The organism is Bradyrhizobium sp. 134, from assembly GCF_023074155.1.
Classification (GTDB): Bacteria; Pseudomonadota; Alphaproteobacteria; order Rhizobiales; family Xanthobacteraceae; genus Bradyrhizobium.
Genome location: NZ_JADPKX010000046.1, coordinates 113,066 through 168,339, shown reverse-complemented (window position 1 = coordinate 168,339; position 55,274 = coordinate 113,066). Strand labels below are relative to the sequence as shown.

The 55,274-nt window shown below is 64.5% G+C and carries 57 protein-coding genes and 1 tRNA gene (2 of these 58 running past the window's edge); 31 read left to right on the top strand and 27 right to left on the bottom strand.

Annotated features, from left to right (window positions below; all coding sequences use genetic code 11):
* From IVA75_RS18220 to IVA75_RS18205, 4 genes are all read left to right on the top strand, one after another.
* Positions 1-887, top strand: the 3' portion of a protein-coding gene (locus IVA75_RS18220; protein ID WP_247284082.1) for an FAD-binding dehydrogenase. Its footprint begins 772 nt before the window's first position; only the last 887 of its 1,659 coding nucleotides appear in the window; its start codon lies beyond the left edge, outside the window; its stop codon occupies positions 885-887.
* Complete coding sequence (locus IVA75_RS18215; RefSeq protein ID WP_247283113.1) at positions 888-1,808, top strand: PHB depolymerase family esterase; 921 nt, start codon at positions 888-890, stop codon at positions 1,806-1,808.
* A 115-nt stretch (positions 1,809-1,923) separates the two neighbouring features.
* Entirely contained in the window at positions 1,924-2,274 is a 351-nt protein-coding gene (locus IVA75_RS18210) for a RidA family protein (RefSeq protein WP_007599359.1), read from the top strand.
* Positions 2,275-2,432: 158 nt separating this feature from the next.
* Entirely contained in the window at positions 2,433-2,798 is a 366-nt protein-coding gene (locus IVA75_RS18205) for a nuclear transport factor 2 family protein (RefSeq protein ID WP_027569996.1), read from the top strand.
* Positions 2,799-2,870: 72 nt separating this feature from the next.
* On the opposite strand, the gene IVA75_RS18200 is transcribed toward IVA75_RS18205, so the two are convergent.
* Positions 2,871-3,791, bottom strand: a complete 921-nt coding sequence (locus IVA75_RS18200; protein WP_247283111.1) for an amino acid ABC transporter substrate-binding protein — start codon at positions 3,789-3,791, stop codon at positions 2,871-2,873.
* 12 nt (positions 3,792-3,803) lie between these two features.
* Positions 3,804-5,099, bottom strand: coding sequence for a dicarboxylate/amino acid:cation symporter (locus IVA75_RS18195; protein ID WP_027569994.1), 1,296 nt, complete (start codon positions 5,097-5,099; stop codon positions 3,804-3,806).
* A gap of 208 nt (positions 5,100-5,307) precedes the next feature.
* On the opposite strand from IVA75_RS18195, the gene IVA75_RS18190 reads away from it, so the two are divergent.
* The 4 genes from IVA75_RS18190 (at position 5,308) to IVA75_RS18175 (ending at position 10,335) form a co-directional block, all read left to right on the top strand.
* Positions 5,308-6,309, top strand: a complete 1,002-nt coding sequence (locus IVA75_RS18190; protein ID WP_247283109.1) for an NADP-dependent oxidoreductase — start codon at positions 5,308-5,310, stop codon at positions 6,307-6,309.
* A 152-nt stretch (positions 6,310-6,461) separates the two neighbouring features.
* On the top strand, positions 6,462-7,319 hold the full coding sequence (locus IVA75_RS18185; RefSeq protein ID WP_247283107.1) for a cysteine rich repeat-containing protein: 858 nt from the start codon (positions 6,462-6,464) through the stop codon (positions 7,317-7,319).
* Between the two features lie 266 nt (positions 7,320-7,585).
* Positions 7,586-8,725 carry an FAD-dependent monooxygenase gene (locus IVA75_RS18180; protein ID WP_027515222.1) on the top strand — a complete coding sequence of 380 codons (1,140 nt, stop codon included), beginning with the start codon at positions 7,586-7,588 and terminating at the stop codon, positions 8,723-8,725.
* On the top strand, positions 8,722-10,335 hold the full coding sequence (locus tag IVA75_RS18175) for a benzoate-CoA ligase family protein (RefSeq protein WP_247283105.1): 1,614 nt from the start codon (positions 8,722-8,724) through the stop codon (positions 10,333-10,335). The genes IVA75_RS18180 and IVA75_RS18175 overlap by 4 nt, the downstream gene beginning before the upstream one ends.
* A 168-nt stretch (positions 10,336-10,503) precedes the next feature.
* Here the strand turns inward: IVA75_RS18175 and IVA75_RS18170 are convergent, their stop codons facing one another.
* Both IVA75_RS18170 and maiA read right to left on the bottom strand, forming a co-directional pair.
* Positions 10,504-11,016 (bottom strand): MarR family transcriptional regulator, encoded by a 513-nt coding sequence (locus tag IVA75_RS18170; protein ID WP_247283103.1) that lies wholly within the window; start codon positions 11,014-11,016, stop codon positions 10,504-10,506.
* Positions 11,006-11,638 (bottom strand): maleylacetoacetate isomerase, encoded by a 633-nt coding sequence (gene maiA / locus IVA75_RS18165; RefSeq protein ID WP_247283101.1) that lies wholly within the window; start codon positions 11,636-11,638, stop codon positions 11,006-11,008. Before maiA ends, IVA75_RS18170 begins: the two co-directional genes overlap by 11 nt.
* Before the next feature lie 89 nt (positions 11,639-11,727).
* Between maiA and gtdA the strand changes: the two genes are divergently transcribed.
* Positions 11,728-12,768 (top strand): gentisate 1,2-dioxygenase, encoded by a 1,041-nt coding sequence (gene gtdA / locus IVA75_RS18160; protein ID WP_247283099.1) that lies wholly within the window; start codon positions 11,728-11,730, stop codon positions 12,766-12,768.
* A gap of 108 nt (positions 12,769-12,876) precedes the next feature.
* On the opposite strand, the gene IVA75_RS18155 is transcribed toward gtdA, so the two are convergent.
* From IVA75_RS18155 to IVA75_RS18140, 4 genes are read right to left on the bottom strand one after another with little or no spacing between them, the layout of a single operon-like run.
* A complete protein-coding gene (locus IVA75_RS18155) occupies positions 12,877-13,701 on the bottom strand; it encodes an ABC transporter permease (protein WP_247283097.1) in 825 nt (274 codons plus the stop codon).
* On the bottom strand, positions 13,694-14,467 hold the full coding sequence (locus tag IVA75_RS18150) for an ABC transporter ATP-binding protein (protein WP_247283095.1): 774 nt from the start codon (positions 14,465-14,467) through the stop codon (positions 13,694-13,696). Before IVA75_RS18150 ends, IVA75_RS18155 begins: the two co-directional genes overlap by 8 nt.
* 16 nt (positions 14,468-14,483) lie before the next feature.
* Complete coding sequence (locus tag IVA75_RS18145) at positions 14,484-15,488, bottom strand: ABC transporter substrate-binding protein (protein ID WP_247283094.1); 1,005 nt, start codon at positions 15,486-15,488, stop codon at positions 14,484-14,486.
* A 33-nt stretch (positions 15,489-15,521) separates the two neighbouring features.
* Positions 15,522-16,886 carry an FAD-dependent oxidoreductase gene (locus IVA75_RS18140; RefSeq protein ID WP_247283092.1) on the bottom strand — a complete coding sequence of 455 codons (1,365 nt, stop codon included), beginning with the start codon at positions 16,884-16,886 and terminating at the stop codon, positions 15,522-15,524.
* Between the two features lie 112 nt (positions 16,887-16,998).
* On the opposite strand from IVA75_RS18140, the gene IVA75_RS18135 reads away from it, so the two are divergent.
* Positions 16,999-17,883, top strand: coding sequence for a LysR family transcriptional regulator (locus IVA75_RS18135; protein WP_247283090.1), 885 nt, complete (start codon positions 16,999-17,001; stop codon positions 17,881-17,883).
* Positions 17,884-17,929: 46 nt separating this feature from the next.
* Here IVA75_RS18135 and IVA75_RS18130 read toward each other — a convergent pair whose 3' ends face one another.
* The 3 genes from IVA75_RS18130 to IVA75_RS18120 all read right to left on the bottom strand — a co-directional run bounded on the left by IVA75_RS18130 (position 17,930) and on the right by IVA75_RS18120 (position 21,933).
* Positions 17,930-19,966 carry a HAMP domain-containing methyl-accepting chemotaxis protein gene (locus IVA75_RS18130; RefSeq protein ID WP_247283088.1) on the bottom strand — a complete coding sequence of 679 codons (2,037 nt, stop codon included), beginning with the start codon at positions 19,964-19,966 and terminating at the stop codon, positions 17,930-17,932.
* A 15-nt stretch (positions 19,967-19,981) separates the two neighbouring features.
* Positions 19,982-20,968 (bottom strand): TRAP transporter substrate-binding protein, encoded by a 987-nt coding sequence (locus tag IVA75_RS18125; RefSeq protein ID WP_247283086.1) that lies wholly within the window; start codon positions 20,966-20,968, stop codon positions 19,982-19,984.
* Positions 20,969-21,129: 161 nt separating this feature from the next.
* Positions 21,130-21,933 carry an enoyl-CoA hydratase-related protein gene (locus tag IVA75_RS18120; protein WP_247283084.1) on the bottom strand — a complete coding sequence of 268 codons (804 nt, stop codon included), beginning with the start codon at positions 21,931-21,933 and terminating at the stop codon, positions 21,130-21,132.
* A gap of 154 nt (positions 21,934-22,087) precedes the next feature.
* Here IVA75_RS18120 and IVA75_RS18115 point away from each other — a divergent pair, with 154 nt between their 5' ends.
* Positions 22,088-23,062, top strand: coding sequence for a ketopantoate reductase family protein (locus tag IVA75_RS18115; RefSeq protein WP_027569978.1), 975 nt, complete (start codon positions 22,088-22,090; stop codon positions 23,060-23,062).
* A 4-nt stretch (positions 23,063-23,066) separates the two neighbouring features.
* On the opposite strand, the gene IVA75_RS18110 is transcribed toward IVA75_RS18115, so the two are convergent.
* Complete coding sequence (locus tag IVA75_RS18110; RefSeq protein ID WP_247283082.1) at positions 23,067-23,744, bottom strand: alpha/beta family hydrolase; 678 nt, start codon at positions 23,742-23,744, stop codon at positions 23,067-23,069.
* A 126-nt stretch (positions 23,745-23,870) separates the two neighbouring features.
* Here IVA75_RS18110 and IVA75_RS18105 point away from each other — a divergent pair, with 126 nt between their 5' ends.
* Positions 23,871-25,016: an acyl-CoA dehydrogenase family protein gene (locus tag IVA75_RS18105; RefSeq protein WP_018452979.1), complete on the top strand. Its 1,146-nt coding sequence runs from the start codon at positions 23,871-23,873 to the stop codon at positions 25,014-25,016.
* Between the two features lie 17 nt (positions 25,017-25,033).
* Here the strand turns inward: IVA75_RS18105 and IVA75_RS18100 are convergent, their stop codons facing one another.
* Positions 25,034-25,918 (bottom strand): LysR family transcriptional regulator, encoded by an 885-nt coding sequence (locus tag IVA75_RS18100; RefSeq protein ID WP_247283080.1) that lies wholly within the window; start codon positions 25,916-25,918, stop codon positions 25,034-25,036.
* A gap of 102 nt (positions 25,919-26,020) precedes the next feature.
* Here IVA75_RS18100 and IVA75_RS18095 point away from each other — a divergent pair, with 102 nt between their 5' ends.
* Genes IVA75_RS18095 through IVA75_RS18085 form a run of 3 tightly spaced genes read left to right on the top strand, consistent with a single transcriptional unit; the run spans position 26,021 to position 27,528 of the window.
* Positions 26,021-26,449: a DoxX family protein gene (locus IVA75_RS18095; RefSeq protein ID WP_247283078.1), complete on the top strand. Its 429-nt coding sequence runs from the start codon at positions 26,021-26,023 to the stop codon at positions 26,447-26,449.
* A 19-nt stretch (positions 26,450-26,468) separates the two neighbouring features.
* Complete coding sequence (locus IVA75_RS18090; RefSeq protein ID WP_247283076.1) at positions 26,469-26,930, top strand: hypothetical protein; 462 nt, start codon at positions 26,469-26,471, stop codon at positions 26,928-26,930.
* Complete coding sequence (locus IVA75_RS18085) at positions 26,923-27,528, top strand: TlpA disulfide reductase family protein (protein WP_247283074.1); 606 nt, start codon at positions 26,923-26,925, stop codon at positions 27,526-27,528. The genes IVA75_RS18090 and IVA75_RS18085 overlap by 8 nt, the downstream gene beginning before the upstream one ends.
* Before the next feature lie 6 nt (positions 27,529-27,534).
* Here the strand turns inward: IVA75_RS18085 and IVA75_RS18080 are convergent, their stop codons facing one another.
* The 6 genes from IVA75_RS18080 to IVA75_RS18055 form a co-directional block, all read right to left on the bottom strand.
* Positions 27,535-28,674, bottom strand: a complete 1,140-nt coding sequence (locus IVA75_RS18080; RefSeq protein ID WP_247283072.1) for an amidohydrolase/deacetylase family metallohydrolase — start codon at positions 28,672-28,674, stop codon at positions 27,535-27,537.
* A gap of 125 nt (positions 28,675-28,799) precedes the next feature.
* Positions 28,800-28,876, bottom strand: a tRNA-Arg gene (locus tag IVA75_RS18075).
* A 97-nt stretch (positions 28,877-28,973) separates the two neighbouring features.
* Entirely contained in the window at positions 28,974-29,930 is a 957-nt protein-coding gene (locus tag IVA75_RS18070; RefSeq protein ID WP_247283070.1) for a tripartite tricarboxylate transporter substrate-binding protein, read from the bottom strand.
* Positions 29,931-29,977: 47 nt separating this feature from the next.
* A complete protein-coding gene (locus IVA75_RS18065; RefSeq protein ID WP_247283068.1) occupies positions 29,978-30,349 on the bottom strand; it encodes a cupin domain-containing protein in 372 nt (123 codons plus the stop codon).
* Between the two features lie 26 nt (positions 30,350-30,375).
* Complete coding sequence (locus IVA75_RS18060; protein WP_247283065.1) at positions 30,376-31,014, bottom strand: RraA family protein; 639 nt, start codon at positions 31,012-31,014, stop codon at positions 30,376-30,378.
* Between the two features lie 26 nt (positions 31,015-31,040).
* Positions 31,041-32,558: an AMP-binding protein gene (locus tag IVA75_RS18055; RefSeq protein ID WP_247283064.1), complete on the bottom strand. Its 1,518-nt coding sequence runs from the start codon at positions 32,556-32,558 to the stop codon at positions 31,041-31,043.
* A 208-nt stretch (positions 32,559-32,766) separates the two neighbouring features.
* Between IVA75_RS18055 and IVA75_RS18050 the strand changes: the two genes are divergently transcribed.
* A complete protein-coding gene (locus IVA75_RS18050; protein WP_007599309.1) occupies positions 32,767-33,399 on the top strand; it encodes a hypothetical protein in 633 nt (210 codons plus the stop codon).
* Positions 33,400-33,637: 238 nt separating this feature from the next.
* Here the strand turns inward: IVA75_RS18050 and IVA75_RS18045 are convergent, their stop codons facing one another.
* Positions 33,638-33,853, bottom strand: a complete 216-nt coding sequence (locus IVA75_RS18045; RefSeq protein WP_247283062.1) for a hypothetical protein — start codon at positions 33,851-33,853, stop codon at positions 33,638-33,640.
* 19 nt (positions 33,854-33,872) lie between these two features.
* Positions 33,873-34,874, bottom strand: a complete 1,002-nt coding sequence (locus IVA75_RS18040; RefSeq protein WP_247283060.1) for a 2-dehydropantoate 2-reductase — start codon at positions 34,872-34,874, stop codon at positions 33,873-33,875.
* Between the two features lie 159 nt (positions 34,875-35,033).
* Between IVA75_RS18040 and IVA75_RS18035 the strand changes: the two genes are divergently transcribed.
* Both IVA75_RS18035 and IVA75_RS18030 read left to right on the top strand, forming a co-directional pair.
* Positions 35,034-35,615 (top strand): YidB family protein, encoded by a 582-nt coding sequence (locus IVA75_RS18035; RefSeq protein WP_247283058.1) that lies wholly within the window; start codon positions 35,034-35,036, stop codon positions 35,613-35,615.
* A gap of 31 nt (positions 35,616-35,646) precedes the next feature.
* On the top strand, positions 35,647-35,919 hold the full coding sequence (locus IVA75_RS18030) for a GlsB/YeaQ/YmgE family stress response membrane protein (RefSeq protein WP_196236584.1): 273 nt from the start codon (positions 35,647-35,649) through the stop codon (positions 35,917-35,919).
* Between the two features lie 131 nt (positions 35,920-36,050).
* Here IVA75_RS18030 and IVA75_RS18025 read toward each other — a convergent pair whose 3' ends face one another.
* On the bottom strand, positions 36,051-36,836 hold the full coding sequence (locus IVA75_RS18025) for an SDR family oxidoreductase (RefSeq protein WP_247283056.1): 786 nt from the start codon (positions 36,834-36,836) through the stop codon (positions 36,051-36,053).
* 235 nt (positions 36,837-37,071) lie between these two features.
* On the opposite strand from IVA75_RS18025, the gene IVA75_RS18020 reads away from it, so the two are divergent.
* The 3 genes from IVA75_RS18020 to IVA75_RS18010 are packed head-to-tail and all read left to right on the top strand — an operon-like array spanning position 37,072 to position 40,148.
* Positions 37,072-38,136 (top strand): acyl-CoA dehydrogenase family protein, encoded by a 1,065-nt coding sequence (locus IVA75_RS18020; RefSeq protein ID WP_247283054.1) that lies wholly within the window; start codon positions 37,072-37,074, stop codon positions 38,134-38,136.
* A gap of 17 nt (positions 38,137-38,153) precedes the next feature.
* On the top strand, positions 38,154-39,314 hold the full coding sequence (locus IVA75_RS18015; protein WP_027567948.1) for an acyl-CoA dehydrogenase family protein: 1,161 nt from the start codon (positions 38,154-38,156) through the stop codon (positions 39,312-39,314).
* 15 nt (positions 39,315-39,329) lie between these two features.
* Positions 39,330-40,148 (top strand): enoyl-CoA hydratase/isomerase family protein, encoded by an 819-nt coding sequence (locus tag IVA75_RS18010; RefSeq protein WP_247283052.1) that lies wholly within the window; start codon positions 39,330-39,332, stop codon positions 40,146-40,148.
* 176 nt (positions 40,149-40,324) lie between these two features.
* Here the strand turns inward: IVA75_RS18010 and IVA75_RS18005 are convergent, their stop codons facing one another.
* From IVA75_RS18005 to IVA75_RS17995, 3 genes are all read right to left on the bottom strand, one after another.
* On the bottom strand, positions 40,325-41,074 hold the full coding sequence (locus tag IVA75_RS18005; protein ID WP_247283050.1) for a hypothetical protein: 750 nt from the start codon (positions 41,072-41,074) through the stop codon (positions 40,325-40,327).
* Positions 41,075-41,076: 2 nt separating this feature from the next.
* Positions 41,077-41,868, bottom strand: a complete 792-nt coding sequence (locus tag IVA75_RS18000) for an enoyl-CoA hydratase (RefSeq protein WP_247283048.1) — start codon at positions 41,866-41,868, stop codon at positions 41,077-41,079.
* Positions 41,869-42,002: 134 nt separating this feature from the next.
* Positions 42,003-43,208 carry an ABC transporter substrate-binding protein gene (locus IVA75_RS17995; RefSeq protein WP_247283046.1) on the bottom strand — a complete coding sequence of 402 codons (1,206 nt, stop codon included), beginning with the start codon at positions 43,206-43,208 and terminating at the stop codon, positions 42,003-42,005.
* A 254-nt stretch (positions 43,209-43,462) separates the two neighbouring features.
* Between IVA75_RS17995 and IVA75_RS17990 the strand changes: the two genes are divergently transcribed.
* Complete coding sequence (locus IVA75_RS17990; protein WP_247283044.1) at positions 43,463-44,302, top strand: thermonuclease family protein; 840 nt, start codon at positions 43,463-43,465, stop codon at positions 44,300-44,302.
* Between the two features lie 134 nt (positions 44,303-44,436).
* Complete coding sequence (locus IVA75_RS17985; RefSeq protein ID WP_018452960.1) at positions 44,437-45,828, top strand: M48 family metalloprotease; 1,392 nt, start codon at positions 44,437-44,439, stop codon at positions 45,826-45,828.
* Positions 45,829-45,950: 122 nt separating this feature from the next.
* On the opposite strand, the gene IVA75_RS17980 is transcribed toward IVA75_RS17985, so the two are convergent.
* Positions 45,951-47,276, bottom strand: coding sequence for an MFS transporter (locus tag IVA75_RS17980; protein ID WP_027567954.1), 1,326 nt, complete (start codon positions 47,274-47,276; stop codon positions 45,951-45,953).
* Between the two features lie 183 nt (positions 47,277-47,459).
* Between IVA75_RS17980 and cyoA the strand changes: the two genes are divergently transcribed.
* From cyoA to IVA75_RS17945, 7 genes are read left to right on the top strand one after another with little or no spacing between them, the layout of a single operon-like run.
* The gene (gene cyoA, locus IVA75_RS17975; RefSeq protein ID WP_106941594.1) at positions 47,460-48,620 is read left to right on the top strand and encodes a ubiquinol oxidase subunit II; all 1,161 of its coding nucleotides are present in this window, start codon (positions 47,460-47,462) and stop codon (positions 48,618-48,620) included.
* 11 nt (positions 48,621-48,631) lie between these two features.
* Complete coding sequence (gene cyoB, locus IVA75_RS17970) at positions 48,632-50,629, top strand: cytochrome o ubiquinol oxidase subunit I (RefSeq protein ID WP_247283042.1); 1,998 nt, start codon at positions 48,632-48,634, stop codon at positions 50,627-50,629.
* Positions 50,630-51,259, top strand: a complete 630-nt coding sequence (cyoC, locus tag IVA75_RS17965) for a cytochrome o ubiquinol oxidase subunit III (protein WP_247283040.1) — start codon at positions 50,630-50,632, stop codon at positions 51,257-51,259.
* The gene (gene cyoD, locus IVA75_RS17960) at positions 51,256-51,642 is read left to right on the top strand and encodes a cytochrome o ubiquinol oxidase subunit IV (protein WP_247283038.1); all 387 of its coding nucleotides are present in this window, start codon (positions 51,256-51,258) and stop codon (positions 51,640-51,642) included. Before cyoC ends, cyoD begins: the two co-directional genes overlap by 4 nt.
* Positions 51,639-52,499, top strand: coding sequence for an SURF1 family protein (locus tag IVA75_RS17955; protein WP_247283036.1), 861 nt, complete (start codon positions 51,639-51,641; stop codon positions 52,497-52,499). Before cyoD ends, IVA75_RS17955 begins: the two co-directional genes overlap by 4 nt.
* Positions 52,471-53,844, top strand: coding sequence for an ATP-binding protein (locus tag IVA75_RS17950; protein WP_247283034.1), 1,374 nt, complete (start codon positions 52,471-52,473; stop codon positions 53,842-53,844). The genes IVA75_RS17955 and IVA75_RS17950 overlap by 29 nt, the downstream gene beginning before the upstream one ends.
* Complete coding sequence (locus tag IVA75_RS17945; RefSeq protein ID WP_027515183.1) at positions 53,841-54,374, top strand: response regulator transcription factor; 534 nt, start codon at positions 53,841-53,843, stop codon at positions 54,372-54,374. Before IVA75_RS17950 ends, IVA75_RS17945 begins: the two co-directional genes overlap by 4 nt.
* Before the next feature lie 37 nt (positions 54,375-54,411).
* On the opposite strand, the gene IVA75_RS17940 is transcribed toward IVA75_RS17945, so the two are convergent.
* The gene (locus tag IVA75_RS17940; protein ID WP_247283032.1) at positions 54,412-55,122 is read right to left on the bottom strand and encodes a glutathione S-transferase family protein; all 711 of its coding nucleotides are present in this window, start codon (positions 55,120-55,122) and stop codon (positions 54,412-54,414) included.
* A gap of 109 nt (positions 55,123-55,231) precedes the next feature.
* On the opposite strand from IVA75_RS17940, the gene IVA75_RS17935 reads away from it, so the two are divergent.
* On the top strand, positions 55,232-55,274 hold the 5' portion of the coding sequence (locus IVA75_RS17935; protein ID WP_247283030.1) for a helix-turn-helix domain-containing protein. It continues 329 nt past the right edge of the window; the window shows 43 of its 372 coding nt (coding positions 1-43); it begins with the start codon at positions 55,232-55,234; its stop codon lies beyond the right edge, outside the window.

The window sequence follows — 55,274 nt, the reverse complement described above, 5'->3', positions numbered from 1 at the left end:
GCCGCATGATCGGCATCACCGAGAAAGCAGGCGCGCGCCTGATCAACCGCGACCGCATGTGGCATTATGTCGAAGGCATCCAGAACTGGTCACCGATCTGGCCGCGCCACGGCATCCGCATCCTGCCCGGCCCCTCCTCGATGTGGTTCGATGCCACCGGCACGCGCTTGCCGGCGCCGTTGTTTCCCGGCTCCGACACGCTCGGCCAGCTCCAATACATCATGTCCACCGGGTACGATTATTCCTGGTTCATCCTGACCCAGAGCATCATCAAGAAGGAGTTTGCGCTGTCGGGCTCGGAGCAGAACCCCGACCTCACCGGCAAGAGCTGGCGCATGACCATCAAGCGCGCCACCAACAAGGGCGCGCCGGCGCCGGTGGAAGCGTTCAAAAGCCATGGTGTCGACTTCATCGTGCGCGACAAGATCGAGGACCTCGTTGCGGCCATGAACAAGCTGACCGGCAGCGACCTCCTCAAGCTCGAGCACATCAAGATGCAGATCGAGGCGCGCGACCGTGAGATCGCCAATCCTTACGTCAAGGATGCGCAGGTGATGAACATCCACAATGCGCGGCGCTATATCGGCGACAGGCTGATCCGCACCGCCTCCCCGCACCGCATCCTCGATCCCGCTCAAGGGCCACTGATCGCGGTCAAGCTCAACATCCTCACCCGCAAGACGCTGGGCGGTTTCGAGACCGACCTCTCTTCGCGCGTGTTCGGCGAGGAGGGCAGCGTCATCCCCGGTCTCTATGCAGCGGGCGAAGCCGCCGGCTTCGGCGGCGGCGGCGTGCACGGCTATCGCTCGCTGGAAGGCACGTTCCTCGGCGGCTGCCTGTTCTCGGGCCGCAATGCGGGCCGCGCCGCGGCGAAAGCCGTGGGCTAGATGATGCGGCGGCGAACGCGCATCGCGGCGTTTGTCGCGGCATTGGCCGCCACTTCGGCTGCGTCCGCCGACACGATCGACATCGACGGCGTGAAGCGGTCCTACACTGTGCAACTGCCAACGAAGCGGCTCGTGCCGCTCGTCGTCGTGCTGCATGGCAAGACCCAGCGCGGCGCCGACATGATGACACGGACGGCGTGGCCGCAGGTCGCAAAACGCGAAGGGTTTGCCGTGGTCTTTCCTGATGGCCTCAACCACGCATGGGCCGATGCGAGGACCAAGGCGGGACCGGCGCTCCGTGGCCCGCCCGCGGGCACCGACGACGTCGCCTTCATCGCAAAGCTCGTCGAGAAGCTGGTGGCGAGCGGCACCGCCGATCCTCGCCGCGTCTATGTCACCGGCATCTCCAATGGCGGCGCCATGGCGATGACGCTGGTCTGTGCCCGCGCCGATCTGTTTGCTGCCGGCGCGAGCGTGAGCATGAACCTCACCGATGAGGCCGCAGTCACGTGCCATCCGTCGCGGCCGCTGCCGATGCTGCTGATGAACGGCACCGCCGATCCGCTGGTCCCCTACGAGGGCGGCCGCGGATCGAGCTATTATGCCGCAGACGGGTTCTGGTCCACCGACGAGACGCTTGCGTTCTGGCGCAAGCTCAACGGCTGCGAGACCGACAATGCCGACGCGACCGATTTGCCCGACAGGGCGCCTGCAGACCAGTCCACGGTGACACGGATCTCGTCGCGCTGTCCTGGAGGGCACGACGTCGTGCTTTATCGCATCAATCAAGGCGGGCACCGCATGCCCGGATTTTCTCCGGATGCCCGCTTCCCGAAGGTCGCCGCCAGCTTGCTCGGATCGCAGAACGGCGACATCGACGCCGCCGAGACGATCTGGACGTTCTTCGGCCAGTTTCCTTGAAGTGCAGCGCATGCATAGCCGGCGACGCATGCGTGCCTGGCAACGCATGCGTGCCTGGGGTGGCACGAGGCAGGCCGCTGCGCTAGACAGAGCCGCCATTCAAAGGAGACTCCCAATGAGCATTCAGCGTCTTGAAACCGGCCCGCGCATGAGCCAGGTCGTCGTGCACGGCAACACCGTCTATCTCGCCGGTGTCGTCGCCAACAACGCCGCCGGCGAAAGCGTGACGAAGCAGACCCAGGACATCCTGGCGACCATCGACAGCCATCTCGCCAAGGCCGGCACCGACAAGTCGAAGCTGCTCTCGGCCACGATCTACATCACCGACATGAAGACGTTTGGCGAGATGAACGCGGTGTGGGACGCCTGGGTCTCGCCCGGCAACACGCCGGCACGCGCCACCGTCGAAGCCAAGCTCGCGGCAGCCCAATACACCGTCGAAATCATGGTCACGGCGGCGAAGTAAGTTCGCGACGACATTTGCGCGCGCTTGTCGACGCATGATCCGATCGGGAAACCGCCTTCCCGGATCATGCGCATGACCTCCGAGGTAATCGATCAGCGCGCGCAAACCTTCGATAGTCAGGTCAGCCGAACGACACGGCGCCATCGAAGGAGACGACAATGACCGACCCCATCACCATCGCCCGCCGCTACATCGATCTCTGGAACGAGCGTGCAGCCGGCCGCCGGCGCGAACTGCTGAGCCAGAACTGGACCGCGGATGCGAGCTATGTCGATCCCCTGATGAAGGGCGACGGCCATGACGGCGTCGATGCGCTGATCGCAGGCGTGCAGCAGCGCTTCCCCGATTTCAAGTTCAAGCTGATCGGCGAGCCCAACGGCTACGGCGACCATGTCCGCTTCAGTTGGGGCCTTGGTCCCGATGGCATCGACAGCCCGATCAAGGGGACTGATTTCGCCGTGCTGAAGGACGGCCGTATCAGGAGCATCACGGGATTTCTGGACCAGGTGCCCGCAGGCGCGTGAGCACGCGCTGATGGTTGCCAGGCCCTCTCCCTTGTAAAGGGAGAGGGCGCAGCGGCGCTCGTCGCACAGGCACTAGTTATTCGCGCTCGCAGAATCGTCCATCGCCTTGAAGGCTTCCTCCAGCTGCAGCGAGATCGGCACGTTCAGCCGTTCGCCGGTCGGAAGCCTTGCGGTGAACCATTTGTTGTAGAGCGGAACGAGGTCGTGGTTGGAGCCGAGCTTGCGGAAGGTGCGATCGACCACGGCCGTCAGTTGCGGCTCGCCCTTGCGGAACATGATGCCGTAGGGATCGTAGGACAGGTAATCGCCGGTGACGCGGAACTTGTCCTGTGCCTTGTGGCGCACGATCAGGCTGGACAGCAGGATGTCGTCGGTCGCAAACGCATCGGCCTTGCCGTCGACGAGCATCTGGTATGACTGTTCGTGATCGGCACCGACAACGATGGTCAGTCCCAACGAGGACTTCTTGTCGGCCGCCTGGATCGCCTGCTCGTTGGTGGTCCCCTTCGTCACCACGATAGTCTTGCCCTTCAGATCAGTCAGTGACTGGACGCTGGACGCCTTCGGCACCATCAGTTTGGTGCCGGCAACGAACATCAGCGGCGAGAAGGCGACGCGCTTGCCGCGCTCGGCATTGGCCGTGGTCGAGCCGCATTCCAGGTCGATCTTGTTCTGGAGCACGGCGTCGATGCGGTCATCCGAGGTGACCTTGACGTAGGCGATCTTGAGATTGGGATCGTCGACCTCGACGCCGATCTCCTCGACGATGGCCTCGCAAAGCTCGAGGCTGTAGCCGATCGGCCGGTTGGCCTGATCGAGGAAGGAGAACGGCGGCGAGCTCTCGCGATAGCCGAGCCGCACGGTGTGCGCGGTCTTGATCGCTGACAGCGTCGGGCTAAGCCCTTCGCTGCCACCGGTCTGGGCGGAGGCACCCGTGGCCAGCTGGCACGCTGCCAGCAACAAGCCGCCCGATATCGCCATTGAAAGGCGCATGATGCACTCCAATCAATGGCCGGCCATCGCAGGCACTTCGCCGGGGATCATGTCCCCCGGCACGGCATCGCCCGGCTCAAGCTCGTGCTCGGGCCCGAGTTCGCCTTCCCACTTGGCTACCACCGAGGTCGCGAGCGTGTTGCCGATCACGTTGGTGGCGCTGCGGCCCATGTCGAGGAAGGTGTCGATACCCATGATCATCAACAGGCCTGCCTCGGGGATGCCGAACTGCGACAGCGTCGAGGCGATCACCACGAGGGAAGCGCGCGGCACGCCGGCGACGCCCTTCGAGGTGATCATCAGGGTCGCCAGCATCGCGAGCTGGGTGCCGAGCGGCATGTCGATGTGGTAGCTCTGCGCGATGAAGACGCTCGCGAAGGTGCAGTACATCATGGTGCCGTCGAGATTGAAGGAATAGCCGAGCGGCAGCACGAAGCTCGATATCCGCGACGAGGCGCCGAACTTGTTCAGCCCCTCCAGGGTTTTCGGATAGGCCGCTTCGGAGCTCGCGGTGGAGAACGCGATCATCAGCGGCTCGCGGATCAGCTTCAGCAGATGGGCGTAGCGCGGCCCGATCACGATGAAGCCCACGACCACCAGGATGCCCCACAGCAGCGCGAGCGAGAGATAGAAGCCACCCATGAAGACGATGAGCTTCCAGAGCACCAGCAGGCCGTTCTTGGCAACCGTCGCGGTGATGGCGGCCCAGACCGCGAACGGCGCGAACAGCATCACATAGCCCGTCACCTTGAGCATGATGTGGCCGATATCGTCGATCAGCGCCAGGATCGGCTTGGAGCGCTCGGGCATCGAGCCCATCGCCACCGAGAAGAACACGGCGAAGATCACGATCTGCAGGATCTCGTTCTGCGCCATCGCGTCCGCGATCGAGGTCGGGATCAGATGGGTCAGGAATTTTTCGATCGAGAAGGCGGAAACCGGCAGGCCGGTCGACTGCGCCTTGTCAGGCAGCGTACCGGGGAAATTCGCGCCGGGCTGGAGCAGATTGACCATCACGAGGCCGAGCATCAGCGAGACGAAAGAGGCGCTGACGAACCAGCCCATGGTCTTGGCGAAGATGCGGCCGAGCTTGGAGCCCGAACCCATATGAGCAATGCCGCCGACCAGGGTCGCAAACACCAGCGGCGCGATGATCATCTTGATCAGGCGCAGGAAAATCACGGCGATCAGGTTGATGGACGAGGCCCAATCGCCCCGCGTATCGGGCAGGAAATTGTAGATCGCCGCGCCCATGATGATGCCGAGCACCATCGCCACCAGAATGAATTGCGTAAACCTGTTCGACATTGAACACCCCCGCTACACCGACCGCTTCATGATGTCGCAGATATGACGGCTGCGCAACACGCTTGGCGTGCGATCGTCGGGGCGGATGTTCCCGTTGCGAAACTGGCGCCCGCCATCTAGCCTTCATGCAGCGCACAACGAAAGCGGCTTGCACGTTTTTCTTGCGGCAGCTGCATCAATAATCGTCAAACGACCGAGGGGAAACATCATGAGCGGCAGCGTCAATCGTCAGATTCTTTTGGTGGAAAAGCCCAGCAGCAAGCTCGGCCCCGAGCACTTCAAGCTGGTCGAAGGTGCGGTGCCCGAGCCGAAGGACGGCGAGGCCTTGCTGCGCGTGCGATACATCTCGCTCGACGCCGCCAACCGCGCCTGGATGCACGGCGCGACCTATCGTTCAGCAGTCGAAGCCAACAGCGTGATGGCCGGCGGCGCCATCGCCGAGGTCGTCAGCTCGAAGGCGCCGGGGCTTGCGCCGGGCGACATCGTGTTCGGCGACACCGGCTGGCAGGAGTTGGCGGCAGTGCCCGCCAAGCACCTCACCAAGATGCCGAAGCTCGAGCCGATGACGCATCTGCTCAGCGTGTTCGGCATCGCCGGCCTCACGGCTTATTTCGGCCTGCTGGAGATCGGCAAGCCCAAAGAGGGCGAGACGGTCGTGGTCTCCGCGGCCGCAGGCTCGGTCGGCTCGATCGTCGGGCAGATCGCGAAGATCAAGGGATGCCGCGTGGTCGGCATCGCCGGCGGCGCCGACAAGTGCAGCTGGCTGACCTCCGAGCTCGGCTTCGATGCAGCCGTCGACTACAAGGACGGCGCGGTGTTCAAGGCGTTGCGCGCGGCAGCTCCGAAGGGCATCGACGTCTATTTCGACAATGTCGGCGGCGACATTCTCGAGGCCTGTCTGCCGCAGATGAACAATTACGGCCGCATCGCCTGCTGCGGCGCGATCTCGCAATATGACGGCGCGCCCTCGGCACACGGCCCGCGCGGCGTGCCCGGCCTGATCGTGGTGAAACGGCTCGTCATGCAAGGCTTCATCGTGATGGACTACATGAAGGAAAGCCAGCGCGCGCTCGCCGACCTCCAGGCTTGGGTCACATCCGGCAAGCTGAAGGTGCAGGAGGACATCATCGACGGCCTCGAGAACACGCCGAAAGCACTGATCGGATTGCTGGCGGGCGACAACCGCGGCAAGCGGATGGTCAAGCTCTGACGACGTAGTTACGTCGCAATTGCAAAGCCAATATCTACTTGCGGTAGAGGTCGCGGCGGCCAATGATGCCGCGCGCGGCATCACCCGCGACGATTGTTTGCATCACATTTGAAAAAATGTCGGCGTTATCGACAGGGCGGGAATTCACTCAGATGTTCAACATGTTGAAACATGCGTCGGCACGCGGGACGTTGCTGGCGGCGGCTCTCTTCGCAACTGCAGCAGGCGCGTTCGCACAAGCACCGACCGAGGCGCAGAAGAGCGCGATCCGCTCCGCATGCCGCTCGGACTTCATCGCGCACTGTTCGAGCGTCACGCCGGGCGGTGTGGAAGCTTATCAATGTCTGCAGAAGAACATGTCGGGCCTGTCCTCCGGATGCCAAACCGCGGTTCGCGCCGTCGAGCCAGCTGCGGCGCCGAAGGCCGAAGCCGCGCCGAAGACCGAAGCTGCACCCAAGGAGGCTGCACCCAAGGCGGAGACCGCGCCTGCCGCGCCGAAGGCTGAATCCGCTCCCGCCGCAAAGCCCGCTGCCGCGGCCGCGCCCAAGGCTGCTGCAGCCGCCGCTGCGGCCAAGCCGCCGAGCAGCGCGCAGGTCGCCGCCGTCAAGAGCGCGTGCCGGGCCGATTATCCCAAGGTGTGCGCCAGCGTCCCGCCGGGCGGCGCGCCCGCGCTCGAATGCCTGGAGAAGAACAAGGCAAAGGTTTCGCCGGCCTGCGAGAAGGCCGTGAGCGCCGCGGCCGGCGGTGGCGCGGCAGCAACGGCAGCACCTGCGGGCGCCGCTCCTGCGGCGGCAGCTGCACCGGCAGCCGCGCCTGCCGTGATCGTGCTGCGCTCGCTGCGGCCACGCGAAGAGCTGTTCATCGTCCAGTCCGCATGTCGCGAGGATGTCCGCACGCTGTGCGGCAGCGTGGCGCCAGGTGGCGGTCGGATCATCCAATGCGTTGCCAACAATGCCGCTTCGCTATCGCCCGCCTGCAAGGACGTGCTGGCGCCGTTTGCTGCACGCTAGAGGAGCAAACCATCCGGCGGCCCGCCGCACCACGGCGCTGGTGAACGGCGGCTGGATCAAACCCTGCGTCTGACCTGCGGATGGCCAAGCCGGCGCGGTTTGGCTATGCTTCGCACGTCACTGCTTCGGACACGCGCCAAACGCGCGTCCGGACATGAGCTTCGGCGTGCCGCGCGCTTCGCCGATAATTCCGCTGGCGCGGGTAGCCGGAGCACATTAGTCTACCCCTAGATAGTAAGTATACTGTCAATCAGGGAGGACAGACGTTGCGGATCGCCGTGATTGGCGGGGGGCCCGGTGGGCTCTACTTCGCCTATCTCTGGAAGAAGCGTCACCCCGAGGATCAAGTCGACCTGTTCGAACAGAACCCGGCCGACGCGACCTGGGGCTTTGGCGTCGTGTTCTCGGACCAAGCCCTGGAATTCTTGCGTGCCGACGACCCCGAGACGGTCGACGCGATCGCGCCGCACATGGAGAGCTGGGAGAACATCACGCTGAACCTGAGCGGCGACAGCGTGGCCATCGACGGTGTCGGCTTCTCCTCGATCGGCCGGCTCGAACTCTTGCGATTCCTGCAGCAGCGCGCGCTCGATGCCGGCGTCACCCCACGCTTCGACACGCCGATCCACTCCATCGACCAGCTCAACGGCCATGATCTGATCGTCGCCGCCGACGGGCTGAACTCGCTGGTACGCCGCGCCTTCGAGGGCGATTTCGGCACCTCGCTGTCCTACTCCTCCAACAAGTTCGTCTGGTACGGCACCTCCAAGCGCTTCGACACGCTGTCGCAGACCTTCGTCAAGACTGACCGCGGCGCCTTCAACGCCCACCACTACCGCTACTCGCCCACCATGAGCACGTTCCTGGTCGAATGCGATCACGCGACCTGGCAGGCCTACGGTTTCGCCTACAAGGACGTGGAGCAGTCCAAGGGTGTCTGCGAGGAGGTGTTCGCCGACACGCTCGGCGGCCGCTCGCTGGTCTCCAATAAATCGGTCTGGCGCAACTTCCCCTGGGTCTGGAACGAGCACTGGTCGTTCAAGAACATGGTGCTGCTCGGTGACGCCCTGCACTCGGCGCATTTCTCGATCGGCTCGGGCACGCGGCTCGCAATCGAGGACGCCATTGCGCTGGTCAAGGCGCTGGAGTCGGATGCCCATCTCTCCACCGCCCTGCATCGCTACCAGGCCGCGCGAAAGCCGGTGGTGCAGAAGCTCGTCAACGCCGCGCGGACCAGCGCGTTCTGGTACGAGCACTTTGCTCAGCACATGCAGCAGGGTCTGATGGACTTTGCCTACAGCTACATCACCCGCTCCGGCCGCATCGACGACTCCCGCCTGCGCGCAATGTCGCCGGCCTTCATGGCGCGCTACGAAGCCGCCAAGAACGGTGGGGATGAGGCATGAGCGGGCAGATTAAGGATCAGGTGCCCGCCGACAGCGCGGGCGCGCGCGAGATCGGCTTTTCCGTTCCGCAGGTCTACAATGCCAGCCGCGTGCTGTTCGACAATCTCGCAAGAGGATGCGGCGACAAGCTCGCGCTCATTGGCCCCGCGGGCACGCGCACCTACGCGGAGCTCTGCGCGGAAGCCGGGCGCTGGGGCAACGGCTTTGCCTCGCTCGGCCTCGAGCGCGGCAACCGCGTGCTGCTGTTCCTCGACGATACCCCGGCCTATCCGGCAGCGTTCTTCGGCGCGGTGCGCGCCGGCTTCGTGCCATTGCTGATCAATACGCTGACGCCGCCGGATCTGCTGCAATTCTATCTCGCCGATTCCGGCGCTTCTGTCGCGGTGGCGGATGCCGAGTTCTGTGCACGTTTCAACGTGGAGGCCTGCAAGGACACGGCCCTGCATACGCTGGTCGTCGTCAACGGCACCGTGAGCGATCACGCAGCCCCAAACGCCATTTCTGCCGCCGGCTGGCTCCCGCAATTTCCGACTGAGCTCGCGGAAGCCGACACGCACCGCAACGAGATGGCGTTCTGGATGTACTCGTCCGGATCGACCGGCCGGCCCAAGGGCATCGTGCATCTCCAGCACGACATGGCCTATAGCGAGGCCGCCTTTGCCAGGAACGTGCTGAAGCTGACGCCGGAGGACATCTGCTTCTCGGTACCAAAAATCTTCTTCGCCTATGGCTTTGGCAACGCGATCACCTTCCCGTTCTCGGCGAGCGCGACCACGCTGCTGTTGCCGGGCCAGCCGAAGCCCGCGGCGATCTTCAAGGCGATCGAGCAATACAAGCCGACGGTCTTCTTCGGCCTGCCGACGCTTTATACGTCGCTGACCAAGGCCGAGGGCGCCGACAGGACCGACTTCTCGTCCCTGCGCATGGCGCTCTCAGCCGCGGAGGTGCTCTCGGCCGACGTCTTCAATGGCTGGAAGACGCTCACCGGTCTCGATATCATCGAAGGCCTCGGCTCGACCGAGGTGCTGCACATCTATCTCTCCAACCGCCCCGAGCGGAAGAAGCTCGGCGCCGCCGGCCTGCGCGTGCCCGGCTACGAGGTCGCGCTGCGCGACAAGGACGGCCGCGATGTCGCCGACGACGAGGAAGGCATCTTGTGGGTGCGCGGCGATTCCAACACGCCGCTGTACTGGAACCGGCCGGACAAATCCGCCGAGACCATCCGCGAAGGCGGCTGGATCTACACCGGCGACCGCTTCGTCCGCGATGCCGACGGCTTTCACTTCTTCCGCGGCCGCGCCGACGATCTCATCAAGATCTCCGGCCAGTGGGTCTACCCGCTTGAGGTCGAGCTGTGCCTCGCCGATCACCCGGACATCCGCGAATGCGCGGTGTTCGCGGCCGAGCTGCCGGACCGGCGCATGACGCTGAAGGCAGTCGTGGTGATGAACAGCCGCGCGGCGGATCAGAGCGAGACGACCCGCAGGCTGCAGGACTACGTGAAAGGCAAGCTGCTTCCGTACAAATATCCGCGTGAGGTGATCTTCATCGACGAGTTGCCGAAGACGGGGACAGGGAAGATCGACCGGCAGGCGCTGTTGCGGATGTGAGGAAGGATGTGGCCACACTCTCGCTGTCGTCCCGGCGAAGGCCGGGACCCATACGCCGAGTGAGAGTTATTGCGCGAGCTGGTCACCACCTGTCTTCGCCAAACCAAACCAGGTGGTTATGGGTCCCGGCCTTCGCCGGGACGACGGCGGTATTTGACGCCCCCACCCTCACCCCGCCTTCCCCAGATGCTCCAGCGCGTCCTCCGCCCGGAGCGGCACCCGCGACGCCTCGTTGTTGAGATCGACGAGCTGCACCAGGAGCCCCATCAACGCCTTGCGGTCCGCCGGCTTGAGCGGTTCGAGCATCCGCGCCTGGGCGCGTTCGACGGCGGGAATGATGTCGCGCAGGATCGCCGCGCCTGATTTGGTCAAATAGAGCAGCTTGATCCGCTTGTCTTCCGGCGCTGGCCTGCGCTCGACGAAATCCTTGGCCTGAAGCCGCTCGATCACGCTGCCGAGCGTGGAGCGATCGAAGGCGATCACCGCGGACAGCCGCGTCGCGTCGATGCCGGGGTGGGTGTGGATCGCGATCAGCGCCGCGTATTGCACCGGCGTGAGGTCGAACGCCTTGCACTCCTCCATAAAGATCGAGACCGCGATCTGCTGCATGCGACGGAACAGATAGCCCGGCGCGGCATAAATCGCGTCTATCGTGATCTGAGGCGCAGGCTTACTCGGCATCGGGTTGGTTCTCCGGCGCGGCGTTGACGAACGCCGGCAGCGTCTTGGCCGCAGCTTCCGCCTTCAGCAGGTGCGGATAGGCAGAGACGTCGACGCCGAAGCGGCGCGCATTGGCGAGTTGCGGCACCAGGCAGAGGTCGGCAAGCGTCGGCGCATCCCCGAAGCAGAACGGGCCCGGCTCGGCGCTGATCAGCGTCTCGCAGGCCGCGAGCCCCTCGCGGTTGACCCAGGCCGCCCAGTCCTGAACCTTCTCCTCCGCAAGGCCGAGCTCGCGTAGCCGCGCCAGCACCTTCAGATTCTGCACGGGGTGAGTGTCGCAGGCGATCGCCAGCGCGAACGCCCTCACCTTGGCGCGCTGCAACGCATCCCTCGGCAGCAGCGGCGGGTTGGGATGCGTCTCGTCGAGCCATTCGATGATGGCAACCGATTGGGTCAGCACTGCGCCCGCATCGTTCTCCAGCGCGGGCACCAGGCCCTGCGGATTGATGGCGAGATAGGCGGGCGCGCATTGCTCGCCCTTGCGAAGGTGATGCGGCAGGTGCTCGGCACCGAGACCCTTGAGGTTTAGCGCGATTCGTACCCGGTAGGCGGCGCTGGAGCGGAAATAGCCGTGCAGCTTCATCGGAACCCTCCCGTTTCGTTCTCGTTCGCACGTTGACGCTACCTAGATCGTAAGTATACTGTCAATAAACAAAACGACGGGAGCGCACCATGGAAGCCGTGACCAAGACGCCGGAACGCGAGGCGTTCTACAAGAAGATCGACGGCGAGAATCTCACCGCGCTCTGGACCGTCATGAGCGATTTGATCACGCCGGAGCCGAAGAGCGCCTGCCGGCCCCATCTGTGGAAGTTCGACATCATCCGCGACTACATGACGGAAGCCGGCAAGCTGATCACGGCGAAAGAAGCCGAGCGGCGCGTACTGGTGCTGGAAAATCCCGGCCTGCGCGGGCAGTCGAAAATCACCACGTCGCTCTATGCCGGCGTGCAGATGGTGGTGCCCGGCGACGTCGCGCCCGCCCACCGGCACAGCCAATCGGCACTGCGCTTCGTGCTCGAAGGCAAGGGCGCCCACACAGCGGTCGACGGCGAGCGCACCGCGATGGAGCCCGGCGACTTCATCATCACGCCGTCGATGACCTGGCACGATCATTCCAACGAGACCGACCAGCCGATGTTCTGGCTCGACGGTCTCGACATTCCGCTGGTGCAGTTCTTCGACTGCTCCTTCGCGGAAGGCTCCAACGAGGATCAGCAGAAGATTACAAGGCCCGCCGGCGACAGCTTCGCGCGCTACGGCCACAATTTGCTGCCGGTCGACGTGAAGCGGAGCTCGAAGACCTCGCCGATCTTCAGCTATCCCTATGCCTACACGCGCGAGGCACTGGAGAAGGCCCGCGCGAGCCAGGAGTGGGACGCATGTCACGGGCTGAAGCTGAAGTTCAGCAACCCCGAGACCGGCGACTTCGCGATGCCGACCATCGGTACCTTCATCCAGTTGCTGCCCAAGGGCTTCAAGACCGCGCGCTATCGCGCGACGGACGCAACGGTGTTCTGTCCGATCGAAGGCCACGGCCGTACCCGCATCGGGGAAGCGACCTTCGAATGGGGCCCGCGCGATTTGTTCGTGGTGCCGAGCTGGCAATGGGTGACGCACGAGGCTGACATGGATGCGGTGCTGTTCAGCTTCTCGGACCGACCCGTGCAGCAGAAGCTGGACTTGTTCCGCGAGGATCGTGGGAACGTTTAGGCTGCGCTGTCAGCCCCATCGTCATTGCGAGCGCAGCGAAGCAATCCAGAATCTTTCTGGGGCGACAGTCTGGATTGCTTCGCTGCGCTCGCAATGACGGAGTAAACCTCACCGCCAGTGCAACAGCCGTGTCTCCAGCCAGTTGATCACCCGCCCCACCATCAACCCAAACACCGATAAAATCACCACGCCCGCGAGCAGCTGATCCGTCTGCATCAAATTGCCGGCCTGCAGCACGAACGCGCCGATGCCGTATTGCGCGCCGATCATCTCGGCGCTGACGACGAGCAGCAGCGCCACCGACGACGTGATGCGGAAGCCGGCGAGGATCGCGGGCAGCGCGCCCGGCCAGACCACCTTGCGCACGATGGTGGCGAACGGCACGTTGAAGCTTTGTGCCATGCGGATCAGGTTGCGCGGCACCGCGTCGACACCGCTATAGACCGAGATCGCGGTAGAGAAGAACACCCCAAGCGCAATGGTCGCGATCTTGGGCTCTTCACCGATGCCGAGCCAGAGGATCAACAGCGGCAGCAGCGCGATTTTCGGGATCGGAAACAGCGCCGAGATGAAAGTGATGCCGACGCTGCGCGCCAGCCGCGACAGGCCGATGGCAAAGCCAACCGCAACACCGGCCGCCGTGCCGAGCAGCCAGCCGACACCGATGCGCAGGAGCGACGCGGAAAGGTGCTGCCACAGCGCACCCGAGATCGCGAGCTGGTAGATCGCACGCGCGATCGCCGATGGTGGTGGCAGGAACAGCGGATTGACGAGACCGCCGCTGCCCGCCGCCTGCCAGATCGCAATGACCAGCGCGAGCGCGATCCAGCCGCCGAAACGGCTGCTCGCCGGCACGAAGCCGGCGCCGCGAAAACGGACGCGCCGGACCAATTCATCCTTCACAGATGTTCCCGCCGGAGCGCGATCAAGCATGCTGAACCTCGCGCTCGGCATCGATCGCCTCGTTGCGGATCAGCGACCAGATCTGGTTCTGCAGCGCGAGCAGCTTTTCACGGGCTGCAATGTCACCGCGCTCGGTGCGCGTCATCGGTACGCTCACGACCTCGCGAATGCGGCCAGGACGCCGCGACAGCACCACGATGCGATCGGCAAGCCGCGCCGCCTCTTCGAGATTATGTGTGACATAGACCGCGCCCATGCCGCCATCGGCGAGCAGCCGGACGAAATCCTCCATCAGCAGTTCGCGGGTCTGCGAATCCAGCGCCGACAACGGCTCGTCCATCAGGAGAATGGCCGGCCTGACAGCAAGCGCACGCGAAATGCCGACGCGCTGGCGCATGCCGCCGGAAAGCTGCTTTGGATAGGTTTTGCGAAAATCGGTCAGGCCGGTGCGGCGCAAGGCGTCGTCGACCAGCGCGCGGCGCTGCACGGCCGAGAGCTGGGTGTGCAGCAGCGCGAATTCGACGTTCTCCTCCACATTGGCCCAGGGCAGCAGCGCGAAGTCCTGGAACACGAAGGTGAGCGGATTGAGACTGTCCGCCGGCGGCGATCCACGCAGCTCGGGCGCGCCGGACGTCGGCAGCAACAGCCCGCCCAGAATCGACAGCAGCGTGCTCTTGCCGCAGCCCGAGGGCCCTACGATCGCCACCACCTCGCCCGCGCTGACGGTGAACGAGACGTCGTCGAGCACCGCGAGTTCGCCGAAACGATGGGTGATGTGGTTGGCGATCAGGTCCATAGGCTGCGTTCTACTCTCAATCCGCCTTCACAAATTCCTTGGCTATGATCGCATTCGCGTCGAAGCCCTTGTCGGCAAAACCCTGCTCCTGGAGCCATTTGATCTGATTGTCGACGTTCTTCACATCCAGCTTGCCGTCGGGATCGATATAGGCGCAATTGCCGACCACCTGCTCGACCGGCAGGTTCGTATATTTGGCGATGATCTCCAGCAGCGGCTTTGTCTTGTCATTGATCGGCGCGACACCGTCCTTCATCGCGGCAAGGATGACGTCGTGATATTCGCGGTCGGCCTTTGCCAAAGCGCCGAGCAGCTTCGTCACCAGCACCTTGTTGGTCAGCGTCTTCGGTGAAGCGAACACCGCGCCCAATTGCCAGGGTGTCTCGTCGCCGACCCAGCCGAGAAACTTCGCACCGCCGTCGTCCATCAGCTTTCGCGCGGTGGAGATCGGCAGCAGCGCGGCATCCACGGTCTCGCCCTTCAGCGCCGCCGCCGCATTCGACAGCGATTGCAGCGGCACGATCTTCACGTCGGCGAGCTTGAAGCCGTATTTGTCGGCAAGCAGGCCGAGCGAATAGTGAAAGGAGGAGCCGACCTGCGTCATCGCCACGCGCTTGCCCGCGAGATCCTTCGGCGTCTTCAGGCCGCTCGCATAGGCGTTGTTGCTGGCGAAATAGCCGATCAGGGGATAACCGGCCTTCTCGCGGCTCATGCCGCCGATCACCTTGAGCACGCCCTTGCCGGCGAGATTGTAAAGACCGGCGGTGAAGGCGGTGACGCCGAAATCGACGTCGCCGGATGTGGTAGCCACCGCGATCGGCTGCGCCGCATCGAAGAACTTCAGCTCGACGTCGAGGCCGGCCTCGCGGAAATAGCCCTTGTCCTGCGCGATGAAGACTGGCGCGGAGGAGGATAGCCTGAGCACCCCGATCCTGGCCTTCAGCGCGTCCTCGGCTCGGGCCGTGCCCATCGCTGTGATCGCCATCAGGCCAGCTAGCGCGAGCCGCACAATTCCGGTCATTTCGTTTCCTCGCCGTCGTTATCTTGCAGTCGGTTACAAGCCCTCGGGCACGGGCTGGTCCCGTCCGATAAAGGCGCCCTGTTGTTTCAACGTTTCCTGCAGCTTTTCAACGGGGATGTCACGCGGGATCCGGTTTCCGGAGAGCGCCAGCGCGGCGGCGGAACCGGCTGCCTCCCCCATCACGAAACAGGCACCGGAGACCCGGGCCGCCGATTGGCCCTCATGGGTCATCGAGGCGCAGCGACCAGCGACCAGCAGATTGTAGACGCCTTCGGGCACCAGCATGCGGTAAGGCAGCTCGTTATAGCCGCGCGAGTCCGGGATCGGTGGGAAGGTGAAGACGACGTCGCCGGGGACATGGGCCTCGATCGGCCAGCCATTGACCCCGATGGAATCCTCAAACGAGGCGCAGCCGAGCACGTCCTCGCCGCTGAGCTGATAGCCGCCATTGATGCGGCGGGTTTCGCGGATGCCGAGCTGCGGCGGCAGGTCGACGATGTAGGATTTTTCAAAGCCCGGCACGGTGCGCAGGAATTCGAATGCGGCGAGCGCTTGCTTGCGGCCCTCGATCTCGCCGCGGGTGAGATCGTCAGGCTCGATGCCGTTGATGGCATGGCCGTCCTCGCGCGCCACTTGCGTAAAGTTTACCCGCCATTCGATGCCGGATTTCTGCGGCCGGACGATCGCACTTTTGCGCGGGAATGTGTGGGTGCCGGCGGCGGTGGCCTTCTCCATCAATTGCGGGATGGTGCGCCAGGCATCGCCGGCCTTCGCGGGATCGATGCCGTTGAGACGGAGCATCATCGAAGGATACATCGGATGGCCGTGCTCGTCGCCGAATTCGAACGGCGCGCCGGCCCAGACCGCGAGATCGCCGTCGCCGGAGCAATCGATGAAGATCTCCGATCGCACCGCCTGCCGGCCGCCCTTGGTCTCGACCATCAGCGCATCGATGCGCCGATCGTTGCCCATCACGACGCCGGCACCGAGCGCGTGGAAAAGGATGTGCACCTTGTGGCTGGCGAGCAGCTGGTCGGCCGCGATCTTGTAGGCGGCGGTGTCGTAAGCCTGGGCGAAGACCTTGCCGAGAATCAGATGCGGCGCATTGAGGCCGTTCAAGCGATCGATCCGCGCCAGCAGCTCGGACGCCATGCCCTGCACCAGCCGGTGGGCCTCACCGTAAACATTGCCGTGCAGGCCGCAGAAATTGGTGACGCCGGCCGCGGTGCCCATGCCACCGAGAAAGCCGTAGCGCTCGATCAGCAACGTCTTCCGCCCAGCGCGCGCAGCTGAGGCCGCCGCCACGATGCCGGCCGGACCGCCGCCGAGCACGACCACTTCGTATTCGCCATAGATCGGCACATGGCGCGCCGGTTCTTCGATGGTCATGGCCTGCATGGCGCGTTCTGCTCCCGAAATCTCTTGCTTAAGCCGACTATGAATTAACGCGTGCCGGGCTACAATCCACCAAAATACGCGATCAGCTTTCGCGAATCGAGAAAGGTGAAAAATGGACGTCCTCGTGAACCTCCAAGCCTTCCTCGCCACCGCGGACGCCGCCGGATTTTCCGCCGCGGCGAGAAAACTCAATGTCGCAACTTCGGTGGTCGCAAAGCGGGTCACCCAATTGGAGGCGCGGATCGGCACGCCGCTGTTTCATCGCTCGACGCGGCAATTGCGGCTGACCGCGGCCGGCCAGGAATATGTCCAGAGGGCGCGGAGCGTGGTCGCCGATGTCGGCGATCTCCTGTCGCGCATGGGCGAGAAAGGACATGATCTTATCGATCATTTGCGTATCAAGGCACCGACATCGCTGACCATCGCCCGGCTTGCCGATGTGTTCAGCGCGTTCCAGACCCAAAACCCGAAGCTGAAACTCGAGATCGTGCTGATCGACCGCCCCGTCGATCCGGTAACCGAAGGCTTCGATATCGCCATCGGCGCATTCCCGCATTCCTTCGGCGGCGTGGTCGACGAACCCCTGTGCCGATTGAAGCGCCTGTTGTGCGCGTCGCCGTCCTATGTCAGCGCGCACGGCATGCCGCGCCACCCGCGCGATCTCGTCGATCATCGTTGCCTGAGTTTTCTTCCCACCGGCCCGGACTGGGTGTTCGACGGGCCGCGCGACCGTATCACCGTTCAGGTCCGCCCGCTGTTGAGTTCGAACGAGGGCCACGTGCTCGTGAAGAGCGCGATCGCCGGCAACGGCATCGCCTTCATCTCGCACTACCTTGCGGAAGAGGCCCTACGCCAAGGCACGTTGCAGGTCGTGTTGCCGGATTTTCCAATCCCCGATCTATGGGTCAAGGCCACCATTCCCGAGCGACGGGTCCAGGCTGCAGCGGTTCAGGCGCTATTGCGCGAATTGAAGAGTTCGCTGTTGCCGGTGCTGTAAGGCCCGTTTCGTTTGCACCGGCGCCGTCGCCGATTTCTCCGGGAATTCAGGCCGCCGAGCGGATGGTGTGGAGGAAATCGTCGACGTTCGACTTCATTGAATCCGCCTGCTGCTTGAGGGCCGCCGCGACCGTAAGAGCGGCTTCGGCACCGGCGTCGGTCTCGCCCGCCACCGCGCGCACCTGACCGATTTCCTGCGTCACCGCCGTGGTGCCGTTGGCCGCCTCTTCGACGTTGCGGGCGATTTCGCCCGTTGCCGCGCCCTGCTCTTCGACCGCCGCGGCGATCGCGGTGGCGATGTCGGCCATTTCCTTGACGGTGGTGCCGAACTGCTTGATCGCCTGGACCGATTGGCCGGTCGCACTCTGGATCGTCGCGATCTGGCTGGCGATCTGCTCGGTCGCCTGCGCTGTCTGGGTGGCGAGACTCTTGACCTCGCTGGCGACGATCGCGAAGCCCCGGCCGGCGTCACCGGCGCGGGCCGCTTCGATGGTCGCGTTCAGTGCCAGCAGATTGGTCTGACTGGCGATGGCCTGAATCAATTGAATGATGGTGCCGATCTTTTCGGCTGCGTCCGAGAGCCCATGGATCAAATCGGAGGTGCGGTTGGTCTCGTCGGTGGCCCGGTTCGAGACCGCGACGGAGCGATGCACCTGGCTCGAGATTTCGCGGATCGAGGCCGCGAGCTGCTGGGTGGCGGAGGCGACGGTCTGCACGTTCATCGATGCCTGCTCGGCGCGGGTCGCGACCGCTTCGGCGAGCCCGCGACCACGCTCGGCGACCTTTGCCAACTCCTCGGCGCTGCGCCCCATGTCGTCGGCGCGACCACCGACACCGGCAATCACCCCCTGCATGCCCTGCTCGAAGCGGCCGGCAAGATCAGACATCATGCGGGCACGGTCGGCCTCGGTAGCTTCGCGCTGTGCCGTGGCTTCGCCTTCCATACGACGAACCGCCAGTGCGTTTTCGCGGAACACCTCGACGGCACGCGCCATGCGGCCGATTTCGTCGCGCGATTCGCCGCCCGGAATGGGATCATCGAGCTCGCCCGCCGCCAGCGATTGCATCCGGTCTGTCATGCCGCGAATCGGGCCGGATACGCTGGCGCCGATCAGCCATGCGAGCACCGCTCCCAGCAGCAGCGCGCCGGCCGCGGTCGCGATGACGGTCTGTTTGGTTTGATCGACCGCTGCCGAGGTCTTGTCACCCTGCTCGGCGCGCACGGTGCCGAGCTTCGCATTGATCTTGTTGACCTGATCGTCGATCGCCGCACTCGCCTTCTTCAGTTCGGCCTGCCTGGCGCGTAGATCGGCGGCAACCTTGATGACCTCTTCGAGCGCCGTCGTGTCGGCGGCGATCGCGGTCTTGAGTGCTGCGACCAGTGTCTTCAATTTGGGGGCGTCCGCCGTCGCCAGCTCAGCCTCGGTGTCTGCGATCGCCAACTGGGCGTAGGACAACGCCTGTCTGGCGTCGTCGGCATCGCCTGTCGACAAAGTGGAGCCATAGCGCATCACGGTGACGCGCAGCGCGTCGACGACGCCGGCCAGCCGCATCGGGTTGACAAGCCGTTCCGCGTCATCCGAGCGATTGGCGAGCGCAACCTGAATGCCGCTGACATTGAGACCGGCGGCCGCGCCCTGGGCGTCGGTCTTCGTGGTGGCGGCGCGCAGCCGATCCGCGGCATCCGCCGCCGCGGTGAACGACGAACGATAGGTTTCGAGCGCCGTCTTGACCGGGCCGATGCCTTCCGCGATCGCTTGCAGCTTGCCGAATTGCCGATCGGCCTGATCGGCCAGTTTGCCCACGCCGTCGATCGCCTTGGCTGCGGCATCCTTGTCGCCGACATTCCAGGTTCGGATGAATTTCTCGACCGCCGAGTTCGCTTCCAAAAGCGCGGCACGCGCCTGTGACATGCCCGCGTCGCCAGCAGCGCTGGTAACGAGGTCATTGACCGTTCCGCCGATCCGCTCGACCTGGACCACGGCAAAGCCCGCCAGCAGGATCAGGAAGCTGAGAACCAGCGCGAAACCGCCAAACACGCGCGGACGGATGCCGACCCGGGACATCATGTGCGATAATTTCATGGGATCCCGAAATTCTTACTGGGTGGACCGGATGGTGGCGAGCAGATCCTTGCCGAACCGCTTCTCGAATTCCTGATCGAGCGGCTTGACCGCGTCGACGAAGGGTTGGCGATCGAATTTCTCGATCACGTCCATGCCGCCGCTGCGCACCTGCTCGAGCGACGCGGCATCGAGCTTCGCCTGCCATGTCGCCTCCGCTCCCGCCTTTGCCTGCGCGATCAACGTTGCCTGGTCGGCCGGAGTGAGCTGCTCGAACATGGCCCGGTTGGCGATGAACACGACCGGCGCGAAGAAGTGGCCGGTCAATGTGAGGTATTTCTGGACTTCATAGAGACGCGAGCCGGCAATGGTCGGCACCGGATTTTCCTGCCCATCGAGCCGGCCGTCCTTGAGCGCGGTATAGACCAGCGGAAATTCCATCGGGACCACTTCGGCACCGAGCGCCTTGAACGTCATCTGATAGATCGGGTTCGGGATGACACGAATCTTCAGACCCTTGATATCGTCGGGGCTACGAACGGGCCGTTTTGAATTCGTGACGTTGCGGAAGCCCTGTCGGCCAATCGCCAGCAGGGTCAGCCCCTTATCGCCGAATTTGGCGGCGATTGCCGCGCCGGCCGGACCTTGCGCCACGGCCTTGGCGTGAGCCGTATCGCGAAACAGGAAGGGAATGTCGAACACGCCGAGTTCGGGGACGACCGCACTGACCACCGAACCCGACAGCACCGCCATATCGACGGCGCCGGACTGCGTCGCTGCGAGAATGGCGTTCTCGCTCCCGAGCGCATTGGTGGCGCGCTGATCGATCACGATGGGCTTGCCGGGCAATGCCACCAGCTTCTGGCGAAACTCATCCGCCCCGATCTGCTGGGGGCTCCCAAGCTGGGAATTGAACGCCAGAGAGACCAGCCGAGGTGAAGCGGCAACCGGATGCAGGACCAGCAGCGTTGCCGCCGCGACGATCGATCCAGCCTTCCAAAACCCCAGAACTTCTCTGTGCATTCGACACCATGGCGTGACAATTGTCGTAACCATAATGGCCGGGAATGATTGAACTCTTAAGGACGGCCCCGCGGAATTACGGGGATTCGAATCGGTCCCGTGGGCAAGATTTGGGATGGTGCACGATGCAGATCGTATCGAATTGCTGCTGAGCGGCGCGCTCAGGCCTTGCCGCCACTCCAATTCGCCGCGCGCTTCTCCGCGAACGACGCCAGCCCCTCCGCGGCTTCCGCACTCTGGCGCTTCAGCGAATGCAGCTGCACGAGCCGAGTGTAAGCCGCATCGTCCACCGCCATGCCGCCGAACGAGCTCTCCAGCGCCAGCCGCTTGGTCTCGGCCATCGCCTCCGGTCCGTTGGCAAGCAACTGCTCGACCACCTTGGCGCCGGCGGCCTCGAGATCGGCGAGCGGCACGACCTCGTGGACGAGGCCGATGCGGCGGGCGTCCTCGGCACCGAAACGTTCACCTGTCAGCGCGTAGCGGCGGACTTGCCGTACGCCGATGGCATCGCAGAGCTGCGGGATGATGATGGCCGCGGTCAGGCCCCAGCGCACTTCGGTGATCGAGAACAGGGCGTTGTCGGCCGCGATCACGACGTCGCAGGCTGCGATCACGCCGGTGCCGCCGCCGAAGCAGCCGCCCTGCACTAGCGCAACCGTCGGGATCGGCAGCGTGTTGAGCCGCTGCACGGCCTCGAACGTCGCACGCGACGCGGCCTCGTTCGCCTCAGTCGATTGCGGCCGGACGCCGTTGATCCATTTGAGGTCGGCGCCGGCCTGGAAATGCTTGCCATTACCCCGGAGCACGACGACGCGAAGGTTGGGCTTGCTGCCGAGATCGTCCATGGCCGCAAGCACGCCCGCGATCAATGCGCCGTCATAGGCGTTGTTGACCTCCGGCCGGTTCAACGTGACGGTCGCAACCCCACGCGCGTCCAGGGTCCACAGGACGGGGCTGTCGGTCATTGGTGTTCCTCCGCTCGTTTGTTTGGCGCGCACTATGACCGAGGCTCCGCACCTTGATCCATATCTTTCGAGCGTAGGGCAGCCGCGTCCATCGCATGGCGGCTTGTGTCATGCTGTCGCGGGGCGGCATCAAGGGATCAGGGACGGACATTACATGCGCATCTGCATTTTCGGCGCGGGCGCCGTCGGCAGCCATCTCGCGGTCAGGCTGGCCCGCGCCGGCCACGAGGTCTCGTGCGTGATGCGCGGCGCCCACCTGGAGGCGGTCCGGGCCAACGGCCTCAAGCTGCGCGTCGGCGATTCCGAGGTCTCCGCCAAGGTGAACGCCTCCGGCGATCCGGCCCAGCTCGGCCCCCAGGACGTCGTGATCAGCACCTTGAAGGCAACCGCGCTGACCGGGCTGGTCTCCAGTCTCAAGCCGCTGCTGCAGGACGACACCGCCATCGTGTTCGCGCAGAACGGCATTCCCTGGTGGTACGGGATCGGCCTGCCGCCGCGACACCCGACTCCGCCCGACATCTCGTTCCTCGACCCGGGCGGGCGCTTGCGCGCCTGCATTCCGAAGGAGCGGATCGTCGGCGGCGTGGTCTTCTCCTCCAATGAGGTGATCGCGCCCGGTGTGGTGCAGAACCTGACGCCGGACCGCAACCGCCTGCTGATCGGCGAATGCGACGATCGCAATTGCGAGCGCATCACGACGCTGCGCGGTGTCTTCACAGACGCGAGGCTGGAATCGCCGCCGGTCGCCGAGATCCGCGAGGCGATCTGGTCAAAGCTGCTGACCAACATGTCGTTGTCGGTGCTGTGCCTGCTCACCGGCCAGACCGCGCGCGGCGTGCGCGACGATCCTGCGTTCGCCGAGGTTATCCCGCGGATGCTGAACGAGGCCAACGAGATCGCCCAGCACTTCATCCCCGAGGTCAAGCGCGTATCACGCAGCGGCCCCGCCCCCAATCACAAGCCGTCGCTGCTGCAGGATTACGAGCTCGGCCGCGCCATGGAGATCGACGTCCTGGTGAAGGCGCCCCAAGCCTTCGCGCGCACCGCCGGCCTGTCCACGCCAACGCTCGACCTGATCGCCGCCCTCGCGATCCAGAAAGCGCGCGACAAAGGGCTTTATTCGTCGTGAGATTTCAGGCGAGCTTGTCGATCCAGACCACCAGCGCATCAAGCACCTCCGCAAGCGCCTCCTCATTGCTGCGGCCGGACCTTTTGAGCACCGCGAAGGAGTGATCGCCGCCTTCGACCTCGTGCAGCGTCGCTTTCGGGGCAAGAGCGGCGATGACGGGCTTGAGGAGGCCGAGATCGGCGAGCCCGTCGCGGGTGCCTTGCAGGAACAGCATCGGGATCTCGACACGGGCCAGGTGCTCGGCGCGCTCCGTCGACGGCTTCTTGTCGGCGTGCAGGGGAAAGCCGAGGAAGGCGAGCCCTTTGACATCAGGCAGCGGCGTCTTGGACTGCGCCTGCGATGTCATGCGCCCGCCGAAGGATTTTCCGCCCGCGACAAGGTTCACACCTGGGCAGAGCCGCGCGGCTTCCTCGACTGCCGCGCGGATCGTGGCATGGGCGACCGCCGGCTGGTCGGGACGGCCCAGCTTGTTCTCCATGTAGGGAAAATTGAAGCGGAAAGTCGCGATGCCGCGAGCAGCGAGCCCCTCCGCAATCTTGTCCATGGATGCATGCCGCATCCCTGCGCCGGCACCATGGGCCAGCACGTAACAGGCGCGCGCATTGTCCGGCTGTATCAGGATCGCCGAGACCGTGCCGATGCGCTCGATGTCGAGCTTGAGCTCTTTGGTTTTGACGGCCAAGATCAACCATTCCGACAGACGCTACTCCGGCCGCCTTGGTAGCGTCACCGGCGCAGCCTGAAAACACAATAATTGCCGCTGCCGACTGGCCTACCAAGCCGGAACACTGCATCAACCGAGGTTTCCATGTCCTACCGCTCCTCCTGGATGACCGAAGAGCTCGAAATCTTCCGCGACCAGTTCCGGAAATACCTTGCCAAGGATCTGGCCCCGCATGCCGAAAAATGGCGCGAGCAGAAGATGGTCGACCGCTTTGCCTGGCGCGGGCTCGGCGAGATGGGCGCGCTGCTGGCGAGCGTGCCGGAGGAATATGGCGGCCTCGGCGCGACCTTCGCCTATGACGCCGCCGTGCTCGACGACCTCGAAAGCACGGTACCGGAGCTGACGACCGGCGTCTCCGTGCACAGCGCCATCGTCGCCCACTACATCCTCAATTACGGCTCCGAGGAGCAGAAGAAGCGTTGGCTGCCGAAGATGGCCTCGGGCGAGATGGTCGGCGCCATCGCCATGACCGAGCCCGGCACCGGCTCGGATTTGCAGGCCGTCAAGACCACCGCCAGGAAGCAGGGCAATTCCTACGTCATCAACGGACAGAAGACTTTCATCACCAACGGCCAGGCCGCCGATCTCGTGATCGTGGTCGCGCGCACCGGCGATGTCGGCGCCAAGGGCATTTCGCTGATCGTGGTCGAAACCTCAGGCGCGGATGGATACAAGCGCGGGCGCAACCTCGACAAGATCGGCCTGCATGCCTCCGACACGTCCGAGCTGTTCTTCGACAACGTCGCGGTCCCGCCAGACAATTTGCTCGGCGGCGAGGAAGGCCAGGGCTTCGTGCAGCTGATGCAGCAATTGCCGCAGGAGCGCCTCGCGCTCGCCGTCGGCGCGGTCGCCGCGATGGAGCGCGCGATAAAACTCACCGTCGACTACACCAAGGAGCGAAAGGCGTTCGGCAAGCCGCTGATGGATTTCCAGAACACCGCCTTCAAGCTCGCCGAGCGCAAGACCGAAGCGATGATCGCGCGCGTCTTCGTCGACTGGTGCATCGAGCGGCTGGTCGCCAAGGACCTCGACACCGTCACGGCGTCGATGGCGAAATACTGGTGCTCGGAGAAGCAGGTCGAGACCGCCGACGAATGCCTCCAGCTGTTCGGCGGTTACGGCTACATGCAGGAATATCCGATCTCGCGCATCTTCATCGATTCCCGCATCCAGAAGATCTATGGCGGCACGAACGAGATCATGAAGCTGTTGATCGCGAGGTCGCTGTAATCAGGTCGCTGTAGCCGTTACTTCATCCGCTTGTCGGCGGCGATGAAGTCGATGAAAGTCCTCACCTTCGCGGAGAGGTATTTGCGGCTCGGATAGACCGCGAGCAGCTTTGCCTCGAAGATGACTTGCCCGGGCATGAGGTGTTCGAGACGTCCGCCGGCGATGTCCTCGGCGACCAGCCATTTCGGCAGGAAGGCGAGGCCCATACCTGCCAGCGCGGCCATCTGCAGCAGCCTTTCGTTGGCGCTGCGCAGCACCGAATCGAGCTTGATGGTCTCGGTGCCGTGTTCGCCCTGGAAGGAGAAGCTCTCGCCGGGATAAAGCGCGTAGTGCAGCAAAGCCTGGCCGGAGAGATCGGCGAAGGTCGCCGGGCGGCCCGCACGTTTGATGTAGGCAGGAGCGGCAACGAGATAGAACGGGACGTTGGTGATGTGCCGCGCGATCAGCGCCTCGTCGGGCGCGCCGGTCGCGCGAAGTGCGAGATCGAATCCCTCCTCGACCAGATTAACCATCCGTCCGCTGAGATCGACGTCGAGGCGCACCTCCGGATAGCGCGCCTGGTAGTCCGCCAACACACCCGCGAAGATCGTGTTTGCCATCCACACTGGCGCGGTCAGCCGCAGCGTGCCGCGCGGAACGACGGTCGCATTGCTGACGGCAGCCTCGACCTCGTCGAGCGAATCCAGCATCTGACTGGCCTGCTCGAAATAGAGCGCACCGCTTTCGCTCAGGCTGACCCGCCGGCTGGTCCGGTTGAGCAGCCGGGTCCCCAGCCGCTTCTCCAGCTGCATCACATGCTTGCTCGCCATCGCGGGGGAGATGCGCAGGCGCTGGGCTGCGGCCGCGAAGCTCTTCAGCTCGGCGACCAGGCAAAACACCCTCATACTGACCAGAGTATCCATCGAATCATCAACATTGGAGAAATGAACCCATCCCAGAACCTATATTGATCAAACGAATGGAAATTATCAATGGTGGCAACCCCACACCCCTGGAGAACCACCATGTCTGCCACGACCTTTGAGACCGCCGCTCCCGGCCGCGCCCTTCGCATCGGGCTCTGGGCCGCACAGGTCCTTCTCGCCTTCGTCTTCGTCTCGGCCGGCCTGATCAAGCTGCTCACGCCTATTCCCCAGCTGGCCGCGATGATGCCATTTGCGGGCGAGTATTCCGAAACGTTCGTTCGCTCCGTCGCCTTGGTCGATCTCGCCGGCGGCATCGGCATTCTGCTGCCGGCTCTGACGGGGATTCTGCCGCGACTGACGGTGCTGGCCGCGCTGGGCTGTAGCGTGCTGCAGGTCTTCGCATTCGTCTTCCATGTCTCGCGTGGCGAAGCCGCGACGACACCGCTCAATGTCGTCCTGCTCGCGCTCAGCTCGTTCGTGCTGTGGGGACGCGGCCGCAAGGCGCCGATTGCGCCGCGTCAGTTCTGAGCAGCTGGCCGCGGCAGCCATGATTCCAGCCAACGGATGGTCCCGCAGGGGCCTGCTCGCAGCCGCGTCGATCCTCACGGCTGGCGGCACAGCCGCCGCCAGGGAGGATCGTCTCACCGAGGGCGTCGTGATCCTGATCGACAGCAACGAGCCCTATGTCATGGGTCATGCGATCAGCTATTCGGCCAACCTCTCCAAGCATTTTGCCGAGAGGGGTGCGAGATTGCTGATCGAGGTCGTCGCCAACGGCAAGGGCATCGACGTCTTCCGGGCGGACAGGACTCCGCTCGTCGAGCCGCTCGCGACGCTGCGGCAGTCACTGCCCAACCTCGCCTACAGCATGTGCGCGTCGTCAAAAGCGATCGCGGAAGCCAAGGAGCAGATCTCCATTCCGCTGATATCGGGCGCGAGCCTCGTCCCGTTCGGGATCGGACGCGTGGTCGATCTGCAACTCAAGGGCTGGGCTTATATTCATGCATGATAAGCCTCGCGCGCCCGGCACGGCGCTATCCAAGCGATCGCTCCTGATGGCCGCGCCCGCGCTCATTGCATCCCTGTGCGCAAGCCGTGCGCAAAGCGGCGACCAGTCCTGGCCTCCGGTGCTCGAGAGCGGCCGCAACCAGTTCACGGTCGTGCGGCCTCGTGCGCCGATGGCTCCGCTCCGACTTCAGGACCTCAATGGCAGGGATGTCGTTGCGACGGCAAAGCCGGGACACATCTCGCTGGTCAATTTCTGGGCGACATGGTGCGCGGCCTGCCGGCTCGATCTGCCCGCGCTCGCAAGCCTCGCGGGATCGCAGCCTAACCGGGTCGACGTTCTCGCGATCTGCACCGATACGAAGGACTTGCGAAAAATCCGCGCATTCCTCGGCGGCCTGGCCGTGCGAAACCTCGCCTGCTACGTCGACGCGTACGGCGCAATCACGGAATCATCGGCCGGGAATTTCAGGCTTGTCGGGATGCCCGTCACCTATCTGGTCGGAACGAGCGGACAGGTCGAGGGCTACATCACGGGTGCGCCCGACTGGCTCTCGCCGGCAGGCAGCCGCCTGCTGCAATTCTATCGCGAGCAGGGCTAGCACCGCTCAATTCGGATGCCACCAGCGGCCGCCGATCACGACGCCTTCGGAGACGATCTTGCGGTCACCGATCAGGTGCTCGCCGACGACGTCCTCATAGTCGAACTGGCCTTGCTTGATCGAGATCAGCGTGGCGTCGCCGACGCTGCCCGGCTTGAGGCTGCCGAGTTCGGGCCGCCGCAGCGCCATCGCGGCGTTGACGGTCGAGGTTGCGATGACGTCGGACAGCGGCATGCCCATGCACAGGAATTTCGACAGGGTCGTTACTTGGTCGAAGGCCGGGCCGTCGATGCAGAGCTGATGAATGTCGGACGAGATGGTGTCCGGATAGAAGCCGTTGGCGAGCATGGCACGCGCGGTCTTGAACGCGAACGAGCCCTTGCCGTGGCCGATGTCGAACAGCACGCCGCGCTCTCGGGCGTCGAGCACCGCCCGCTTCACCGTGCCCTGCGCGGTCGCGGGCGTGTTGGGGAAGGGCCGGAACGCGTGCGTGAGCACGTCGCCGGGGCGCAGGCGCGCCAGCACCTCCTCGTAGCTCGGCGGCGGATGATCGATATGCGCCATCAGCGGCATGCCGACCTCGTTCGCGACCTCGAGCGCGATGTCGAGCGGCACGACGCCCGACGTGCCCGAGGAGTGCAGACCGACGCGCACCTTGATGCCGACGATGAGGTCGCGGTTGGCGTCGGCCACCTTGGCTGCCTCGATCGGATTCATCAGCCGCAGCTCCTCGCTCTCGCCGACCATGATCCGGTGCGAGAAGCCGAAAATGCCGGCATGCGAGACGTGCAGATAAGCGAGAATGCGGACCTGGCTTGGCTCGATCACATGCTTGCGGAAGCCCGCGAAATTGCCGGGCCCCGCGCTGCCGGTATCGACCGCGGTGGTGACGCCGGAGAGACGGCAGAATTCCTCGGCATCGATGCCGAGAGAAGTGCCGCCCCAATAGACATGGGTGTGGAGATCGATCAGCCCCGGCGTCACGATGTAGCGTGACACATCGCGCACATCGGTGCCCGGATCGGCCTTGAGCCCGGCGCCGATCGCAGCGACCTTTCCGCCGGAAAAGGCGACATCGGTCACGGCATCGAGCTTCTGGGACGGGTCGACCACACGGCCGCCGCGCAGGATCAAGTCGAAAGGCATCGTGGTCTCCGGATGGGGCGGTGAGGCGGGCCGGCAGTCAGTCCGGGCCAGGAAGAAAGCTTCGCGCTTCTAGCAATTTTTGCGCCGACAAGCGTGGCAAACGCGACGATTGCTCACTGAAAAACTGGCGATCCCGGCATGACTCGAACATGCGACCTACGGTTTAGGAAACCGTCGCTCTATCCGGCTGAGCTACGGGACCGCGGAACCCGCAGAGCGGATTACCGGGGCTTCATATCAAAGCGGAGGCGGGATCGGAAGCCCTCACCTCGATCAATGCAAACGCCAGCCGGACAGCCTCATGCCCTGATATTGTTGTCCTTCACCACCTTGCCCCAGATGGCCACCTGCTTGTCGAAGAAGGTCTTGAAGGCGGGACCATCCTCGAGCAGCAGCGTCATCTGCTGGGTCTCCTTGAGCTGCGCCGCGGTCGCGGGCTCGCTCAAAATCTCCTTGGACGCCGTCGCGAGGCCAGCGACGATGTCCGGCGGCGTACCCGTGGGCGCGAAGATGCCCCACCAGGCCAGCGTCTCGAAATCCGGAAAGCCGGCCTCGATCGCGGTCGGCGTCTCCGGCAGGCCCGGCAGCCGCTCGCGGCCGAGTTGCAGGATCGGACGCAGCATGTTGGTGCCGAGCTGGGCTGCTACCAGCGCCGCCGATCCCGCGATCAGATCGACATGGCCGCCGAGCACGTCGTTCATCGCGGGGCCACCGCCGCGATAGGGCACGTGCATGATCTCGACGCCGGCTTTGTTGCCGAGCACGGTCATGGCGAGATGGCCGAGCGTGCCGATGCCGACGGAGGCATATTTCACCGCGCCCGGCGTCGCCTTGCAGGCCGCCACCACGTCGGCAAAGCTCTTGTAGGGTCGGCCGGCACCGGCGGCGATCACGTAGGGCGCGGTGCCGACCAGCAACACCGGCATCAGCTCGCGCTCGACATCGACCGGCGGCTTGTCGAGGATGGACGGGATCACCGCGTGGGAATCGAAGGTGACCAGGAACGTCGAGCCATCAGGCGGGCTCTTGGCGACCTGCGCCGCACCGAGCGCGCCGGCGGCGCCCGACTTGTTCTCGACGATGACGATGCGGTTGAGCTTGGTTTGCAGATGACTCTGGAGCAGCCGCGCCATCGCATCGGTCGATCCGCCCGGCGGAAACGGCACCACCAGCGTGATTTTTGAAGCCTGCGCCAACGCCGGCGTCATCGCGAGAATAGCCGGCGCTGCGAGCAGCGTCCGTCGTGTGATCGTCATGGTATCCCTCCCCTGTTTTCTCGCGCCCGGCTTTTGCTCTTGGCGCTTTAGGTCGTTCCGAAACCGGATCCCGCTTTTCTGTATTCTGGCCGCGGCGGACTGAAGATGTCCAGCACGCGAGCGCCGTCGGGGCCGGCGCGCATGGTGTGCGGCACGTTGCCGGGCGTGCGCCAGAAATCGCCCTTCTTCACGGCAATCTCCTCATCGCCCTGGACACGGATGGCGGAGCCGTCGAGCAGCACGCCCCATTGCTCCTCGGGATGATGGTGCAGCGTGCCTTGCGCATGCGGCGCCAGGGTCACCACCGACAGCATGGCCTGCTCGCCGGAGAAGATGCGCGTGGTCACGCCTGCCGCGAGCTCGCGAAACAATCCGTCGGCTGTGTCGTCGAGATTGTGGAATTCGTCCTTCTGGCTCACGCCATCCTCCCCTTCTTTTTCTCTGATCAGGATTTGCCATACGAGCCCTGATAACGGCCTTCGCAGATCGCCTTCAGCGTCTCCTCCTCGCGCGCGACCTGGGCGCGCACGGCGTCCAGCAGCGCCGCGGCACCGGCGGCGGCAAACGACACCACGCCGTCCTCGTCGCCGACGACGATGTCGCCGGGCGAGATCACGCTGCCGCCGATCGAAACAGGCACGTTGATCTCGCCGGGGCCGTTCTTGTAGGGGCCGCGGTGGATCACCGCGCGGGCGTAGCAGGGAAAGTCGTCGGCCGCGAACGCCGCGACGTCGCGGATCGCGCCGTCGATGACATAGCCTTCGGCTTTGCACCATTGCGCGATATTCTTCATGATCTCGCCCACCAGCGCGCGGGTCTCATCGCCGCCGCCATCGACCACGATGACGTCGCCGGGGCCCACCAGCTCGAGCGCGCGGTGGATGGCAAGATTGTCGCCAGGACGGGTGCGGACCGTGAAGGCCGTGCCCACCAGCTTGGCGCCTCGGTGATAGGGCTTGAGCCCGACGGCGCCCGGCAGCCGGCCGAGATTGTCGGAAATGACCGAGGTCGGCGCACCGCGAAAACCCTCGATGATCTCGGCCGGCGGCTTCAGCACGGCGTTTGCGGCGATGGTAATGGTCATAATCTCAGTCCTTCCCGTGAATTCTCTTAATCGGCGTCCACCCTTGCCTTCGCCGGCCAAATCCGGAAGGCGCGCCCCTCCTCCAGCCACGCCGCGCGCTCGTCGCGCAACAGGGTGCGGCGAACTTTACCGGAATCGTCGCGCGGCGGGGCGGTGACGATCTCGAAGCTCTCCGGATGCTTGTAGCGGCTGAGCCGGTCCTTGAGGAAATCCGCCATGCCGTCGGCGATGGCCTGACCGTCCGCATCGCCCTCCGGCTCGATGATGGCGTGCACGCGCTGGCCCAATTCCGGATCAGGCAATCCCACCACCACGCAGGAGCGCACGCCGGGGCTCTCGGAGACAGCGGCTTCGACCTCGGCGGGATAGATGTTGGCGCCGCCGCGCAGCACCATGTCGGCGAGGCGGTCGCCGAGATAGAGGTAGCCTTCCGCGTCCAGCCTGCCGATGTCGCCGAGCGATTCCCAGCCGTCGGCGCGGCGCTTCGGCTCGGCGCCGAGATAGTGATAGGTGGCATCCTTGCCGTCATTGTTGAGGAAATAGATCTCGCCGCTATCGCCCGGCGCGACGTCGTTGCCGTCCTCGCCGATGATGCGCAGCTTCGCCGTCTCGCCGATCTTGCCGACCGAGCCTTTATGCGTCAGCCATTCCGTGCCTGATATGACGCAGGAGCCTTGGCGTTCGGTGCCGCCATAGAGCTCCCAGACCCTGTCAGGTCCAAGCCAGGCGATCCAGTTTTCCTTCAGCCAGGGCGGCATGGGTGCAGCCATATGAAACACGGTCTGAAGGCTCGAGACGTCGTAGGCGTTGCGCACGCTCTCCGGCAGCGCCCAGATCCGGTGCATCATGGTCGGCACGAAATTGACCCATTGCACGCGCTCTTGCGCGATTTGCCGCAGCGTCTCCTCGGCGTCGAACCTGGTAAGCCCGGTGAGCTGGCCGCCGGTGAACAGCGCGTAGTGCGACACGATGAACGGCGCGTTGTGGTAGAGCGGACCGGGATTGAGCAGCGAGACCCCGAAGGGGATGTTGAGCGGCGGCGCGGCGATGGTGTCGGTCACCGCCGGCTGGTGATCGAGGATCACCTTCGGGCGGCCGGTCGATCCGCCGCTGGTCATGGCTTTCCAATAGCGCGCCACCGGTGCGGTGAGCGGCTCGTCCGAAAAGCCTTCCGGCACGAAATCCGCGGGCAGTCGGTTCGGCGCGTTCCAGTCGACTTCGCCGCCAACCACCAGCGCCGGCTTCAAGATGTCGAGCACCGCGGCGGCTTCGCCGCGCGGCAGCCGCCATGACAGCGAGGTCGGCGTCGCCCCGCATTTCCACACCGCAAACGAGGTCTCGAAGAACGCATTGCCGTTGGGCAAACCGATCGCGACGAAGTCGCCGGGCCTGACGCCCTTGGCCATGAACGCCCGCGCGCGCCGATTGGCGCCGCGCTCCAGCGCGTCCCATGTCAGCGTATCCTGCCCGTGACGGACGGCGATCGTGCCTTGCGGTTTGCGCTCGGCGTACCAGCGCGGCACATCGGACAGGGGCAGCAGCATCAGGCGTTTCCACTTCGTTTTCTTGGCGTCGCCAATGAGGCGACCGCAGGATGAAGTGACGCTGTGACTCCTGCGCCACGTCAAGCAAAAAATGTCAGCATCGCAGTCATGAAATTCCCGGGTTCCATGGGTGACAAGCCGGCCATAAAGGGGCAAAAATCAGCCCGACTCAGTTCGGGTTGAGTTTTGCAAGGAATGCTCTCGTAGAATGTCGGACGTAGTTGCATCGCGTCGTGCGGCGCTTGTGGTTGCCGCAGCAGGATTTTTCCTGCTGGCGCCGTCGCATGCCCAGGCACAATGGTGGAAGCGCGCGCCTGTTGACTTCGAGGCCTGCGCCGACGCCGCCGAAAAAGCCACGACCAAATCCGAGAAGACGGCTGCGCTTGCCGACTGCAACGCCAAATTCGCCGGCCGGCGCAAGGCAGGCGGCGGCTATTCCTATTACGATTTCCTCCAGGACCGCACCTTCGATATCGCCGGCCCCAATCCGACGCCGGAGGAGCAGAAGAAGATCGACGAAGCCTACACCGCCTATCTCGCCAATCAGCGCCGCAGCAATGAAGCCGCGCAGGCCACCGCGCGCCAGCAGCGCGAGCAGCAGGAACAACAGGTGCAGCAGCTCCAGCGGGTCGCGTTGCGAACCGAGGTCGAGCGCGTGCCGGTGCCGGTCGAGCGGCCGAAAGTCCAGCAGGCCGCCATCGGCGACGCGCGGCCGCGGCCGAAGGGCGCGCCCTGCACCAAGGGCTCGTTCTCCTGCGAATGGCCGCGGCTGTCGGATGGTTTGAACGACATCAAGAAGCTGTTCAGCCCGACGCCGAGCAAGCCCGCTAAGAAGGGCTGAGTCTCGGCAGCAGCTACAAACTCCGCTGGTCGTCCCGGCCTAGCGCGCAATTGCGCGCGGGGGGCCGGAACCCATCACCCCAAGGGGTAGTTGTGGGGCGAGACTGGTAACCGCGAGTCTTCGCCAAATGCAATTCGGTGGTTATGGGTCCCGGCCCCCCGCGCGCAATTGCGCGCTAGGCCGGGACGACGACTGAAGATGTGGTCTCAGCCGTCCAACTCACACCCAAAGCCGCGCCTCAGTTCGTGTGCTTCTTCTTGCTGCGCTTGGGAGACGCAACGGGCGCATTCGCAGGCGTCGTGGTCGTCGGAGAACTGCCCAATTGCGACCTGCTCTCCTGCAATCGCCTGTCATAGCCGGGAGAGTTCATGACCGTCGGCGGCCGGGCCTCCGCGACCGAGGACGCGGCGCAGAGCACGGCCAACGCGAATCCGATCGTCAGACGACGTTTCATCGTTGCTCCTCCCGTCGCGTTATCCGCGAACCCGCTGCGGCGTCAGCCGCGGTGAGCCCTTGCCCGCGGCCTCAGCCTCTTTGATCAGCGCAACAATGCGGCGCGACAGCGGCACGTCGACATTGTTTTGTTCGGCGAGCGCGATGATCGCGCCCTGGAGATAGTCGATCTCGGTCTTGCGGCCCTGCTTCAAATCCTGCCACATCGAGGAACGCGCCTCGGGATCGATCTTCATGGTCCGTCCCAGGATCAGCTTGAAAATCGGATCAGGCAGTCTCAGTAAGCTGGGCGTCCAGGATGACGGGATCGGCGTCGCCGAGACCGGTGTAATGCCCGCGGCCCTCATCGCAGCCAGCCCCTCCGCCATCTGGTCGGCGAACAGCCTTCGCCAATCGCGGCTCGCCAATTGCGCGGCGAGCGGCATGTCGGACAAGGCGCTGAGCGCGTTGTTCAAATTGATGATCAGCTTGCCCCATTGCACGCCGGTGATGTCGTGGCTCGCGCGCATGGCGAGCCCCGGCACCGACAGCGCTGCGGCCGTGCTCGCATCATCCTCGCCGACATGAATGTCGCCGGAGGTCGAGCGGTGGAAGCGGCCCTCGCCCATCCCGACCACGTTGAAAGGCACCATGCCGGCGAGCACGCGGCGGTCGCCGAGGCGCTCGCGCAGCACCGCGACATTGCCGACGCCGTTTTGCAGCGAGACGATGACGGCGTCCTGCGGCGCATGCTGCGCGATCTGGTCGGCGACACCGGCCGTGTCGGCGCTCTTCACCGTGACCAGCACGATGCCGGCACTGTGGAAGATCGCGGGATCTTCCGACAGCGCGAGTTGGCCCGGGTCGAGCTTCGTCTCGGAGCCGACGAAATCGGTCAGAACCAGGCCGAACCGCTCGATCTCGGTCTTCACCCGCGGCCGCACCAGGAACGCGACGCGGCGGCCGGCAGCCGCCAAGGTGCCGCCGACGAAACATCCGATGGCGCCTGCGCCGGCCACCACGATCGGTCGATCCGCCATCACCTCGGCCTGCCCCCTTTAACGATCTGCCCTCGATAGCAGAGGCTGTGCCTGCTGCCCATTCCCGCAGTTGCGGCGCAATCGCCTTGTAACCGTCATGACAGCCTCATATGTTTTCGAACGGGGCTTGTTACCGGCAAGAAAGCGCCAAAGGAGAACGCCATGGGTTTGCTCGACGTCCTCAACGGCATGCAGAACGGCCCGCGCGGCCCAAGCACGCCGAGTTCACAATCCTCATCCAGCGGCGGCATGTCGCCCATGACCATGGCCCTCCTTGGCCTGCTCGCCTGGAAGGCATTCAAGCATTTGAGCGGCAACCAGACCGGCAGCGCGCCGCAGCCGTCCCCGGCACCGACGCCGACGCATCTCCCCCCGCCGGTGAATGCGGGTGCTGGCGGCGGCCTCGGTGACCTGTTGAAGGGCGGCCTTGGCGGCCTGCTCGCGGGCGGCGCGGCCGGCAGCGTGCTCAGCGGCGGGCTCGGCGATCTCCTCAACCAGCTGCAGCAGAGCGGTCATGGCGACGCTGCCAATACCTGGGTCGGCAAGGGCGAGAACAAGGCGATCGCACCAGGCGATCTCGCCAATGCGCTCGGCGCCGACCAGATCGAGAGCCTGTCCGCCCAAAGCGGCCTGTCTCGTGACGAGCTGCTCTCCGGCCTCAGCCAGTATCTGCCGCAGGTGGTCGATCATCTGACGCCGGACGGACGGCTGCCGACCGAGCATGAGATCGCGGGCAGAGTCTGATTTAGTTTAGTCAAACGAGGGAAGCACGGACATGAGCATGGGTGGCTTGTTGTGGATCATCGTCGTCGGCTTCGTCGCCGGCCTCATCGCGCGTTGGCTGGCGCCGGGACCGAACAATCCGAGCGGCTTCATCCTCACCACCATCCTCGGCATCGCCGGCGCGTTTCTCGCGACCTTCATCGGCCAGGCCATCGGGCACTACAGTCCCGACCAGGGCGCGGGATTCATCATGGCCACCATCGGCGCCGTGGTGGTGCTGTTCATCTGGCACCGGCTGGTGGCGAGCGGCGTGATCAAGGGGTGACGCGCTAAGGCGTCTGGGGAAAAGGCACACGGCCCCCACATCGTCATTGCGAGGAGCTCTTGCGACGAAGCAATCCAGAGTGTTGCCTTGGAGGCAGTCTGGCTTGCTTCGCTTCGTTCGCAATGACGACTTCACGTCACCAAATGCATGCCCGCATCCATGCGCACGACCTCGCCGGTCATGTTGCTGGAGGCCGGCATCGCCAGGAAGCAGACGAGTTGCGCGATGTCTTCCGCCGATGATGCGACCTTCAGCGGCACCTTGGCCACGACGCTGTCGCGCACTTGCTTGGCGCCCGCCTCGCCACGGCCTTTGGTGAACCAGGGCGTATCGATATAGCCCGGGCATACCGTGTTGACACGGATCAGCGGCGCCAGCGCGCGCGACAGCGACAGCGTCATCGTGTTGAGCGCGCCCTTGCTCGCGGCGTATGCGATCGACGATCCGACGCCGCCGATGCCGGCGACGGAGGAGATGTTGACCACGGCGGACGGCCGCCCAGAGACCTTGGCGCCCGCCTCGAGCAGGCTGCGCGCCGCGCGCACCATCTGGAACGGGCCGATGGTGTTGACGCCGTACAGGCGCTGGAAATCTTCCGCCGACAATCCATCGAGATCGGCATGAGCGACATGCTTGGTGGTGCCGGCATTGTTGACGAGCACGTCGAGCCGGCCCCAGGCGCCAGCTGCCGCAACGATCTTGCGGCAATCGTCATCCTTGGAGACGTCGCCCTGCGCGACCAGAACTTCCGGTGAGCCCGCTTTGCGGCACAGCTCAGCGGTCGCCTCCGCTTCCTTCTGGCTCGAGGAATAGTTGATGACGAGCCGCGCTCCGCTCCGTGCGAGAATTTCCGCGGTCGCAGCACCCAGGCCGGAGGCGGACCCCGTCACGACTGCGCACAAACTGTCCTTTGCCATCCGGATTTCCTTCCCCTTGATTGAGTACGACATTCTGTTTAGCGAGTTTGCCGCGCCCTGCAAATCGAGCAAACTCCGCTAAGCGGAATTAGCTCATCGCCCATGCCCGCGCCGCAGGTTGACCTGCGATCAGCGCTTGTCAGGGCCATGGCTTTTTCGGATCATCGGGCGCAAGAAGAACCTGCGCGTCCGCCCACGGGGCGGGAAGCGCCAATGGCAAAACACGGGGAACGCTGTGGCGGAGAGTGACAATATCGTCGTCGAGACCGCGGAGAAAATCTTCGCCGATCTCGCCGATCCGCAGACCGTCAACAACGACAAGAAGGATTCATGGCAGGCGCCGCTGTGGCAGGCGCTGAGCGAAGCCGGCCTGCCGTTGGCCTGGGTGCCGGACGATCTCGGCGGCTCCGGCGCGAGCCTTGCCGACGGCTTTGCGCTGCTGAACGCCGCCGGCCGTTTCGCCGTCGCGGTTCCCCTGGCCGAAACCATGCTGGCGGGCTGGCTGCTGGCGCAGGCGAAGATCGCATCCCCCGAAGGGGAGATGACGGTGCTGCCGGCGTCGCCCAAGGATCGCATCACCCGCGACGCCGACGGCGCGCTCTCCGGCCGCGCCCGCGGCGTGCCCTTCGCAAAGGCGGCAAAGCACTTCGCGGTGCTGGCCCACGGCAAGGACGGCGCCTCGATCGCGCTGGTCGATGCGAGCAAGGCTCGGATCGAGACCGGACTCAATGTCGGCTACGACCACAGCGACACCGTCACGCTCAACAAGGTGCAGCCCGTCACCGTCAAGCCCGCCCCGGACGGCTTTGACCAGACCACAATGATGCTGATGGGCGGCGTCGCCCGCAGCCTTCAGATCGCGGGCGCGCTGGAATCGATGCTCGACATCTCCGTGCGCTATTCCAACGAGCGCGTCGCGTTCGAAAAGAAGATCTCGAAATTCCAGGCGGTGCAGCACAATCTCGCCCGCCTCGCCGGCGAGTCGGCTGCTGCCCTTGCCGCGGCGACCTCGGCCGCCGATGCTATCGCCAACGCAAAGTCGTTCGACGACGCGGTCTACCTCGAAGCCGCCTCGGCAAAAATCCGCTGCGCGGAAGCCGCGGAAAAGGGCGGCGCCATCGCGCATCAGGTTCATGGCGCGATCGGCTTCACCTTGGAGCACATCCTGCACCGCTATTCGCTGCGGGCATTGGCCTGGCGCGATGATTTCGGTTCGGAAAGCCACTGGGCCGTCGAGCTCGGCAAGCTCATTGCCAACCGCGGAGCCGACGAATTGTGGCCGCTCGTGGCTTCGCGCTGATCAGGGACGAGACAACAATGACTGCTGCCCTCCGTTTCGATCCGATCCGCCTGCCCGAGAAATGCGAGCAATTGCGCAAGGAAGTGCGCGCCTTCCTCGCGGAGGAAATCGCCGCCGGCACCTTCGATCCGCACAAGCCCAACCGTGAAGACACCGACGCGCCGGAATTTTCTCGCCGGGTCGGCGCCAAGGGTTGGCTCGGCATGACATGGCCGAAAAAATATGGGGGCCAGGAGCGCTCGTTCCTCGAACGTTACGTGGTGACCGAGGAGATGCGCGTCGCCAACGCGCCGACGCGGCGGTTCTTCGTCGCCGACCGCCAGAGCGGGCCGGTTCTGATCAAGTACGCCCCGGAGCACATCAAGATGGACATCCTGCCGCGTATTTGCCGCGGCGAGATCTGCTTCGCGATCGGCATGAGCGAGCCGAACTCCGGCTCGGACCTGTTCGCCGCGAAGACGCGCGCGACCAAGACCGACGGCGGCTATCTCATCAACGGCACCAAGATCTGGACCTCGTCGGCGCATATCGCCGACTACATGATCGCGATCTTCCGGACGTCGCAGCCGACCAACGAAAACCGGCGTCACGGCCTGACCCAGTTCCTGGTCAAGATGAAGCAGCCCGGCATCCAGGTGAACCCGATCGGCCAGATCACCGGCCAGTACGAGTTCAACGAGGTCGTCTTCACGGATTTCTTCGTGCCCGACGATCATGTACTCGGCGAAGTCGACGGCGCCTGGAAGCAGGCCACCAGCGAGCTCGCTTATGAGCGTTCGGGCCCCGAGCGTTTCCTGGAGACCTATTACGTGCTGACCGAGCTGGTTCGCGCTGTCGGCCCCAATCCTGATACCCGCAGTGCCGAAGGCATCGGCCGGCTGGTGGCGCAGCTCCACACCATGCGGCGCATGTCGGTCTCGGTCGCGGGCATGCTGCAAGCCGGCAAGGAGCCGGTCGTTGAAGCCTCCATCGTCAAGGACATCGGCACCGTGTGGGAACAGCAGCTGCCGCACCGCGTGCGCGATCTCGCCGCCTTCGTCGAGGAGACCGCGACCAATCGCGAGACGCTGGAGCGGCAGCTCGACTTCGCCATCAAGACCGCGCCGAAACTCACCATCCAGGGCGGCACCACCGAGGTGCTGCGCGGCATCATCGCCCGCGGACTTGGTTTGCGCTAATCATTCGAGGACATCATGAGCACTTACAAAGATATCGGCGTCGAAAAAGTTGGTCACGTCGGCACCATCGAGATCCGCCGCCCGCCGCTCAACTTCTTCGATATTTCGCTGATCAACCAGATCGCGGACGCGCTCGACGCGTTCGATCGCGACATCGAGATTCGCGCGTCGGTGCTGTCGGCGCAGGGTAAGGCGTTTTGCGCCGGCGCCAATTTCCAGGACCCTGCACGGCAGGCGCAAGAGGCGCGCGAAGCCGACAAGACGGCCAAGGGCGATCCGGCCGACAGCCTCGGGGCGATCAACCATCTCTACATCCAGGCCGTGCGCATCTTCCGCGCCAAGAAGCCGATCGTCGCGGCCGTGCAGGGCGCCGCCATCGGTGGCGGATTGGGCCTCGCGGTCTCGGCGGACTTCCGGGTCACCTGCCCCGAAGCGCGCTTCTCCGCGAACTTTACCAAGCTCGGCTTCCATCCCGGCTTCGGCCTGACCGTGACGCTGCCCGAGCTGATCGGCAAGAACAACGCCGAACTGATGTTCTACACCAGCCGCCGCGTCACCGGCGAGGAAGCCTTCAAATGGGGCCTCGCCAACGAGTTGGTGCCGCAGGACCAGGTCAAGGCGGCGGCACTGAAGCTCGCCAGCGAAATCGCCGAATGCTCCCCGCTCGGCCTCGTCTCCACCCGCGCCACGATGCGCGCCGGGTTGGCCGACCGCGTCATGGCGGCGACCAATCACGAGCTCGAGGAGCAGACCCGCCTGCGCGCGACGGAAGACTTCAAGGAAGGCGTGAAAGCCACGGAAGAGCGGCGGACGGCGAATTTCAAGGGCAGGTGATTGCGGCAGGGTCGCGCCGCACGCCCTCTCTCAATCCGTCATCCTGAGGTGCGAGTAGCGCGATGCCTAGCATCGCGCTGGGAGCCTCGAAGGATGAGCGGCCCCGCTGGTCGCCGTCGCCCTTCGAGGCTCGCCCAAGAGGCGAGCACCTAGGGTGACGGATCACTACCAAGCACTCAACTGACGCGGAACGTCACCCCGCCGAGCAAGAACTCGTTGCCCGCCACGGCATGTCCCTTCGCCCTCGCGGCGTGCAACACACCGGCAACATCAGCGACCCGAAACTCCAGCGCGCTCATGATTTCGCTGGCGCCCTTCACGAAACGGAAGGTCGCGTTGGGCAACTTCAGTTCAGCATCGCCGCTCGGCGCAACGCCGATGATCTTGCCCCAATGCTCGGCCAGCCCTTGCGGATCCGGGCTCTGCATTTCCACGCTCGTCAACGCCTGCGTCACGTCCTTGCGGATGAATTTTTGCCAGTCTGGCCCCGCCGGTGGATACGGACCCAAAATGTCGTCGCTGCCTTCGGTGTGGTTGAACTCGATGAAGGCGGCGCGGCAGTCGCGGGGATGGAGCTGCACTCCGTGATAGGGCGCGTGGTCGATGACGTTGGCGGTGCGCACGCCAAGCGCGTTGGCGTTACGACCGCGCTCGTCGGGATCGTTGCAGCAGAAGATCGCCATGTAGCCGCCGCGCCCGCCGCTCTTCTCGATGAAGCGGCCGGCCGTGGTGCCGTCCTTGAACGGCGCGACCACCTCCAGCAGGATCGTGTCGACCGGCAGCAGCGCGTTCTCCAGGCCGTACTTTGCGACATTGCCGTCGCGGTAGCAGACAGCGAGGCCCATGATATCAGCGATATCGGTGATCACGGGCGCGAGCTGCGGCGCGACCAGGCAGATCTGCCGCAACCGCATATAGGGCGCCATCGTCATGCGCCCTTGAAGGTCGGCTTGCGCTTCTCGACGAACGCCTTGGCGGCCTCCTTGTGATCCTCGGTGTCGCTGCAGCGGGTGTGGTGGATCGCCTCGCCGTCGAAGCAATCCTCCAGCGCCAGATGCTCGGCATTGTTGATGTTGCGCTTGATGAAGCCGAGCGCGATCGAGGGCCCTTGCGCCAGCGACAGTGCGAGCTCGTGCGCGGCCGCGTCGATCTCGGCGTCGGGGACAACCTTCGTCACCATGCCAATCGCATGCGCTTCTTTCGCCGTCAGCACCGGCGAGGTCAGATAGAGCTCGCGCGCCCGCGCGCTGCCGAGGAGCTTAGTGAGGAAATAGGTGCCGCCGTAATCGCCGGAGAAGCCGACCTTTGCGAAGGCGGTCGTGATCTTGCAGGATTCGGAGGCGACGCGGAGATCGCACGACAGCGCCATCGACAGACCCGCGCCGGCCGCAGCACCATCGAGCTGTGCCACCACGGGCTTTGGCATTTGGTGCAGGATACGCGACACTTCCATGCCGCGGCGCAGATTCGCCATCTTCACTTCGAACGGCAGCGGCGCCCGGCCCTCGGCCATCGACTTGACGTCGCCGCCGACGCAGAAGCTGCCGCCCGCGCCCTTGAACAAGACCGCACGCACCTCCGGATCATCAGCCGCGCGCCGTGCCGCCACGACCAGCCCGGCGACCATGTCCGGGTTGAGCGCGTTCTTCCGCTCGGGCCGGTTCATGGTGATGGTGAGCAGCCCGCCTTCGAGCTTCTGCAGGACCATGTCGTTGCTCATGGGACGTCTCCCTTGCTGTTCTTTGCTTCGGTCTATCGACGCTCGTCATTGCGAGCGAAGCGAAGCAATCCAGAAATGTTTCCGCGGAGACAGCCTGGATTGCTTCGTCGCTTCGCTCCTCGCAATGACGAGGTTTATTTCTTCACCAACGGGCAGCGCGACTGCTCCAGGGACTGGAACGCTTCGCTGCCGGGCACGGTGGCGAGCAGCTTGTAGTCGTCCCAGCGGCCCTTGGATTCCGACGACTTCTTGACCTCGAACAGGTACATGTCGTGCAACATGCGGCCGTCCTCGCGGATCTTGCCGTTCTTGGCGAAGAAGTCGTTGATCGGCGTCTCCTTCATCACTTTCATGACTGTTGCAGCGTCCGTCGTGCCGGCCGACTTCACGGCCTTCAGATAGTGCGTCACGGAAGAGTAGACGCCGGCTTGCGCCGAGGTCGGCGGCCGCTTCATGCGTTCCTGGAAGCGCTTCGAGAACGCGCGGGTGTCATCGTTGAGATCCCAGTAGAAGGCTTCCGCAAGCAACAGGCCCTGCGCGGTCTCGAGCCCGATCGAGTCGATGTCGGTCACGAAGGCGAGCAGCGGCGAGACCTTCTGGCCGCCCTTGGTGATGCCGAACTCGGCCGCCTGCTTGATGGCGTTGACGGTGTCGCCGCCGGCGTTCGCAAGCCCGATCACCTTTGCCTTCGAGGCTTGGGCCTGGAGCAGGAACGACGAGAAATCCGACGTGTTGAGCGGATGGCGCACGCTGCCAAGCACCTTGCCGCCGGTCTTGGTCACGACGGCGCTGGTGTCCTTCTCCAGATCCTGGCCGAAGGCGTAGTCGGCGGTGAGGAAGTACCAGGTGTCGAGGCCGGACTTCACGGCCGCAAGGCCGGTCACATTGGCCTGACCGTAGGTGTCGAACACGTAGTGGATGGTGTAGGGACCGCAGGCCTCGTTGGTGAGGCGGATCGAGCCCGGGCCGTTGAACATGATGATCTTGTTACGCGCTTTCGCGATCTCGCCGGCGGCAAGCGCAGTCGCGGAGGCCGCGACGTCGTAGATCATCTCGACGCCCTGATTGTCGAGCATGTCGCGAGCGATGTTGGCAGAGAGATCGGCCTTGTTCTGATGGTCGGCAGCCAGCACCTGGATCTTGCGGCCGAGCACCTCGCCGCCAAAGTCCTCCACGGCCATCTTGGCCGCGGTCTCGCTGCCGGGGCCGGTGATGTCGGCATAAAGGCTCGACATGTCGAGGATACCGCCGATCTTCAGTGGCGGCTTGTCCTGCGCCTGCACGGCGCTTGCACTCAGCGCCAGCGCAGCAGCGAAAATGCCCGACAAAACATGCTTCATCGAAAAAGACCTCCCTTGATCGCCTGTCTCTAATGGCGGCTTGGTTATTGGTGTTGCCGCAATCATGCCGCATGCGCGACAGCGCAGCAAGCGCGCGGGACGATGCAGATGAACGATCAACACGCGCTTTCCGCAAAGCGGAATGACGAGATGCGGAAGAGTGCCTCCGCCATCATTGCGAGCGCGGCGAAGCAATCCAGGATCTTTCCGCGGAGGGACTCTGGATTGCTTCGCCGCGCTCGCAATGACGGAGTATGAACAAACAGTCTTCGCTCCCCACCGCGCTTGAGTTATGGTTGGAGCGCAACGCAACCTTTCCGGGCAACGTGACGCGACTGCTTCATCTCATCGTCGCATGTCTTCTGGTCGCGGCTCGCGGTGCGTCCGCCACGCCGTGCCAGTTCGAGTCCCAGGGCGAAGGCCGCGTCGCCGCGATCGATGCGCGCAGTCTGCGTCTCGATGACGGCCGGGAAATCCGCTTGACCGGCATCGAGCCGACCGCGACCACGAAGCAGGCGCTGACCACGCTGCTCGTCGGTCGCGACGTTATTTTGCGCAGCGCTGACGACACGCCCGATCGCTATGGCCGCCAGGGCGCGCTGGTCTTTGTCGGCGAGAGCGACATCTCCGTGCAGGCAACGCTCCTCGCCCAGGGCGACGCCATCGTCTCCGCCGAGATCGCCGATAAGGACTGCGCGGCCGCCCTGATGGCGTCGGAGGCCGAGGCGAGGCGCCAAAAAAAGGGCAGCTGGGCTGACCCGTCGGCCATAAAAAACGCGGAAAGTCCGGACGATATTTTGGCGGGGATCGGGCGTTTTGTGGTGGTCGAGGGCAAAGTCCTGTCGGTCCGGCAAGCTGGGGCAATGACCTACCTCAACTTCGGACGGAACTGGACACGCGGCTTCGCCGTGACTATCTCAAAGCGCATGGTACCCGCGTTCGAAGGCGCCGGGATCGTCCTTAAGTCTCTGGAAAATAAACGTATTCGTGTCCGGGGCTGGGCTGAGGGGAATACGGGGCCGCGTATCGATGTCCGCCTCGTGGGACAGATCGAGTTGCTGGGCGCAAACGAGCCGACAGGGGTAAGGCCCTAAAAGGGGCCAGGCACGGGTTAAGCGACGTGAATGGGGTGCTAGGACGGCACGGACGAGGTGAACGCCGCCGCCTGCGGGCAGCGCCGGCTGCGCTATGCCTCGTGCTGGGTTCAGCCCTCGCCGGCTGCGGCGATATGGGCCGGTTCCAGACCGCGGCGGCCCCGCCGACCGTCGCGATGCCCAAGCCGAAGCCGGCCGTCGCGCAGACCCCCGCCACCGAGAAGGAGCACGAGCGCATCCTGGCGAGCTATGGCGGCACCTACGACGACCCCAGGCTCGAATCGCTCGTCACCAAGACCGTCGACCGGCTGGTCGCGGCGTCCGACCGCCCCGATCAGGGTTACCGGGTCACGATCCTCAATTCCGGCGCGGTGAACGCCTTCGCGCTGCCGAACGGTCAGCTCTATGTCACACGCGGCCTTCTTGCGCTGGCGAGCGATACGTCGGAATTGTCCTCCGTGCTCAGCCACGAGATGGCGCATGTGCTGTCCAAGCACGCCGCGATGCGTGAGGACCAGGCCCGCCAGGCGGCGATCGTCACCCGCGTCGTCACCGACATGAGCAACGATCCCGATCTCACCGCGCTCGCGCTCGCCAAGACCAAGCTGACGATGGCGAGCTTTTCGCGCAATCAGGAGTTCGAGGCCGACGGCGTCGGCGTCGGCATTTCCGCCAAGGCCCATTTCGACCCTTATGGTGCCGCACGCTTTCTCTCGGCGATGGAGCGTAATGCCGAGCTGAAGGTCGGCAAGACTTCGCTCGATCCGCGCGCGCAGGATTTCACCTCGTCGCATCCGGCAACGCCCGAGCGCGTGCAGAACGCGCAGACCATCGCACGGCAATACGCAGCGCCAGAAGGCGGCGAGCGTGACCGCGAGACCTACCTCGCCGCGATCGACAATCTCGTCTACGGCGAAGACCCCAGCGAAGGTTTTGTCCGCGGCCGGCGCTTCCTGCATCCGAAGCTCGGCTTCACTTTCCAGGCACCGGACAATTTTACGCTCGACAACACCGCGCAGGCCGTGATCGGCGTGCGCGACGGCGGCTCGCAGGCGATGCGTTTCGACGTCGTGCGGGTGCCGGCCGAACAGTCGCTCGGCGATTACCTGAATTCCGGCTGGATGGAGGGCGTCGAGAAGGCCTCCACCGAGGACATCACCATCAACGGTTTTCCGGCTGCGTCCGCGACCGCGAAGGGTGACCAGTGGCAGTTCAAGGTCTATGCGTTGCGCTTCGGCAGCGACGTCTACCGCTTCATCTTCGCGGCCCGGCAGAAATCGACCGAGAGCGAGCGCAATGCGCGCGAGACCGTCGGTTCATTCCGCCGGCTGACGCTCGACGAGATCCAGGCCGCGCGCCCGCTGCGCATCAAGGTCATCACCGTGCAGCCCGGCGACACCGTGGAATCGCTCTCCCACCGCATGGCCGGCGTCGATCACCCCGCCGAGCGCTTCCGCGTCCTCAACGGGCTCGATCGCAACGCGCAGGTGAAGGTGCGCGATCGTGTGAAGGTCGTGGCGGATTGACATACACTAAACTGCCGTAGGGCGGGCAAAGCGAAGCGTGCCCACCATTCCCGGTCAGGATTGTTGAAAGGTGGTGGGCACGGCGCTTACACGCCTTTGCCCACCCTTCAAGCTCCGCCCGATCAGCGCCCCGCATCCATATCGCCGGCCTCGCGCTGGCCGCTGAGCCAGAGCGCAAGCAAGGTCCAGAACGCCCCTGACAGCAGGTACGCACCCGAGGCGATGACGCCGAGATTGGTGGCAAGCAGCAGAGCGACCAACGGTGCAAAGCCGGCGCCGAACAGCCAGGCCATGTCGGAGGTCAGCGCCGAGGCCGTGTAGCGATACGCTTGCTTGAAGTTCGATGCGATCGCACCCGACGACTGGCCGAACGACAGACCGAGCAGGATGAAGCCGATCACCATGTAGATGGTCTCGCCGAACGCGCCGGCATCGAGCAGCTGCGGGGCAAAGCCGCTGTAGATCGCAATCGCAATCGCCGATCCCATCAGCAGCGACTTGCGGCCGACGCGGTCGGCGATGACGCCGGAGAGCACGATCGCGCCGACGCCGAACACGGCGGCGACGATCTCGATGATCAGGAAGCGCACCGGGCTTTCGCGCGTGAACAGGAACACCCAGGACAGCGGAAACACCGTAACCATGTGGAACAGCGCGAAGCTTGCCAACGGCGCGAACGCACCGAGCATGATGTTCTGGCCTTCGCGCGCCACCGTCTCGGAGATGCGCGAGGGCTGCAATTCGCGGGTCTCGAACAGCGAGGCATATTCTTCCGTCGTCACCATGCGCAGGCGCGCGAACAGCGCCACGACGTTGATGGCAAAGGCGACGAAGAACGGATAGCGCCAGCCCCAATCGAAGAAATCGTCGGCCGAGAGATTCCCGGCGAAATAGGCGAACAGGCCGCTCGCCACGATCAGACCGAGCGGCGCGCCAAGCTGCGGCACCATCGCGTACCAGCCGCGCTGCGAAGGCGGCGCGTTCAGAGCCAGCAGCGAGGCCATGCCGTCCCAGGCGCCGCCCCAGGCCAGACCCTGTGCGATGCGCGCCAGCGCCAGCAGCCAGATCGCGGCAGCGCCGATCTCGTGATAGCCGGGCAGGAACGCGATCGCGACGGTGGCGGTGCCGAGCAGGAACAGCGCCGAGATCAGCTTGGCCGTCTTGCCGTACCCGCGGTCGACCGTCATGAAAATGACGGTGCCGATCGGCCGGGCCATGAAGGCCAGCGCGAAAACCATGAAGGAATAGAGGGTGCCGGTCAGTTCGCTCGTGAACGGAAACACCAGGCGCGGGAAGACGATCACCGAGGCGATCGCAAAGACGAAGAAGTCGAAGAATTCCGAGGTGCGGCCGATGATGACGCCGATAGCGATCTCGCCGGGACTGGCCTGGTCGTGGCCGTGCTCGCCCGAGTGGTCTGCCATTGCGGGGGTCTGTGCCGTCGCCATTCGTGCGCCCTTAACGTCCTGAAAACCAAAGCCGACCGCCCCGGCGAGGCGCCAGGCAATCTAGCCCTGTCTGGCGCAACCTCCCGCACTGCAACATTGGACAAATTGTCCAATGTCCGGATTGCTGCGCCGCAGCTACCCCTTGGCCTCGCAAAAGAAACTCATTCTCATAAGGCTCGGCCCGTGTCCCGTTTCAAGATCCTGGCGCTGCTACCCCTGGCGGTTGCGCTCAGCGGCTGCAACTACGTCGTGCTGGCGCCGGCCGGCGATATCGCAGCGCAACAGCGCGACCTCGTCATCATCTCCACCGTCCTGATGCTCCTGATTGTCGTCCCCGTGATGGCGCTGACGGTGCTGTTCGCCTGGCGCTACCGCCAGTCCAACACCGACGCCCGCTACGAGCCGGAATGGGACCACTCGACCAGCCTCGAGCTGGTGATCTGGTCGGCGCCGCTCTTGATCATCGTTTGCCTGGGCGCGCTGACCTGGATGGGCACGCATCTGCTCGACCCCTATCGCACGCTCGGCCGCATCCATGCCGACCGCGCCGTGGACCAATCCAAGGCCCCGCTCGAGGTCGACGTCGTCGCACTCGACTGGAAGTGGCTCTTTATCTATCCGGACTACGGCATCGCCACCGTCAACGATCTGGCAGCTCCGGTCGATCGCCCCATCAACTTCCGCATCACAGCGTCTTCGGTGATGAACTCGTTCTACATCCCCGCGCTGGCCGGCCAGATCTACGCGATGCCGGGCATGGAGACCAAGCTCCACGCCGTCGTGAACCACGCCGGCACCTACCGGGGCTTTTCGGCAAACTACAGCGGCGCCGGCTTCTCCGGCATGCACTTCAACTTCCAGGGTCTCGACGACAAGGGCTTTGACGCCTGGATCGCAAGCGCCAAGTCCGGCGGCGGCTCGCTCGGCCGCGCCGAATATCTCCAGCTCGAAAAGCCCAGCCAGAACGAGCCGGTGCGGCGCTACGGCACGGTCGATTCCGATCTCTACCGCCTGATCCTCAACATGTGCGTCGAGACCGGCAAGATGTGCCAGAGCGAGATGATGGCGATCGACGCCAAGGGCGGCCTCGGCCATGAGGGCCTGAACAACACCCTGCCGCTGGCCTACGACAAGTACGCCCGCCGCGGCACGGCGCTTGGCCCGGAGCCGACCTTCGTCGCCGGCACCTGCACGCCCGATGCGCCGCAGGGCAGGACCACCGCCTCCATCACGGCACCTGTCGACACCGCGCCGCTGCTCGGCGCCGGCCTGAAGCGGCCGACTTTCACGCCGCTGAAGTCCTCGTCCTTCTTCCTCGGACAACGTCCGAAGTCAGATTCGTAAAGAGATCCCGCATGTCTCCTGATCTTCTCAAGCTCATCTTCGGCCGGCTCACCTTCGAATCTCTACCGCTGCACGAGCCGATCGTCGTCGGCACCTTTGCCGTGGTGGCGACCGGCGGCCTCATCATGCTTGCCGGCCTGACCTATTTCCGCGTCTGGGGTTATCTCTGGAGCGAGTGGTTCACCAGCGTCGACCACAAGCGCATCGGCATCATGTACATGATCCTCGGCATCGTGATGCTGCTGCGCGGCTTCGCCGACGCGCTGATGATGCGGTTGCAGCAGGCGCTCGCCTTCGGTGGCTCCGAGGGTTATCTCAACTCCCATCACTACGACCAGGTCTTCACCGCCCACGGCGTGATCATGATCTTCTTCGTGGCGATGCCGCTGGTCACCGGCCTGATGAACTTCGTCGTGCCGCTCCAGATCGGCGCGCGCGACGTGTCGTTTCCGTTCCTGAACAATTTCAGCTTCTGGATGACGGTCGGCGGCGCGGTGCTGGTGATGGCTTCGCTGTTCATCGGCGAATTCGCCCGCACCGGCTGGCTGGCTTATCCGCCGCTGTCGAACATCGGCTACAGTCCGGATGTCGGCGTCGACTATTACATATGGGGCTTACAGGTCGCGGGCGTCGGAACGACATTGTCCGGCATCAACCTGATCTGCACCATCGTCAAGCTGCGGTGCCCCGGCATGACCATGATGCGGATGCCGGTATTCACCTGGACCGCGCTTTGCACCAACGTGCTGATCGTCGCTTCCTTCCCGGTTCTGACCGTCGTGCTCGCGCTGCTCTCGCTCGACCGCTACGTCGGCACCAACTTCTTCACCAACGATTTCGGCGGCAGCCCGATGATGTACGTGAACCTGATCTGGATCTGGGGTCATCCCGAGGTCTACATCCTGGTTCTCCCGGCCTTCGGCATCTTCTCGGAAGTGACCTCGACCTTCTCGGGCAAGCGGCTGTTCGGCTACACCTCGATGGTCTACGCCACGGTGGTCATCACCATCCTGTCGTACCTGGTCTGGCTGCACCACTTCTTCACGATGGGGTCGGGCGCCAGCGTCAACTCCTTCTTCGGCATCACCACGATGATCATCTCGATCCCGACGGGCGCGAAGATGTTCAACTGGCTGTTCACGATGTATCGCGGCCGCATCCGCTTCGAGCTGCCGATGATGTGGACGATCGCGTTCATGCTGACCTTCGTGCTCGGCGGCATGACCGGCGTGTTGCTCGCGGTGCCGCCGGCCGACTTCGTCCTGCACAATAGCCTGTTCCTGATCGCGCACTTCCACAACGTGATCATCGGCGGCGTGGTGTTCGGCGCGTTCGCCGGTATCGGCTACTGGTTCCCGAAGGCATTCGGCTTCAAGCTCGATCCGTTCTGGGGCAAGCTGTCGTTCTGGTTCTGGGTCACGGGTTTCTATCTCGCTTTCATGCCGCTCTATGTGCTCGGCCTGATGGGCGTGACCCGCCGGCTCCGTGTGTTCGACGACCTGAGCCTGCAGATCTGGTTCATCGTCGCCGGCATTGGCGCCTTCCTGGTCTTCCTCGGCATCCTCTCGATGCTGATGCAGTTCGCAGTCAGCTTCCTCAGGCGCGAGCAGCTCAAGGACGTCACTGGCGATCCCTGGGATGCGCGTACGCTGGAATGGGCGACCTCCTCGCCGCCGCCGGCCTACAACTTCGCCTTCACTCCCGTCGTTCACGACAATGACGCGTGGTGGGTTATGAAGAGGCGCGGTTATCAGCGCCCGCTTACCGGGTTCAAGCCGATCCACATGCCCAGCAGCACCGGCACCGGCATCATCCTGGCCGGGTTCGCCACCGCGATGGGATTCGGTTTGATCTGGTACATCTGGTGGCTGGCGGCCGCGAGCTTCATCGCGATGCTCGCCGTCGGCATCGGTCACACCTTCAACTATCACCGCGATTTCGACATTCCGGCCGAGGACGTCATCCGGGCCGAAGACGCGCGCACCAAGCTGCTCGCCGGAGCCAAGTAAATGACTGTCGCTGTCAATCCCACGCAAACCGGCGAGCCGGTCTTCTATCTCGCCGACGAACACCCGCATCCGGAAGGCTACAGCACGTCGCTCGGATTCTGGATCTATCTGATGAGCGACTGTCTCATCTTCGCGATCCTGTTCGCCACCTTCGGAGTGCTCGGCGGCAACTACGCCGCCGGTCCCGCGCCAAAGGATTTGTTCGAGCTGCCGCTGGTCGCGGTGAACACCTCGATGCTGCTGCTGTCCTCGATCACGTATGGCTTCGCCATGCTGACGATGCAGCAGAACAAGATCGCGCAGACCCAGATCTGGCTGGCGATCACCGGCCTGTTCGGCGCCGCCTTCATCGGCATCGAGCTGTCCGAGTTCGCCCACATGATCCATGAGGGCGCGACGCCGCAGCGCAGCGCCTTCCTGTCCGCCTTCTTCACCCTGGTCGGCACCCACGGCCTGCACGTCACCTGCGGCCTGATCTGGCTGGTGACCCTGATGGTGCAGGTCTGGAAGTTCGGCCTGATCGAGGCCAACCGCCGCCGCCTGATGTGCCTGTCGATGTTCTGGCACTTCCTGGACGTGGTCTGGATCGGCGTCTTCACCTTCGTCTATCTCCTGGGAGTTCTGCGATGAACACCGATACTCACGCCGCCCATGCGGGCGATCATCACCACGGCGACAGCCACGCCAACGCGCACGGCTCGTTCTCAACTTATATGCTCGGCTTCGTGCTCTCGGTCGTGCTCACCGCGATCCCGTTCTGGCTGGTGATGAGCGGCACGCTTCCGAGCAAGCAGATCACCGCGCTCGTCATCATGGCCTTCGCGGTCGTGCAGATCGTCGTGCACATGATCTACTTCCTGCACATGAACACGACGTCCGAGAACGGCTGGAGCATGATGGCTCTGATCTTCACCATCGTCATGGTGGTGATCGCGCTGTCGGGTTCGCTGTGGGTGATGAACCACCTCAACAGCAACATGATGCCGATCCACCAGATGACCGGGATGAAATGAGCGAGAACGGGACCATGATGAGCAAGGCAAACGAGGTGCGCGGCGACGCCGTGCGCCCGTCCTTGTGGCTCACGGTCCTCTCGCTCACGGCCTTTGCGCTTCTGATCGCGCTCGGCGTCTGGCAGATCGAGCGCCGCGCCTGGAAGCTGGCGCTGATCGATCGCGTAGAGCAGCGCGTTCATGCCCCGGCCCAACCGATCCCCTCGCCGGCGGCATGGCCGACCGTCTCCGCCGCAAACGACGAGTACAGGCACGTCAGCGTCACCGGCCGCTTCCTGCATGACCGCGAGACGCTGGTTCAGGCCGTCACCGAAGAAGGCCCGGGCTATTGGGTGCTGACGCCGCTTCAGCGTAGCGACGGCACGCTGGTCCTGGTCAACCGCGGCTTCGTGCCGTCCGAGCGGCGCGACGTCTCGACGCGCCGGGACGGCAATCCGCAAGGCCCGGTCGAGATCACCGGCCTGTTGCGCGTGACGGAGCCAAAAGGCGGATTCCTCAGAACCAACGTGCCGGAGCACAATCGCTGGTACTCGCGGGATGTCGCCGCGATTGCGGCGGCACGCGGCCTCGACCACGTCGCGCCCTTTTTCATCGATGCCGACGCTCGATCACAATCCGGCAGCAGCCCAATCGGCGGATTGACCGTGATCAGCTTTCCCAATAACCACCTGATCTACGCGCTGACGTGGTTTGCCCTGGCGTTCATGCTGGCCGGCAGATTTTTCGTCACATTCGGCGGCGGGCTTTTCCGCCGCATGGAGCCCTGGAGCGGCTTCGTCCACGAAGCGGCCGGCGGTTCTGATGCCGACGCCCGCAGGACGGGATCAGATGCTGGAACGATCGTCGAGCCCACCTGACGGCGGAAGAACGCAGGGCGCCGTCACGCTGCAATCGCAGGCGGACGCGCGCAGCGAGCTGATCGGCGCTGCGCCGACCGACGACGAGACCAACCGCAAGAACATGGCGCTGCTGATCCAGCTGCGCTGGACCGCAGTGGTCGGCCAGATCGTGACCATCGGCGGCGTGCATGTCTGGCTCGGCATTCCCCTGCCCCTCACCCGGATGGGCGCAGTGATCGGCGCCCTGATATTTCTCAACATCTCCAGCCTGGTCTGGGTGCGCCATCGCGCCGCGATCACCAACAACGAGCTGCTGGTCGCCCTCATGCTGGACGTCGCCGCGCTGACCGCGCAGCTTTACCTCAGCGGCGGCGCCACCAATCCCTTCACCTCGCTTTTCCTGCTTCAGGTGACGCTGGGCGCGGTGCTGCTCGATGGCCGCTCGACCTGGTCGCTGGTCGCGCTGACCTGCGCGAGCTTCGTCTGGCTGACCGTCGCCTACAGGCCGCTCGATCTGCCGCCGAACCCGCTGAGCGAGACCTACACGCTCACGGTTGCCGGCATGCTGCTGGGCTTCGTACTCAACGCCGTGCTGCTGGTGGTGTTCGTCACCCGCATCAACAGGAATTTGCGCGAGCGCGACGCGCATCTGGCGGCGCTGCGCCAGCATGCCGCCGAGCAGGATCATATCGTGCGCATGGGCCTGCTCGCCTCCGGCGCGGCGCACGAGCTCGGCACGCCGCTCGCCTCGCTCTCGGTCATCCTCGGCGACTGGCGCCGCATGCCCGACCTCGCCGCCGATCAGGAGCTGGCCGAGGACCTCGCGGAGATGGAGACCTCGCTGCAGCGCTGCAAGTCGATCGTGACAGGCATCCTGGTCTCAGCGGGCGAAGCCCGCGGCGAGGGATCGTCGCCGACGACGGTGGCGGCTTTCGTCACTGCACTCGTGGATGAGTGGCGCGACGCGCGCTCGGCGCGCACGCTGTATTTCGTCAACACCTTCGGCGAGGACGTCGCGATCGTCTCGGACGTCGCGCTGAAGCAGGTGATCTTCAACGTGCTCGACAACGCCTACGAGGTCTCGCGCGACTGGGTCGAGCTCGTTGCCGGGCGCGAGGGCGATTATCTCGTGCTGTCGATCAGCGATCGCGGCCCCGGCTTTGCGCCGGAGATGCTGGCACAGCTCGGAAAGCCCTACCAGTCGAGTAAGGGCCGCGCCGGCGGCGGGCTCGGCCTGTTCCTGGTGGTGAACGTGGTACGCAAGCTAGGGGGCAGCGTGACCGCCGAGAACCACAGGAAGCGCGGCGCTACGGTCCGCCTCACGCTGCCGCTCGCAACGCTGGCGATCGGAGGCAGCTTTTGACGCCTGATCGTTCGCTCATCGTCGTCGAGGACGATGCCGGCTTCGCGCGCACCCTGAAGCGTTCGTTCGAGCGCCGCGACTACGAGGTCGTGCTCGCCGCCTCAATCGAGGAGGTGCGGAAAGTCCTGGAGGAGCGATCGTTCGGCTATGCCGTCGTCGACCTCAAGCTCGGCGGCGCTTCGGGACTGGCCTGCGTCGAGCTTTTGCACACGCACGATCCGGAGATGTTGATCGTGGTGCTGACGGGCTTTGCCAGCATCTCCACCGCGGTCGAGGCCATCAAGCTCGGCGCATGCCACTATTTGGCCAAGCCGTCGAACACCGACGACATCGAGGCCGCCTTCAACAAGGCTGCAGGCAATGCCGAGGTCGCACTCGACGCCCGGCCGACATCGATCAAAACGCTGGAATGGGAACGCATCCACCAGACGCTGATCGAGACCGACTTCAACATCTCGGAGGCGGCGAGGCGGCTCGGGATGCACCGGCGTACGCTGGCAAGGAAGCTCGAGAAGCGGCCGGTGAAGTAGGGAGGAGCGAATCGAAGCCGCTCCTCCTCTCCACTGGTTAGGCTTGCTTGCCATATTGCGCGATGACGTCGGCCAGCGCGATATGGCCTGCACACGATCCTGCTCCCGGATCATTGCTCCCGCTCTCCACGGCGGTGGCGTAGATGACCGCGGGATCGGCCTCGAGTTGTTGGCGCAGCGCCGCCAGCTTTGGCCAGCGGCTCCTCTCCGCGACGGCGTGGAAGTCGAGCCAGCGCGCCACACCTGCCAGCAAGGCGTCGGCAAGGGTCGGCCGGTCGGCCAGCAGGAATCTTGCCGGCTCGATCATGCCTTCGAGCTTGTCGTGGCGTTCGATCACCTTTCTCCTTCCGAACTCCCGCAAGGCCGAGCGCATGGCGTCGTCCATCGCCACGCCTTCCATTGCGACCCAAAGCGGCGCGAAGGCGCCGGTAAAGCCGGTATTCACGAACGCCATCAGCTGATGCATGCGATCGGCTTTCGGCGACAACGGATCAAAGCTGATGCGCCGTTCGGGATCCCTGGCTTCGAGCCAAGCTGCGATCGCCATGGTTTCCGTCAGTACATCACCCTGGTCCGTGATGAGTGCAGGCGTCTCGTGTCGCGGATTGATCTTGGCGTATGACGGGCTCAGCATCTCGCCCAGCATGTCGGCGCGACACAGGCGATATGGTCTGCCAAGCCATTCAAGAGCTGCAACGAGTCCCATGGAGCTTCCCATCGGGAAGCCGTAGAGTAGGATTGGATCCATCGATCTATTCTCCGTGATTTCTGATGATCACGCTGCGCAGCGGTCCCGAACCCTAGTCGCTCGCTCCATCAAGTAAATTGCGAACATTTTTGTAACCTGGAGTCCGCCGATGAAAGACCTCGTTTCGAGATGTCCCATCGAGGAAGTGATGC

Coding starts and splice junctions, on each gene's coding strand:
- IVA75_RS18030 (WP_196236584.1), top strand. CDS start 35,647: ATGAGCATGGGTGGCTTGTTGTGGATCATCGTCGTCGGCTTCGTCGCC.
- IVA75_RS18125 (WP_247283086.1), bottom strand. CDS start 20,968: ATGCACAGAGAAGTTCTGGGGTTTTGGAAGGCTGGATCGATCGTCGCG.
- IVA75_RS18145 (WP_247283094.1), bottom strand. CDS start 15,488: ATGACCGGAATTGTGCGGCTCGCGCTAGCTGGCCTGATGGCGATCACA.
- IVA75_RS18100 (WP_247283080.1), bottom strand. CDS start 25,918: ATGGATACTCTGGTCAGTATGAGGGTGTTTTGCCTGGTCGCCGAGCTG.
- IVA75_RS18085 (WP_247283074.1), top strand. CDS start 26,923: ATGCATGATAAGCCTCGCGCGCCCGGCACGGCGCTATCCAAGCGATCG.
- IVA75_RS18095 (WP_247283078.1), top strand. CDS start 26,021: ATGTCTGCCACGACCTTTGAGACCGCCGCTCCCGGCCGCGCCCTTCGC.
- cyoB (WP_247283042.1), top strand. CDS start 48,632: ATGTCTCCTGATCTTCTCAAGCTCATCTTCGGCCGGCTCACCTTCGAA.
- IVA75_RS17995 (WP_247283046.1), bottom strand. CDS start 43,208: ATGAAGCATGTTTTGTCGGGCATTTTCGCTGCTGCGCTGGCGCTGAGT.
- gtdA (WP_247283099.1), top strand. CDS start 11,728: ATGGAAGCCGTGACCAAGACGCCGGAACGCGAGGCGTTCTACAAGAAG.
- IVA75_RS18105 (WP_018452979.1), top strand. CDS start 23,871: ATGTCCTACCGCTCCTCCTGGATGACCGAAGAGCTCGAAATCTTCCGC.
- IVA75_RS18185 (WP_247283107.1), top strand. CDS start 6,462: ATGTTCAACATGTTGAAACATGCGTCGGCACGCGGGACGTTGCTGGCG.
- IVA75_RS18090 (WP_247283076.1), top strand. CDS start 26,469: ATGATTCCAGCCAACGGATGGTCCCGCAGGGGCCTGCTCGCAGCCGCG.
- IVA75_RS18130 (WP_247283088.1), bottom strand. CDS start 19,966: ATGAAATTATCGCACATGATGTCCCGGGTCGGCATCCGTCCGCGCGTG.
- IVA75_RS17990 (WP_247283044.1), top strand. CDS start 43,463: ATGAACAAACAGTCTTCGCTCCCCACCGCGCTTGAGTTATGGTTGGAG.
- IVA75_RS18195 (WP_027569994.1), bottom strand. CDS start 5,099: ATGTCGAACAGGTTTACGCAATTCATTCTGGTGGCGATGGTGCTCGGC.
- IVA75_RS18215 (WP_247283113.1), top strand. CDS start 888: ATGATGCGGCGGCGAACGCGCATCGCGGCGTTTGTCGCGGCATTGGCC.
- IVA75_RS18210 (WP_007599359.1), top strand. CDS start 1,924: ATGAGCATTCAGCGTCTTGAAACCGGCCCGCGCATGAGCCAGGTCGTC.
- IVA75_RS17950 (WP_247283034.1), top strand. CDS start 52,471: ATGCTGGAACGATCGTCGAGCCCACCTGACGGCGGAAGAACGCAGGGC.
- IVA75_RS18045 (WP_247283062.1), bottom strand. CDS start 33,853: ATGAAACGTCGTCTGACGATCGGATTCGCGTTGGCCGTGCTCTGCGCC.
- IVA75_RS18140 (WP_247283092.1), bottom strand. CDS start 16,886: ATGCAGGCCATGACCATCGAAGAACCGGCGCGCCATGTGCCGATCTAT.
- IVA75_RS18200 (WP_247283111.1), bottom strand. CDS start 3,791: ATGCGCCTTTCAATGGCGATATCGGGCGGCTTGTTGCTGGCAGCGTGC.
- maiA (WP_247283101.1), bottom strand. CDS start 11,638: ATGAAGCTGCACGGCTATTTCCGCTCCAGCGCCGCCTACCGGGTACGA.
- IVA75_RS18080 (WP_247283072.1), bottom strand. CDS start 28,674: ATGCCTTTCGACTTGATCCTGCGCGGCGGCCGTGTGGTCGACCCGTCC.
- IVA75_RS18190 (WP_247283109.1), top strand. CDS start 5,308: ATGAGCGGCAGCGTCAATCGTCAGATTCTTTTGGTGGAAAAGCCCAGC.
- IVA75_RS18005 (WP_247283050.1), bottom strand. CDS start 41,074: ATGGCGCCCTATATGCGGTTGCGGCAGATCTGCCTGGTCGCGCCGCAG.
- IVA75_RS18175 (WP_247283105.1), top strand. CDS start 8,722: ATGAGCGGGCAGATTAAGGATCAGGTGCCCGCCGACAGCGCGGGCGCG.
- IVA75_RS17980 (WP_027567954.1), bottom strand. CDS start 47,276: ATGGCGACGGCACAGACCCCCGCAATGGCAGACCACTCGGGCGAGCAC.
- IVA75_RS18115 (WP_027569978.1), top strand. CDS start 22,088: ATGCGCATCTGCATTTTCGGCGCGGGCGCCGTCGGCAGCCATCTCGCG.
- IVA75_RS18170 (WP_247283103.1), bottom strand. CDS start 11,016: ATGCCGAGTAAGCCTGCGCCTCAGATCACGATAGACGCGATTTATGCC.
- IVA75_RS18070 (WP_247283070.1), bottom strand. CDS start 29,930: ATGACGATCACACGACGGACGCTGCTCGCAGCGCCGGCTATTCTCGCG.
- IVA75_RS18035 (WP_247283058.1), top strand. CDS start 35,034: ATGGGTTTGCTCGACGTCCTCAACGGCATGCAGAACGGCCCGCGCGGC.
- IVA75_RS18000 (WP_247283048.1), bottom strand. CDS start 41,868: ATGAGCAACGACATGGTCCTGCAGAAGCTCGAAGGCGGGCTGCTCACC.
- IVA75_RS17985 (WP_018452960.1), top strand. CDS start 44,437: ATGGGCCGGTTCCAGACCGCGGCGGCCCCGCCGACCGTCGCGATGCCC.
- IVA75_RS18155 (WP_247283097.1), bottom strand. CDS start 13,701: ATGCTTGATCGCGCTCCGGCGGGAACATCTGTGAAGGATGAATTGGTC.
- IVA75_RS18205 (WP_027569996.1), top strand. CDS start 2,433: ATGACCGACCCCATCACCATCGCCCGCCGCTACATCGATCTCTGGAAC.
- IVA75_RS17955 (WP_247283036.1), top strand. CDS start 51,639: ATGAGCGAGAACGGGACCATGATGAGCAAGGCAAACGAGGTGCGCGGC.
- IVA75_RS18120 (WP_247283084.1), bottom strand. CDS start 21,933: ATGACCGACAGCCCCGTCCTGTGGACCCTGGACGCGCGTGGGGTTGCG.
- cyoD (WP_247283038.1), top strand. CDS start 51,256: ATGAACACCGATACTCACGCCGCCCATGCGGGCGATCATCACCACGGC.
- IVA75_RS18150 (WP_247283095.1), bottom strand. CDS start 14,467: ATGGACCTGATCGCCAACCACATCACCCATCGTTTCGGCGAACTCGCG.
- IVA75_RS18025 (WP_247283056.1), bottom strand. CDS start 36,836: ATGGCAAAGGACAGTTTGTGCGCAGTCGTGACGGGGTCCGCCTCCGGC.
- IVA75_RS17940 (WP_247283032.1), bottom strand. CDS start 55,122: ATGGATCCAATCCTACTCTACGGCTTCCCGATGGGAAGCTCCATGGGA.
- cyoC (WP_247283040.1), top strand. CDS start 50,630: ATGACTGTCGCTGTCAATCCCACGCAAACCGGCGAGCCGGTCTTCTAT.
- IVA75_RS18055 (WP_247283064.1), bottom strand. CDS start 32,558: ATGCTGCTGCCCCTGTCCGATGTGCCGCGCTGGTACGCCGAGCGCAAA.
- IVA75_RS18050 (WP_007599309.1), top strand. CDS start 32,767: ATGTCGGACGTAGTTGCATCGCGTCGTGCGGCGCTTGTGGTTGCCGCA.
- IVA75_RS18060 (WP_247283065.1), bottom strand. CDS start 31,014: ATGACCATTACCATCGCCGCAAACGCCGTGCTGAAGCCGCCGGCCGAG.
- IVA75_RS18010 (WP_247283052.1), top strand. CDS start 39,330: ATGAGCACTTACAAAGATATCGGCGTCGAAAAAGTTGGTCACGTCGGC.
- IVA75_RS18015 (WP_027567948.1), top strand. CDS start 38,154: ATGACTGCTGCCCTCCGTTTCGATCCGATCCGCCTGCCCGAGAAATGC.
- IVA75_RS18135 (WP_247283090.1), top strand. CDS start 16,999: ATGGACGTCCTCGTGAACCTCCAAGCCTTCCTCGCCACCGCGGACGCC.